Genomic DNA, 56,070 nt, shown 5'->3' with positions numbered 1-56,070 from the left:
ATGGCAGGGCTGGTGACCGCGGCGACGCCCGCGATCTCGGCCGAGTCGAGCCCGCGCTCGTGCTCCCACACCTGGTCCAACAAGGACGGGGACACCGGTCGCGTCAGGTCGTCCGCGCCGCTGCGCCAGGGCCCGCACGAGGCTTGTGGCAGCGTCGCGCAGGTGCACAACTCCTCGCTGCTCGCCTATCACTGCTACATGACGAACGGGGTGGGGAACACCTGGACCCACGCCCGGATCCAGGGCACCAACATCGACGGCTGGATCTATGACGGCAATCTGCTGGACGGAGGCTCCACCAAGCCCTGTTGATCTGACGGGTTGACCTGACGGGTTGACCTGACGGGTTGACCTGACGGGTCGGCTTGCCGGATCCGCAGCCGGGGGACGCGGTCTGGAGCGTCCCCCGGTTCGGCTCACGACGTCCGCAGGTCGTTGTAGACCGTCGCGCGCGACACCCCGAGGACCCCCGCCAGCACCCGCGTCGCGTGCTTCACGTCCAGGAAGCCGTCCGAGTGGAGTTGGCGGACCAGGGCTCCGCGGTCCCGCGCCGGCAGTTCGCGGGGCTTGCAGCCGCGGGCCGCCGCGTACTCCTGGGCCGCGACGTGCAGCGCGGAGGTCGACGGGCGCAGGGTGTCCGCCGGCGGGGCCGTGGTGTCGTCGGTGCGGGTGAGGCGCTGCGCGACGGCCGCCAACTCCGTCAGCAGGGACACGTCCAGGTTGAGGCAGAGCGCACCCACGTACGCGCCGTCCGCGTTGCGGATGCCGATGGAGGTGCTCTTCACGGGGCGGCCGTCGGGGAGGCGGTTGGGGTAGTTCTGCACGACGTCCGGGAAGTCGGGGTCGGCGAGGCGGGCGAGGCCGAGTTCGGTCGCCGGGTCGCCGGGGGCGCGGCCGGAGAGCGGGTTCTCCACGGCGCGTACGGCGTGGGCCGGGTCCCGCAGGTCGTGGAGGACGACTTCGCACAGGCCGGGGAACATCCGCCCCACCGCGTGGGCGATCTTCTCCGCCTCGCGCAGCAGCAGTTCATCGCCGTCGCTCACGACGCACCCCCGTCCCCGTCCCCGTCCCCGTCCCCGTCCCCGTCCCCGTCCCCGTCCCCGTCCCCGTCTCCGTCTCCGTCTCCGTCTCCGCCCAGGATGATCCGTTGCATCGCGCCCGCCGCCTTGAGGCCGGAGCCGGTGAGGACGACGACGGTGCGCTCCCCCGGCACGATCAGCCCGCGCGCGGCGAAGTCGTCGACGGCCGCCGCCGCGGTGGCGCTGGTGGGCTCCGCGTACAGCCCCTTCGCGGCGAGGCGGCGCACCGCGTCCTCGATCGCGGCCTCCGGGACCGCGGTCATCTCGCCGCCCGAGCGACGGACGGCGCGCAGCACTTCGGGGAGGCGTACGGGGTGCCGGATCGCGGTGCCCTCGGCGACGGTGGGGGCCGCGTCGTACGGCACGGGGCTCTCCGCGCCGGCGCGGAAACTGGCGTGGATCGGGGCGCAGTTGGCGGGCTGGGCGACCAGCAGCCGGGGCAGCCGGTCGATCTGTCCCGCGGCCAGCAGCTCGCCGAAGCCGAGGTCGCAGCCGAGCACGGTGCTGCCGGCGCCGGCGACGGTGACGACGGCGTCCGGGGCGCGGAAGCCGAGGTCCTCCCACAGCTCGTACGCGAGCGTCTTGACGCCCTGGAGGAAGAACGGGTGCCAGTTGTGGCTGGCGTACGGGGTGGTGGCGGCGCGGCGCAGCGCTTCGGTCGCGGTGGCCTCCCGGTCGCCGGGGACCAGCTCGACCTCGGCGCCGTACGCCCGGGCCTGGAGGACCTTCGCGGGCGAGGTGGCCTCGGGGACGAGGATCCGGGCGCGGATGCCGGCGGCGGCGCAGTACGCGGCGACGGACGAGCCGCCGTTGCCGGAGCTGTCCTCGATGACGTCGGTGACGCCGTGGTGGGCGAGGAAGGAGATCAGGACGCTGGTGCCGCGGTCCTTGAAGCTGCCGGTGGGGTTGGCCCACTCGGTCTTGAAGGAGACGGGGACGCCGTTCCACTCGCCGTCGAGCAGCGGGGTACAGCCCTCGCCGAGCGAGACGGGCGCCGCTTCGGCAAGCGGCGCGGGCAGGGCGGCGCGGTAGCGCCACAGCGAGCGGCGGGCGGTGTCCACCCGGTCGCGGGCGATGCCGGGCAGCCGGGAGACGGAGAGCGGCGCTCCGTCGTCCCCGCGCCAGCGCAGGGGGTCGGTGAGCGGATAGCTGCGGTCGGAACGTTCGTCGACGTAGTGCGCTTGGTTAACTGCTCGATCAGGCACATTGGACAGTTTTTCTAGCCCTGGACGAATCGTCAACCCCTGGTGGGGCGGCGCCGCCTTCCACGATCCGCAGCCGGCCCGGCGCCCCTGCGGGCATCGGCCGCGGCCGTGGCAGACTCCCGCCATGCGGCCGGATCTCGAACTCCTGCGGAACCTGATCGACGCCACTGCCGAGATCGCGCCCCGACCTGGCGCCGGGAAGCCCCCGGCGGCGGTGCGCGCGGCGGAGGCCGTGGTCGGGCCCCTCTCGCCGTCGTACCGCTGGTGGTTGACGGCGTACGGCGAAGGGACCTTCGCCCGGCAGGAGGTCGCCACCGTCAGACCGTTCCACCACATCGGCGGGGTGGGCATCGGCGACGGCTGGTCCGGCGGCGACCGGCTGCCGTTCCTCCAGGACGGCGACGGCGGCGACGGCTACTCCTTCGCGCTCGACGCGGCCGGGCCCGGCGGGGAGCACCCGGTGGTCCGGCGCGACCCGTTCCTCGGGGACGAGGAGCCGTTCGCCGACTCGTTCGCCGGCTTCCTGACCGTACGGACGGCGCTGCTCCGCGGACTGCGGGAAGGGCCGAATCCGGCCGTGGCCCGGCTGTGGCGGGCCACTCCCGGCGTCCGGCTTCCCGACGGCGGTGCGGTCTACGGGCCGCACGTCCAGCGCGTGCGCAACGATGCCCACGGCATTCCCGCCCGCGCACCGCACTGGGTGCTGATCGGCGACGACGGCGCGGGCGACGGGCTGTTCATGCGGCGGCACGGCCGGGACCGGGAATCCGTCCACCGGCTCGCCCTCGCCGACGTCGCCGCCGGTTCCTTCGACGGGGACGTCGCCGCCGCCGGCACGCACGTCACGGGCGATCTGCTCGGCTGGATCGACGACAACCGGGCGGGGCCGGCGCCTGCGAACGACTGACGGGGCCCCGACCGGTGACCGGTACGAACGGGGAGAGGCCGGGCCTCAGGGCGGCGGCACCGCCGGGCAGCGGGTGCCCCGGGGCGGGGGCGCCAGATCGGTGAGGTAGCGGTTCACGGCGGCTTCCATGCACGGGCCGCTGGTGGCGCTGCCGTGGCCGTGGCCCTCGTAGGTGAGGAGCACACCGCTGCGACCGAGTTGCCGGGCCACCGAGACCGCCCACGGATGACCGGTGGCGGGGTCGTGCAGCGCGTTGGTCAGCAGGACCGGCGGGACGCCGCGGGCGTCCAGGCGGTGTTGCGGGTTGGCGGTCGGCGCGCCCAGGCACGCGGCGACCATGTGCACCGGCAGCAGGTACGGCAGATCGGGCGCGGTGGCCTCCATCGCGGCGACGAGCGAGGCGTACTCGCGGTGGTCGCGCACCGGCAGGCGCCAGTCCGAGCAGAAGACCGGTGTTGCCGGGGGCAGCGGCGCGACCGACGTGGGCGACGCGGGCAGCGGAACGCTCGCGTCCATCGTCGCGATCGTCGTGGCCAGGCCCGCGTGGTCGGCCCCGTAGAACTTCCGGAACGCGATCTTGTTGACCAGGTCCGCAGGGGACAGCGCGGTGCCCGGCTTCGTCGGGTCCGCCAGCTCCCCGCGGCCGGCCCGGGCCAACAGGCCCTGCCAGACGGCGCGTACGTCGCGGTCGTGCAGTGCGCACGCTGCGGCGCCTTCGCACCACTTCACGAACTCCCGGAACGAGTCCTGCGCCGCGACCGCCTGCGACCGCAGGAATTCGCGGGTGGTGGGGACGCTGTGGTCCAGGACGCTCTCCAGCACCATCGCGCGCACGCGACGCGGGTGGGTCTCGGCGTACTGGGCGCCGAGCAGGGTGCCGTACGAGCTGCCGTGGAAGGTGAGCTTCCGCTCGCCGAGCGCGGCCCGGAGGGCGTCCAGGTCCCGGACCGTCTGGGCGCTGTCGAGGTGGTCGAACACCGGGCCGGTACGGGCCCGGCAGTCCGCCCGGAGCCGGCTGTTGTACGCCGTGGTGGCGTCGAAGTCCGCCTGGCTCTTCAGCACCGGTGACGGCCGCGCGGCAAGCAGCTCGCGGGAGCAGGTCACCGGGTTGCTGCCGCCCACGCCGCGCGGGTCGAAGCTGACGACGTCGAACCTGCGGCGGACCTCGGGGCTGAACCGGTGGGCCCGGCGCACCACGGTCTCCACCCCCGAGTCGCCCGGCCCGCCGGGGCCGAACACCAGCGAGCCGACGCGCGCTTCGGGGTCGGCGGCCTTGCGTCGGGCCACGGCCAGGTCGAGCCTCGGTCCGTCCGGGCGTGCCCAGTCGACCGGCACCGAGAGCGCGGCGCACTCGGCCCCCGGCTGCGCGGGGTCACCGCACGGTGCCCAGCGCAGGGCCTGCGCGGCGGCAGGCGCGGCGTGGGGCGCGGGAACGACGACGAGGCCGGCTCCCACGGCCAGGACCGCGGCCCGCACGACGATGCGCCGCACCGCGGATCTCCCCCTCGACAACATGCTTCCTCCTCAAGGGAATTGCGCGCCGGACGTATGGACCCGGTCGGGGTGACGTCGTCGCCACGGTAGGCGCGCCGATGCCCAAGTGGCGTGCCCGTCAGGGGCTTTTCCGGGTCGGCTCGGGGACGGGTCAGGGGACGCGTCAGGGGACTGATTGGAGAAGGCTCCGCCGCGGCACGGGCGGCGTGCGACAGGGCTTTGGCGTCGCCGCGGATGACGCCTGCGTGGTGCGGGTTGCGCGGTGCGGTGCGGGTTGCGCGACGTCGCCGTGGGTGGTTCAGCGATCGTGGCGTCTGCGGCCTATCTGTGGCTTGTCGCGCAGTTCCCCGCGCCCCTTATTGCCCACGCCCTACGGGCGTAGGGGGCAAACCCGTGCCGTGCCCGCAGGTGATCGACGGGCGGAGCGAAACAGGGGGCGCTGGGGGTCCCCCACGCCCTCTGGGCGTAGGGGGTGGAACTGCGCGACCAGCCACAGACGGGCCGCAGACGCCATGACCGCACGTCTATCACGGCGTCACAGCGCTGTTGCGGCATCCAGCATCGCGCAGGGGCACACGGGGGCGCCGCGCGCCCAGACGCCCGCGCCCGCTCAGGCGGCACACGGGGGCGCCGCGCGCCCAGACGCCCGCGCCCGCTCAGGCGGCACACGGGGGCGCCGCGCGCCCAGACACCCCCGCACCCCGCACCCCGCACCCCGCACCCGTGTCAGCGGCCTATCGCTCGGCCCCGGGCCTGCATCAGGATTTCGCCGGGCGCGATGCCCAGGGACCTGTTCAGCCGGTTGCGCATGTGCTCGTACACGTCGAGCGCGGCCACCCGCATGCCCGCCGCCGTCAGCGCGTCCATCAAGATCGCGTGCGAGGACTCGTTGAAGTGGTCCTCCTCGCAGGCGCGGCGGGCCGCGACGACGGCCTCCTGGGGGCGGCGGGCGTCCAGCGCCGCGCGGGCCAGTTCCTGGAGGTGGACGGTGTGCTCCAACATCAGGGACTGCTGGGTGTGGTGGTCGACGCACTCCGCCGGCACCCCCTCCAGCAGCCGGCCGCGCCACAGCGCCAGCGCCCCCTGGAGGTGCCGCAGACGGTGCAGCGGGTCGGTGAGGTGGCGGGCGCGTTCGACGGCGTGCCGGAACCTCGCCAGGTCGGTGAGCACGCCGCCGCCGGGGAGCCCCGAGCCGTCGGTCAGGGCGTACCCGGAGGGTTGGGTCACCACCCCGAGCCCGCCGTCCGTCGCGTTCAGCAGCCAGGACCGCAGCCGGTGCGCCCCCGTGTGCAGCCGCTGCTTGGCCTGGGAAGTCGAGCGGTCGGGCCACAGCCGGGCGGCGAAGTCGTCGGCGTTCACCGGCAGCGGGTGCGCCAGGGCGAGGGAGCCGAGCAGGGCGCGGACGACGACGCCCGAGGGGGCGGTGTGTCCGCAGGGGCCGAGGAGGACGACGGGGCCCAGGATGCCGACGCTGTGCATCGGCAGGGCCGCGGATACGGCCGTAGCTGTTGCCGTAGCCGTTGCTGTTGCTGTGGTTGAGGCTTCCCCGAATGCCTCCCCGAAGGTGTCCGGCTGTCCGGGGCCGTGGTCAGCGAGCCCCTGGTCGATGTCGCCGGCGATCTGCATGGTCGACCCCGTTTCGTCGTTGGTCATGTGACTAATGGGTCCTGTGGTTCAGTCCGGAGCGTCAGTTCGGTCCGGTACGTGAGCCCGTTCCGGTGCGTCAACGGAGCACCAGAGTGTGGCCCGTGAAGGGCAGCACCTCCCCGATCACCGGGTGGCCGGGCAGTTCGCCGGCGAGGAGGAGGCCGCCCGAGGTCTGGGCGTCCGCGAGGAGCAGTGTGGTGAGTTCGTCGGCGGCCGTCAGGTCGGCGTGCGGCGCGACCCACGCGAGGTTGCGCCGGCTGCCGCCGCTGATGTGCCCGGCCGCCGCGGCGGTGCGCGCCGCCGCCAGCACCGGCACGCGCTCCGCGTCGATCGCGAGCGTCACGCCGGAGGCCCGCGCCAGCCGCTGCGCGTGCCCGAGCAGCCCGAAGCCGGTGACGTCGGTGCCGCCCCGGACGCCGGCGGCGGTGGCCGCGGCCGACGCGTCCCGGTTGAGCGTCGTCATCACCTCGACGGCCTCGGGGAAGACCTCGCCGGTCGCCTTGTGCGCGGTGTTCAGCACGCCGACGCCGAGCGGCTTGGTCAGGGTGAGGGGCTGGCCGACGGTCGCCCCGTCGAGGGTGATCAGCCGGTCCGGGTGGACCGTGCCGGTGACGGACATGCCGTACAGCGGCTCGGGCGAGTCCACGCTGTGCCCGCCGGCGACCGGGCACCCGGCGCCGCGCGCCGCGGCCAGCCCGCCGCGCAGCACCTCGCGGGCCAGCTCCATCGGGAGCACGGACCGCGGCCAGGCGAGGAGGTTGATCGCCATCACGGGGGTGCCGCCCATGGCGTACACGTCGGAGAGCGCGTTGGTGGCCGCGATCCGGCCCCAGGTGTACGGGTCGTCCACGACGGGCGTGAAGAAGTCGGCCGTCGAGATCGCGGCGAGGTCGGGGCGCAGCCGCACCACGGCCGCGTCGTCGCCGTGTTCGGGGCCCACCAGCAGCTCCCCGGGGCACTTCGCACCGGCCGGTACGCCACCGCCGTCCGCACCGCCCTTGACGGCCCGGTCCGTGAGTCCGCTGAGTAGGGTCTCCAACTCACCGGGCGGGATCTTGCAGGCGCAGCCGCCGCCCTGTCCGAACCGGGTCATCCTCGGCACGTTCACGCGCGTCTCTCCCTCGTCTTCCCTGTGGGGTGCACAGTGCGCAGGTCGTCGGATCCGCGCCGGGTGACCCCGGTGCGGTCCAGGTGCTCGATAAGTGGGAGGGCGATTCGACGGGGTACGTTCCACGTGTGACGTGCCTGCGACACGGTGAACGGGCTTCCGGCGAGCGGGGCGAGCGCGCGGGCCGCCGCCGCGGGCAACTCGGCGGCCACGTGCACCGTTTCGGAGAGCCTGACGAGCCGTCCGGTCTGCACGGCGAGCGCGAGTTCGCGCCGTCCGACGCCGAGCGCGGTCAGCTCGGCGGGCGTCGGCGCCAGGAACTCGCCCCTCGCCAGCGCCCCTTCCATCGATTCGACGAGCTCGCGGGCGGCAGCCGGCAGCGGGTCCGCCGCCGCGGCGGGTACGACCCGGCCCGAGCGCACCGCCAGTTCGGCGGGGAGGAGCGCGGCGAGCAGGGCGCGGTCCGGCAGGCCCAGGCGCCGGGCGAGCGCGCCCGCGTCGACCGGTTCACCACCGGCGTCGACCGTCGCGGCCAGGGCCTCGGCGGCGACCCGGCGCCGCTCGTCGGGCGCCACCAGCCAGTCACCGGCGACGGGCGTCGCGGCGGCGCAGTCCACGCCGATGCGGCGCAGCGCGTCGGCCCGTACGAAGCGACGCGCCGCCGTCTCGTGTTCGACGTCGGGCGTGCCGGGGTGGTCTGCCAGTGCGTCGGCCCGCAGCGCGCCGGCGCTGCGCGGCCCCACGGGCGGCGGCGCGGGGTCGAGCACCACCGCGCTCCCGACCACCCTCCGGTGCTCGGTGACCACCGCGCGGTCGCCGACGCGCAGCGGCAGCGCCCGCGCCAGGACGAGCCGTGCGGTGCCCCGCCCGAAGCGGCGGACGCGCGCGGGCACGGCGGCGGAGCCGAGGTGCACGGTGAAGCGGGCGGGGATGCGCGCGAGCAGGGGGCCGTACAGCCGTACGTCGACGGTGTCGCAGAGCGCGTACGTGCCGGGGGTGCACAGCGCCCGTCCGCGCAGCCCTTCGGCGGGGGCCTGGCCGCGCAGGTTCACGGCGACGCGGGCGGGCCCGGCGGACCGGTCGACCGCCCGCCCCAGCTCGTGCAGTCCGCGTACGGTCAACGGCGGCTGGTCCGGCCCGGTTTCCAGGACGTCGCCCCTGGCCAGGGCCCCTTCCCGGAGGGTTCCGGTGACGACGAGCCCGTGTCCGGTACGCGCGAAGGCCCGGTCGACCCACAGCCGTACGGGCGCCTTCGGGCGGGCCGGCGGCGTCCGGTCCCGTAACGCCGCGAGTGCGGCGTTCAGTTCGTCCAGTCCCGCACCGGTGCGGGCGCTGACGGCGACGGCGGGCAGCGCGGCGAGCCCGGTGCCGGCGAGGGCGGCCCGGGCCTGCGCGAGGGCGGGGGCGGGGTCGGCGAGGTCGCAGCGCGTGACGGCGAGCACGCCGTCCCGCACGCCGAGCGCGTCGAGCGCGGCGGCGTGCTCCTGCGACTGCGGCATCCAGCCACCGTCGGCGGCGACGGCGAACAGCACGGCCGGCGCGGGCCCGGCGCCGGCCAACGCTGTGGTGAGGAACCGTTCGTGCCCGGGCACGTCGACGAAGGCGACCCGCTCGTCAGCGCCCGCGGCGCCCGCGGCGTCGGGGGCATCGGGGACGTCCGTCCACACGAACCCGAGGTCGATGGTCAGCCCTCTGCGCTGCTCCTCCTCGGTCCGGTCCGGCTCCATCCCGGTCAGGGCCCGCAGCAGGCTGGACTTGCCGTGATCGACGTGCCCCGCGGTCACGACGACCATCACGGCCCGACCCCCGCACCCGCCCGGGCCGGCGCGGCAGAACCCAGCGGCATCGCAGACCGCGGCGGGGCCGAGCGCGTCGCCCACGCCGTGAGCACCGCGCCGATCAGGGCTTCGTCGTCGGACTCGTCGACCGTGCGCAGGTCCAGCACAAGACGGCCCTTGCGCACCCGGCCCAACACCGGCCTGCGGCCGGTGCGCAGGGCCGGGGCGAGGGCGGACGGCAGGGCCACGCCCGCGGACGGCAGGGAGAGGCCGGGCGCACCGCCGCCGCCGACGACCGCCGTGGTGTCCACGGCTTCGGCGTCCACGTCCGCGCCCCGCAGTCGGCGCGCCGTCGACTCCGCGCGGCGCCGCAGCTCCTCGGGGGTGCGGGCGAGCGCGGTCTGCACGGGCGAGGCCGGGCCCCGTAGCGTCGCTTCCAGGGCGGCGAGGGTCAGCTTGCCCGTGCGCAGGGCGCGGGCGATGGGGTGCCGGCGCAGGCGTTCCACCAGGTCCGCGGTGCCGAAGAGGAGGCCGGCCTGGGGGCCGCCGAGGAGTTTGTCACCGCTCGCGGTGACCAGGTGCGCGCCCTGGGCGAGCGCGGTGGAGACGTCCGGCTCGTCGGGGAGCAGGGGGTTCGGGGCGAGCAGACCCGAGCCGACGTCCACCACCAAGGGGCGGCCGAGGCAAGCCAGTTCGGACACCGACGGGGAGCTGACGTAGCCCGTCATCGCGAAGTTGGAGGGGTGCACCCGCAGCAGCAGCGCGGTGCGGTCGCCGATGGCGCGGGCGTAGTCGGCCACGGTGGTGCGGTTGGTGGTGCCCACCTCGCGGAGCCTCGCGCCGGTGCTCTCCAGCAGCTCCGGCAGCCGGAACCCGTCGCCGATCTCGACGAGTTCGCCGCGGCTGACGACGATCTCCGCGCCCTGGGCGAGTGCGGTCGCGGCGAGGACGAGGGCCGCGGCGTTGTTGTTCACGACGTGCACGTCCCCGGCCGCCGGCACCGCGGCGCGCAGTGCGTCCAGCGCGCCCCGCCCGCGCTGCCCGCGGCGGTTGGTGGTGAGGTCGAGCTCCAGGTCGGAGGTGCCGGCGAGATGGGCGACCGCGTCGACGGCGGCCCGGGACAGCGGCACCCGGCCGAGGTTGGTGTGGACCAGCACGCCCGTCGCGTTCAACACCCGGCGGTGGCGCGTGGGCGCGGGCGGCAGCCGTACGACCGCGTCCGCGACGGCCTCGGCGACGCTGCACCCGCCGTCCCGTAAGGCGCGCTGGACGCCTCGCGCCGCCTCGCGCACCTCGCCCGTACCGATGCGGACCGCGGCGGCCCGCAGGCGCGGATCGTCCATGATCTCGCGCACGGACGGTATTCGACCGGGAACGTCGGTCTTACCCATGTCGCTCCTGACGCTGTCCCGGCGGCGGTGCGGTGCTCACCTGCTGCGGGTGGAGACGGAGTTGGCGAGTGGAAGGTTGAGACGGAGGTGGACGGGAGTCGAACCCGCTGACGCGCAAGGGAAACAACGTCCACCGGTTTTGAAGACCGGGGCCGGCACCGGCCGACGGACACCTCCGGACAAGATCTTCCAAGCCGGACTCCCGTCTGTCAACGAAAGTCCGCACCCGGGGCACTTGCCGTGAGCGAGGTGAAAGCGGCTGGTGAGAGGGGTGACAGCGAAGTGAGAGCGGACGGGAAGGGGAGCGGAAGGCGCTGCGCGCACAGCTGCGAGACGGGCGGGAGCGCGGAGCGAGCCGTACCGCAGCGCGGCCAAGGCGGACCCGAAGCGCCTCCGAAGCACGGCCGAAGTACCTGCACAGCTCACGGAAAGACAAACGACAGATTAGGGAGAGATTCGGGACAGAAGCGTCTCCTATGGTGTGTTCCGGGCACGCCGCCCGGCGCGCCGACCACGTCGCTCACTCCACCCCTGGAGGTCCCATGCAGGCCACGGCACACTCCACGAAGGCCCTGGCACCCGACGGGCGTTGGGTGTCCTTCGCCTGCCGCGCCCGCTCCGTGCAGGACGACTGGTACTGGCACTTCCGCCTGACCAGCCGTTCCATGGGCGTCGGCGTCAGCGTCACCGACCGCGGCTACCCGAGCGTCCTCATAGAGCAGCTCGGCAACCGCCTCGTCCAGCAACTCACCTACAAGAACCAGCCGCTGCAACTGCTGGCCCACCCCGAGGGCGAGGGCTGGCAGGGCATCTGGACCGGCCCGCACCACTGCCTGATCATGGCGTTCCCCGGCAGCCGGGTCGACGCGGGCGCGGTCACCGACGTGCTCGACCAGCTCGTGCTCACGGACACCGCGGCCGGGCTCGTCGTCAAGCCCCGCTCCTCCGAGGTCTCCTCCTGGAGCCTGTACGGGGTGAAGTTCACCTCCGGCGGCTCCGTGACCATCTACCCGGCGGCCGACGCAGCCCGCCTCGTCCCGGACGGCTCCGCGGGCAAGTCCGTGGAGAACGGCGAGGTGTGGGTCAAGACGATGGGCATCGCGGGCGTCGAACGGGGCCGCAAGTTCCTGCACTCCGGGCCCAAGGCGGTCTGCCTGGTCGACGACGAGCTGGACGCGGACACCGGCGTCGGCGCCGCCGACCAGGAAGAGCTGCTCCAGTCGCTCGACGTGCGCTGGGGAGCGTGAGCCGGCCGTGTTGAGCGTCCTCACGGTGCTGCTCGTCCTCGCCTGGGCGGCCATCGTGTTCCTGACCTTCGGTTACGCCGCGCTCGTCGCGAAGGTGCGGGCGCTGGAGAGCGGGGGCGCCGGCCAGGCCGGGAGCCCCGCGCGCCAGTGGCCCGAACTCGCGCCGGGCAGCGGCGCCGGCGCCGCCGGGCGCACCTTGGCGCTGGTGGTCTCCTCGTCCTGCCCCACCTGCGAAGAGGTCGTCCCGGCCTGGCCGGAGGTCGGCGGCGCGCTCGCCGCCACCGGCCACCGCCCCGTACTGATCGACATCGACGACTCCGGCCGCTGGCACGGCGCCGGCGCCGGCGAAGTCGTCCGCGGCAGCGAGCTGTCCGCGCCGCTGCTGCTGGCCTACCAGCCGGCGCTGCTGGTCCTCGACGGCGACGGGACGCTGCTGTCCGCGGAGCCGATCGGCTCCGTCGACACCCTCGCCGCGGCCGTCGAGGCGCACACCGGCGCCGCGCAGTCCACCACCCCTTCCCTCACCACGGGAGTCGCATCATGACCAGTGCCTTCCTCCAGTCCATCCCGGAAGTGACCGTCAACCCCGACTCGGGCGCGAGCCGCGCCACGGCGACCGCGGAGCCCGCGCCCGTCGTGCAGCCGCAGCGCTCCGGCGGGGGCGGCGGCTTCGGCCGGCGCACCTTCCTGCGCACGACGATGGCGGGCGCCGCCACCCTGGCCTTCACCGGCCTCGGCTGGCTCAGCGGCGGCGGCACCGCGCACGCCGCCGTGGGCCGCAAGTCCCGCCACCCCGCGCACTGCATGAACGTGGACGTGCCCGGGGACACCCCGTGCTGGGGCCGCGAGTACATCGCCGCCAAGTACTGCGCCGCCGACGGCTACCACCGCACCGACACCAAGAAGTTCGGCACGTACACCCACAAGTACAACTGGGAAGCCGCGTGCGACGGCTACGCCGGCTGGTACTGGAAGACCCGCGACGGCCGCACCGTCCACTGCTGGGACGGCTACTTCGACCTGAAGAAGAACGGCCGCACGACCCGCCACACCACCAGCTGCAAGAGCAAGTGAGCGGCGGGCTGCCCCTCGATCAGGTGCAGCCCTGGACCGGCTCACCGCTAGACGCCGGTGGCCGTCGTCGTCCCCCGTCGGCGGCGGCCACCGGACCCATGCCGTACGCGGACGGAGGACCACCGCATTGGCCCTGACCCTGGCCCAGCGCATCGAAGCGCGCCTCCCCCGCTCGCCGGGGGCCTCCGCCCTGACCGCCGCCGGCACCGCCCTGCTGCTCACCGCCGTGGCAGCCGCGGGCGCCGCGTGGGGTCCGCCCTCGCTGTACGGGGTGCTGTCCGCCTTCGCGGCCTGCGCGGTCGCCGTCCTCGCGGGCTACTCGCTCTCGGGCTCCGTTTGAAGCCACAACTCAGCAGGTTTGCTGACCTCGTCGGTCTGGCGGGGAACACGGAACGTGCAGTACTTCGTCCGGGGCCTGTTCCTGGGCGGCGCGGCCACCGGGCTGCTCCTGATGCTGCCCGCGGTGCTGTTGCAGACCGCGGTGCCGCTGCCGGCGCTCACCGCGGCGCTGTCGGCGGCGACGGCGCTCTTCCTCGCCGTCGAGGTGGGGCTGCTGCCCTTCCGCATGCCGCAGAACGCCCGGCTGGTGCCGAGCGACATCGTGGTGCGCACGGACGGCAGCGGGGCGCTCCAGTTCGGCTTCGAGATGGGCACGGGACTGCGCACCTTCGTGCCGTCGCACCTGCCGTACGCGGCGATCGCGGTCCTGCTGTTCGCGGGCCCCTGGTGGGCGACGCCGCTCGGCGGACTCGCCTTCGCGTTCGGCCGGTCGTTGATGGTGCGGTCCGCGGTCCGCGCGGGCGACGCGTCAGCCTGGGACCGGGAGTTCGCCGCCCGACGCCGACCGATCCTGGCGCTGTGCTGGGCGACGGCGACGCTGGCGGGCGCGGTGGCGGTGGCGCTCCAACACGGCTGGACGCCGTTCTAGGCGTACGGCCTGATAGACGCCGGGCGTCGGTCCCGAACCCCCTGGGACCGGCGCCCGGTCCGCGCGCCCGGCTCCGCGGGTGAGCCCGGAGCCGGGCGCGTTCATGCGCCGCAGGCCGGGTCCGGGGCCGGGCGCGCTCCTCCGCCGAGGGGCGTGTCCGAATGTGACACCAGCCCGTCATTGCCGTCGTCCGCGCCGGCGTCGACGATGGAGCCATGTCCGAGATCAGTCACCGCGTCGTGATCGCGGTCTTCCCCGAGGTCGACCTGCTCGACGTCACGGGGCCGGCCGAGGTCTTCACGCTGGCCAACCGGGAGTCCGGCGGTCGCGCCCGCTACCGGGTCGACCTCGCCGGCCCCGGGCCGGCCGGGGAGCAGGTGACCACGTCGGCGGGCGTGCGCGTGGTGACCGACACCGGGTTCGCGGACGTCGGGTCCGCGGTGGACACGCTGCTCGTCCCCGGCGCCGTGGACTGGTGCGCCGACGGGCCGCGGCCCAAGATCGCCGGCGGGGTCGTGGAGTGGGTGCGGGACACCGCGCCGCACGCGCGGCGGATCGCCTCGGTGTGCGTGGGTGCGCACGTACTGGCCGCGGCCGGGCTGCTGGACGGCAGGACGGCCACCACGCACTGGTCCACGGCCGATCGGCTCGCCGCCGACTACCCGGAGGTCACCGTCGACCCCGACCCGATCTTCGTCCGCTCCGGGCGGGTGTGGACGGGCGCGGGCATCAGCGCCTGCCTGGACCTGGCACTCGCGCTGGTCGCCGAGGACCACGGCGAGGACCTGGCGCTCGCCGTCGCCCGGCAGCTCGTCGTGTACCTCAAGCGGCAGGGCGGCCAGAGCCAGTTCAGCGTGCCGATCAGCCGACCGCCGGCCACCCGCCGGGACATCGACGAACTGCGCCGCTACGTCGCCGACCACCTCGACCGGGACCTGTCGGCGCCCGCACTGGCGGCCCGGATGTGCCTGAGCGAGCGGCACTTCGCCCGGGTCTTCGCCCAGGAGACGGGGACGACGCCCGCGGCGTACGTCGAAGCCCTGCGCGTGGAGGCGGCGCGCCGGCTCCTGGAGGCCACCGACCAGCCGCTCGAACTGGTCGCCAGGTCCACCGGGCTGCGCTCGGTGGAGACGCTGCACCGGGCGTTCCAGCGGCAGATCGCGACGAGTCCGGGGGCGTACCGGCGCCGCTTCCGCACGGCGGCGCCGCGCTGAGCCGCGCTTCCTTCTTTCGCTTCCCTTCTTCCCTTCCTTCCCTCTGGAGGTTCACCATGTCCGCTTCCACCGCGTCCACCACGCTCCGCGACGTCGTCGGGCTCGACGACCGGCTGCCCGCGCTCGCCGAAGCCACCCTCGTCCTGATCGACTTCCAGAACACGTACCGCACCGGCGTCATGGCCCTGGAGGGCGTGGACGAAGCGCTCGCCGCGGGCGCCCGGCTGTTGGCCGCGGCGCGCGCCCTCGGCAGGCCCGTGGTGCACGTCGTCAACGACGGCGGCGAGGGCACCCCGTACGACATCCGCGCCGAGATCGGCGCGATCAGCCCCGAGGTCGCCCCGGTCGACGGGGAGCCCGTGATCGTCAAGAAGCTCCCCGACTCCTTCCAGGGAACCGACCTCGAACAGGTCCTCCGCGGTCTGGGCTCGGGCCCGGACCTGGTGCTGGCCGGCCTGATGACGCACATGTGCGTCGCCTCCACCGCGCAGGGCGCGTTCAACCGCGGCTACCGCCCGACGGTCGTCGCGGAGGCGACGGCGACGCGGGCGCTGGCCGCGCCGGACGGCACGGTCGTCCCCGCCGCGGTCCTCCACACGGCGGCACTGACCACGATCGGCGACCTCTTCGCCCCCATCGCCCCCAAGGTCACCGACCTCACCCCCTGACCAACCCGCCATTTCCCTGCGGGACGCGTTGGTCTCCACTGGCCGGTGGTGGGCTTGTCGCGCAGTTCCCCGCGCCCCTAAAAACCTCCGCCTCCAGCCCGCAGGCAAATGACGGGAGCAGCAAATCAGGGGCGCGGGGAACTGCGCGAACAACCACGGACGGGCCGCAGAGACCAACGCCTCCGCAGGGAAACGGCGAGGCCGTCCAGGGGCGCGACCAGCCACATACGGCCCGCAGAGACCAACGCATCCCGCAGGGAAGCCGTGGCCAGGTCTCACGCCCAGCAGACGCGCAGCGGGGCTAGCGGAGTTCGTCCGGGCACGGCGTGCCCCGCGGGACGTCGTACGGGCCCGCGATCCGGTACGTGCCCGCGTGCGGAGCCAGCAGCTCCGTCCACTCGTCCCCCTCCGCGTCCTTCTCCGCCTTGATCAGGCAGCCGTTGAGGTTCACGTACGACTTCGGCTCCCCGTCGTCCCGTCGCTTCGACTCCTCCGTCTCCTCCGGCCCCTTCACCCGCTTCCCGTTCTCGTCCACGATGCTCAGCCACGGCGAGTACGGCACCCGGATCAGCACCCGGCCCGGGTCCGTCACCTGGATCCGCAGCTCGCTCGCGTCCGCGGTCTCCACCGTCGCGGAGGAGTCCGCCATCGGCACCGGGTCCTTGACCTCGAAGACCTGCCAGTTCGCATCGCGCCAGACCCGGTTCAGATACGGCAGCCCGCCCTCGACGAGCTTCGCCTCCTGCTCGGCGCCGGTGTCCGGCTTGCCCTTGGGCAGGACGACGTAGCGGACCGCCCACCGGTCCAGCCAGGCCCGGTAGTCCGCCGCGGTCAGCGTCTTGTCCTCGTCGTAGAAGATCGGGTTCCGCTTCATGTCGGCCTGGCGGTTCCAGCCGCGGGCCAGGTTGACGTACGGCGCGAGCGCGGACGCCTCCCGGTGGCTGCTGGCGGGCACCACCTCGACCCGGCCGCGCCGGGCGTCCAGGTCTTCGAGCTTGTCGATCAGCGGGGCCACTTCGAAGTTCCAGGAGGCCGTCGGCGCGGTGCGGACCACGTCGTCGACGGCCTTGAAGCCGATCCAGAAGTTCAGCCCGGCGAAGGCCACCACCAGGGCGTACCACCTGCGGGAGCGCGGCACCGCGTACGGCAGGGCGGCCAGCAGCGTCACCCCGGCGAACAGCATCGCCATCCGGGACACGTTCGACCCGATCTGCGAGTCGATGACCCAGGTCAGCAGGGTGCCGACGGCGTAGACGGCCGCGGCGGTGCGGACCGTGCGCCACTCCTTCGGGACGAGGAGGAAGACCAGCACTCCGAACGCGAAGGGCAGCGAGGTGGAGCCCAGCGACATCGGCTGCGTGCCGGAGAAGGGGAACAGCCAGTTGGACACGCCGACCACGACGACGGGCGCGAGCCCGAGCGCGTACGCCCCCGGGCGCCGCTTGTTCAGGAACAGCGCCGCCGCGACGACGCCCAGGTAGAGGCCGGCGACCGGGCTGCACGCGGTGGCCAGGCCCGCGAGCGGCACGGCGACGGCCGCCTTCGCCCAGCGCTTGGTTCGCCAGCGGTGCGGCCAGCAGAAGACCGCGGCCACGGCGCCGATCGCGAACATCATGCCGAGGCCGAAGGTGACCCGGCCCGACATCGCGTTGCAGAGGAAGGCGAAGGCGCCGGCGAGGGCGCACGGCAGCGGATTGCGCACCGCCCGCAGCCGTACCAGGATCAGCGCGGTCAGGGCGGCGGAGATCGTGCCGGCGACCATCATCGTGGGCCGTACGCCGATCATGGACATCAGGTACGGCGAGACGACGCTGTACGACACCGGGTGCATCCCGCCGTACCAGGCGAGGTTGTACGCGGAGTCGGGGTGCCGGCCGGCGAACTCGGCCCAGGCGTCCTGGGCCGCGATGTCGCCGCCGGTGTTGGCGAAGAAGAAGAACCACAGCAGGTGGCCGATCGCCGCGACGGCCGTGGTGACGAGGACCGGGCGGCGGCACAGCCGGTCCCACACGTCGGCCAGCACGCCGGGCGTGCGCCCCGAGCGCCCCGCTGACCCGGCGGGACCGGCGGGACCCTTGGGACCGGACGAGTCGGCGCCCGAGCCCGAACCGCCTGCTCTGGTCGAGCCCGCTGTTTCGGTCGAGCCCTGTGACGACTGCCGTATTCGCGGCCCCGAGCGGGGGCCGCCACCGTCCGTGCTGGCCGGCTTTGCGGTGGTCACTGCGGCTCTTCCCCCAGTCTCGTCCGTTTGCGGGTGTCCATTATTTGCGGTGTCCCTTACGGGCGTCCCGCGCGGGTGTCCCGTACGGGTGCGTCCGTCGGGTCTTCGGTGGACCGTCCCCGTGTCACTAAGACGCCGTGCCACCTGGGGAGAGTTGCCCGTCCCGAGCCCTTCCGAGCTTTCCGGACGCTAACACGAGGAAGCCCCGGGCACCCCGGGGCTTCCTCGTACGCGCTGGCTCGCGTCAGCTCAGGAGCATCGGCTCAGGAGCGTCGGCTCAGGCAGGTCAGCTCGGGAGCGTTAGCTCATGCGGGTCAGCTTGTCGCCGAAGCCGGGCTCCGGCAGGTCCTGCTGGAGCGCGACCGGGGCGGACGTCTTGCCCGGGCCCTTGCCGATGGAGACCTCGCCGACGACCTCGCCGGCCGCGCCGTTGTTCGGCAGCTCGCCGTTCGCGGGGGCGGTCAGCGCGAGGTCGATGGTGAGTCCGGCCCAGCCGACGGCCTTCAGTTCCTGCGTGGCCACGACGGGGGTGCGGGTGCCGAAGCCGTTGTCGAGGTAGCCGACGACCTGGCCCTTCTTGACGACCGTGGTCGAGTCGACACCGGCGCGGGCCGCCGTGATCACCTCGATGCTCTTGTCGATCGCCTTCGCGGTCTTCTTGTAGAGCGCGTCCTCGCCCTGCACGTTCATCGTGATGCCGTTGACGCGGTGCAGCTTGCCGTCGATCTCGGTGAGGAAGGACCAGAGCAGATTGCCGCCGGCGGGGGTGGAGGAGCCGGTCTTGATGCCGTCCACGCCGTTCTTGAGCAGCGCCTTGTCATTGCCGTTGCGGTAGCGGTCGCTGCCCGGGATCGTGATGTTCGTGGTGTCGGTGATCGACACCAACACCTTGTTGTTCATGGCGGCCTCGGCCAGCTTGAGCTGGTCCAGCGGGGTGGAGGTGTTGGTCTTCTTGAAGCCGCTGGGGTCGGTGTAGTTGGTGTTGGTCATGCCGAGGCTCTTGGCGGCGTCGTTCATCTTCTTGAGGAACGCCTCCTCGGAGCCGGCGTCCCAGCGGGCGAGGAGCCGGGCGGCGTTGTTCCCGGAGGGGATCATCATCATCTGGATCATCTGCTTCTGCGTGAACTGCTGCCCCTCCTTCATCTTCGCCACGGACTCGGTCTCGACCCGCTTGGACTCCTCCTCGGCCTGCTTGTCCACCGTGATCTTCGGGCCGTCCTCGCCCTCCTTCAGCGGGCGGTCGCGCAGGATGACGTAGGCGGTCATCACCTTGGCGACGCTCGCGGTCGGCGCCGGCTTCTGCGGACCGTACGTGCCGATGACGCCCACGCCCTCGACGGCGACCGCGCCCTGACCGTCGTCGGTCGGGAAGGGCAGCGCGAGCTTGCTGCCGGGGATGGTGAAGGTCGGCTTGCCCGAGAGTTCGAGCTTCGCTTCGGGCAGCGGGCGCAATATCTGTGCGACCGCAAAGACAATCATGAGGAGCAGGACCAGCGGGGTCCAGATCTTGACGCGTCGCAGGGCGGCGCGGGCCGGGGTGTCGGGGGTGTTGGTGAGTTCGGCGAGCAGGTCCAGCGGCGGACGCGGCGGCATCGGCTGCTGGGTGGTCCGCTCGGCCTCGGGGAGGTCGGCGGCGGCGGTCGCGGACGCCGCGGAGGCCGGGGCGTCGACGGAGGCGGAGGCTGCGGCGGCCGGGGTGTCGGGGGTCGACCTGGGAGCCGACTTGGGCTCGTCGGTGCCGCGCAGCGGGACGAAGGTGCTGGCCTTCTTACCCGGCTTGGCCTCGGGCTTCTCGTCCGGCCGGGGGATCGTACGGGTGGCGCCGTCCCGGGCGGAGTCGTCGGCGCCCTCGCCCTCGCCCCCGCCCTTGGCGCCCTTCGCGTCCTCGTCAGCGTTCTTCTTCGCGCCCTTGGCGGCGTCCTTGGCGGCGCCCGTCTTCGCGTCGGGCTCCGGGCGGGGCGCGGGCGGCAGCTTGAGCGCGGTGGTGGGACTGTCGACCGGCGCTTTGCGCGGGGCGGCGAACACGGCCGTGGCCTGATCCATCGGACCGTTGCCGTCGTCGTCACCGTTGCCAGCGGAGGCGGACTTGCCCTTCGCATCTGCATCGTCGGCAACGTCGACGTCCGTGCCACCGTCCGCGTCGACGCCGGCGCCGGCGCCCTTCGCCGCGGCGGCCTTGCCCTTCGCCCAGGACGGGCCGTCCTTGCGGAGGGTGGTGGTGGGGGTGTCCGTGCCGCGGGCGGCATCCGCGGTCTCCTTGCGGATGACCTTGGTCGCGGTGTCGATCGGGCCGGACTGCGCCGCCGGCTCGTCGTCCGCGGATGCCGTGGATGCCGTGGATTCCGCTTCCGATTCCGCTTCACCCTTCGACCCTGCGTCGGGAAGGGGGTCAGAGGCGGCTGTACGGCGCTCCGGCGCCGCTTCCGGTGCAGAACCGGGGGCGGGGACCTCGGCGGCCTCCTGGCGCTTCTGAGCGGCGTTCAGGGGCGGCTCGGGGATGACCGCGGTCGTCTCGGTGGTCGGGTCGTCCGCCGCGGCGACGGGAGTGCGCCGGTACACGGCTGTGGCGGTGTCGACGCCGGCGCCGTCGGCTGCGTCGTCATCGCCGTCATCGCCGTCATCGCCGTCATCGCCGTCATCGCCGCCATCGCCGTCATCGCCGACCTCGGCCTCGGGCTTGGAGTCGGTCGTGGACTCGGCCTCGGCGTCGGCGCCGTCGGCCGCGTCGACCGCAGCCGGCTCGCCGCCCTTCTCCGACTCGTCCGACTCGTCTGCCGCTTCCTCCGCCTTCGCCGCCTCCGTCTCCGTCTTCGACGAATTCGACGACTTCACGGACTCTTCCGGCCCTTCCGGCCCTTCCGAAGAGTCGGATGCGTCCGGGTCGGGCGGAAGGGTGAAGACGGCCGTCGCCTGATCGGAGCGGTCGGCCAGCGCGAGCCGGGGGTCACGCTCGCCCGGAGCCGTCTCCCCCGACGACTTCCGCTGCTCCGACTTCTCGGGGGACTCGCCCGCCACCGTGCCTCCTCGATGAACCATGAACCATGATCTTGAACCGTGAACCTCTAGAACCGCACGCGACTGTCCCGCGTCCGATTACGGGGGTGGCGACGCACGTTCGAACGGGGCCCGTGTTGTCCGAACCATCTCCCAGTGTCCTGTGTGAGAACGCGCCCCCCGTGCCTAGACGAGAACGACATACCTAACGGTTCCCATACAAAGCACCCAGGCACTCTCGACAGACCAATGTGAGAGGCGTCACCCTGTCATTCATCCACGCGGGGAGGCATGGATGGGCAGGAGCCGCAGAACACTTCCGGAGGAGCTGCTGCTGCTAGCTCTGGACCCGACCACGGGTACCACAGCTCAGCCGCAGTCGCTCGATCTCGGCCTTGCCGGAGCTCAGCTAGTGGAGCTGGCTCTGGCCGGGCGGATAGCCCCAGACGGGGATCGTATCGCCGTGGTGATGCCACGGCCGACAGGAGATCCAACCCTGGACTCCGCACTGGAGCTGCTGCGCAGACGCGGCAGCCCGGTTCGGGCGGTCCACTGGATCGGCGGGCCCCGACTGGGGCTGCGTCAGATCTATCTCGCGCATCTGGAGCGGTGCGGCATGGTTCACGCCGTGGCCGGCCAGATGTGCGGCGTACTGCCGACGACTCGCTACCAGGCGACGGACACGGCGATCAGTCGGGACATCAGGGCCCGGCTGGACAGTGCGATCCGCACCGGTGTACCGCCGGACCCGCGGACCGCGGCGCTCGCCGCGCTGGCCCACGCGGTCGGCCTCGGCAAGCACCTCTACCCGGGCAACGAAGGCCGTTCCTCACGGTCCAGACTTCGCGATCTGATCCGGCACGACCCCATGGGCGGACTCGTGGCGCACGCCGTGATGGACGTCCAGAACGGCGTGGCGGCCCAGCCGCGCCGCAGCCCGGGCGCCGCCGGCGCCGGTCGGCAGGGCGCCGGCGTCTCGATGCAGCAGCGCCGTTCGGGCATGGCCCGCGTCGCCGCGCACTGACACGCCGCGACGCCCGACCACGACCACGACGCATCCGCACGACCGAACCGAACGACCCGAACGACCCCGACGAGCCGCCGATCAACCGACCCACCGTTCCACCGAGCCGTCTGACGTCCGTCCGACGTCCGTCCGACGAGACCCGCCCAAGAGGTCCCCAGAACCTCACGACTTCGCCGTCCGACGACCCCGGGGCCACGCAGGACCGGGGCGAATGAGCACCGAAGAACCGCCCGAGCAGTCCGAGTCGACCCCCCACCGACCCGGATCGGGAGCCGCACAGCGATGCGCGGGGCAGCCTGAGCGCTGCCCCGCGCATCCGTGTGCGTGCACCGCCGGGAACACCAGCGCGAGGGACGAGAGATCAGTGCGAGTCGTTTCGCAGTGAGTCGTTTCGCAGCGCGCCCAAGACGTTTGGTGGCAGTCTGCTGAGCAGTAGATACGCTCAGCTACTTCTGTCGGAGGTGCAGTTTCCGTGGCGTCCAGTGTCAACCCCACCGTCAGGCGACGCCGATTGGGTCAGGAGCTGCGCCGGCTCCGGGAGGTCAAGGGCATGACGGCCGAGGAGGTCGCCGACCGCCTCCTGGTCTCCCAGTCGAAGATCAGCCGACTGGAGAACGGCCGGCGCTCCATCAGCCAGCGCGACGTGCGCGATCTGTGCGGGGTGTACGAGGTCGAGGACCAGCGGGTCGTCGACTCGCTGATGCAGATGGCCAAGGACTCCCGCCAGCAGGGCTGGTGGCACGCCTTCGGCGACATCCCGTACAGCGTCTACATCGGCCTGGAGACCGACGCGGCGAACCTGCGGGTGTACGAACCGCAGGTGGTGCCCGGCCTGCTGCAGACCCAGGGGTACGCGGAGGCGGTGATCGCGGGCGCCCTGCCGGAGAGCAGCCCCGCCGAGATCGAGAAGCGCGTGACGGTCCGGATGCGCCGGCAGGGCCGGGTGAAGGACTCCGAGCAGCCGCTGCGGCTGTGGGCGGTGATCGACGAGGCGGCGCTGCGCCGGGTGATCGGCAGCCCGCGCCTGATGCGGGAGCAGTTGGAGTACCTGGTCGAGGTGGCCCAGCTGCCGCACGTGACCGTGCAGGTGCTGCCGTTCGAGATGGGTGCGCACCCGGGGATCAACGGCCAGTACGCCATCCTGGAATTCCCCGACGCCTCGGACTCCAGCGTCGTCTACATCGAGGGCGTCACCAGCGACCTGTATCTGGAGAAGGCGCACGACGTGCACAAGTACACGATGATGTACGAGCACCTCCGGGCGCAGGCGCTGAATGTGGAGCAGACGAAGTCCTTCATCGAGGGAATCGCGAAGCAGTACGCGGAAGGGCCCTGAAGCGGAACGGGCCCGGCGTGAAACCGCGCAAGGTACACCCTGGTCAGCAGTGGGAGGAAGAGGGCGACGGCATAGATCACCCGACCGGGTGATTACCTACCACACGCACCGGCAGCGGCGAGTAGCGTCAATGACGTACCAACAAAGCACCAACAAAGCACATCAATGCAATGCCGGTGCAAAATCCCCCACTGCGAGTACTGCCGAAACGGAGCGAACATGGCAATCATTCAGGGCGCCACGGACACCTGGACGAAGTCCTCTTACTCCGGAGGGAACGGCGCGTGCGTCGAAGTCAAGTCCCCCGTTGTGGCGGAGGTTTCCGTCCGTGACTCGAAAGTCCCCGCGGGCGAGCGCATCACTTTCGCGTCCGACGCGTGGAACGCGTTCGTGACCGAGACCGGCCGCGGCGGTTTCGGCACGGGCTGACGCCCCCCTGCGCGCTGAACAGAGCCCTCTCGACTGGTCCGCCGTCCTGGCCGAGAGGGCTCGGCCGTGTCCGCGCTCCAGTGCGGACGGTGCCGCGCTTCAGCGCGCACCGTGCCGTGCTTCGGCGCACACCACGTCCGCTTCAGCGCAGTTCGTCGACGTACCGGTCCGTCCCCGGGACCGTGGGTACGAACGGCGCCACCAGCTCGACCCGCCCGAGCCCGGACTCCTCGACCGCCCGGTCCAGGTCGGCGTACCGCTCCTGCCAGTGCGCCCGCGGGTCCTCCTCCAGGAACCACAGCAGCGTCAGCCGGGTGTCCACGCCTTCGACCTGCTTGACGTAGGTCATCCGGTCGCCCGGCAGCGGCGTGGGCCGGAAGACGGTCACCATCGCCGCGTCCGATCCGGCGAGCCGCTTCGGCAGGTACCGGGTGCGTAGCCACTCCAGCAGTTCGGCCCGCTGCTCCGGGCCCTGCGCGTCGACGACTTCGAGGACGAGCCCGGCGTACGGGTGGTCCAGCGCGTGCTGGTCCCGCGGCCCGGCGGCCCCGTCGCGGTACACGGTCGCGCCGTGGTCCTGGAAGGCGGTGAAGACGTGCTCCCGGTCGTGGTACACGCGCCCGTCGCGGTTCAGCCGCTTGTTGATGCCGACGGTCCACTTCATGTGCTCGGCGTAGCGCCCCTCGGTTATCCAGTAGACGGAGAGATAGCACCCGTTCGTCACCGGCTGGGCGACGGCGGAGGCGTTCGGGTACCGCAGCAGTTGCAGTTCACGGGTGGCCACCCAGCGCCGTCCAGCGTAGATCCAGGGCATCGCCATGGCACCGGCGTAGTAGTGGTCGTCCTCGTACCACCGGTTGTAGGCGTATTCGTGCCCTGGCTTCGGCTCCACCATGGTGATGAGCGCATGCCCCGGCCGTACTCCGTAGGGCCCGACCGACGCCAGCTCCGCGTACCTCTCGGTGTGCGTGTCCTCGCTACTCATCCGACCGCCCTCTCCTCTGTTCCGTCGACTCCCCACTCTGACGGCCCGTCAGCTAGCGCGCCAGGGTGTGCGGCCGAGTCCCGTTCGCCGGCGGGAGAACGGGACTCGACCACAGGGCGGGCGGGGCCGGGGGTCACCCCATGGCGCCGACGGCGGTGAAGTAGCACCAGGCCCCGGCCATCGACGGCGAGGTGGACCTCGGTGGTCAGCCCACCTCGGGACCGGCCGAGGGCCTGGCGCGCCTGCGAGCTGTCCGGATCCTCCAGTTCGTCCCCGTCGCCTGCCCCTTTTTGTGGGCGCCGGCCGCGTGCTGGTGAGCCCGGTTGACCGTGGAGGCGACGGCAACGGTCCACTCCACCCGGCCCACCGCGTCGTCGCGGACCTGGACCTGCCACAAGATCAATTGACTGACACGCCTCAACCGCGTGGAATGGTGGTGTAGATGGATGTCGGCTCAGCCGGCACGGGCCGGTCCGGTCGAAACCGCGGCAGATCGTACTCGGGCATCAGGAAGCTGCTGTAATCGGCGGGCGAGGAGCTCTCCGCCCAGTACATTGCGCCAGCCACTACATGGCCGTTGCTGCCGGACTCGGTTTCCAGGATGAACGCACGCCAGTCGTACCACGGGCGAGCATCCGCGGCTCGAAGGTGCTCCTCCTCCGTCGGGGAGGCGAGCCGTATCGTCAGTGCTCGGTAGTGATCGCGGACCGAGAGCATGCCGACATCCTTGAAGAGGATCTCCACCGTGGTTGGCAGCCCGGCGTCGATGTCCTGCTCGCCACGAAGCAGGACCTGGCTATGTCCAATGATGTAGGCAAACAGGCGCAGGGGTCGGTCGAAGGAAACCGGCAGGTCCACCAACTCTGTTCGTCGCCTCGCCACACGTTCCCCCGCATCTCAACAGCGGCTTTTCGGTATCCACGACCCCGGTGGCCATGGCGCAGTTGAAGTGGCGCCACTCTACCTCTGGGCGCTTCTGGCACCGGTCACAGCGTGATCATTTGTCAGACAGGCCCTAAGGGCTGTCCCGTAATCCCTGGCGGGCGCGCGACGACAGCTACGGCGCCTCGCTGCGTTGTCGGAATCACCACATACATCCAGTATGCGGTGACCCCTCCGCCTTGCGATGCACCGCATCTGACGCCGCGCGCTGATCCACCAGGGATTACGGGACAGCCCTTAGCCGCGCAGGGCCGGCATCGCTTTAATTGCACTTCGGTTCGCACGGGGAGGAGTGGGCTATGAGTTCAACACCGCCGGCCGCCGACGGGGTACCCCCGTTACCTCCAAGGCCACCCTCGCCCCCTGCTCCTGACCCCGCCCCCGCGCCGCCGGCACCCACGCCCGACCCCGACCCCGGCCCCGGCCCGGAGCCCGAGCCGCCCGAGCCCGCGCCGGGGCGGCGAGGCATCGGGGAGTTCGCCGCGCTCGTCTCGGCGATCACGGCCGTCGTCGGTCTGCTGCTCGGATTCTTCGGACTGCCCAGCGTGGTGAACTCGCCGACCGCCAAGTCCGTGACCGTCACGGAAACCGTCACGGCCACGACCACGGCCACCGCCACCATCGAATCCTCGCCCAAGGAACCGGCCGACGGCGGCCCCTCACAACCGCCCGCGGTGCCTCCCCTGCCGTCGGGAGAAGTCGCCCTGAGCGACCTCACTCCGCTGGGGAGCTTTCCCGACGATGAGTTCAGCCAGCAATCCGTGACGCTGGGCGGCAAGACGTACCCCAACGCCATGGTCGACATCTACCCCTGCCAGCCTGGCGCCGAGTACAGCATCAACCAGCGTTACAAGAGGCTCACCCTCACGACGGGGCTCGACGACAACTCCGTGGCCGTCAAAGGGAAGCTACTGATCATGGGGGACGAGAGGACCCGCAAGAGCATCATGCTGGAGATCAACAAGCCCCAGACCGTCTCGGTGGACATCACCGGTGTCGTCAAACTCGCCATAGAAGCCGACATCAGCGACGACAGTTCCTGTAACGGCGACGGTGTCGTGGTCGCGCTGGCGAACGCGGTACTGACGTCCTGACGCCGCGAGCGGGGACCGCTGGCCTCACCGTGCACGTCCTCGCTCCTGCAGGTGGCTGCCGGACTCCGCCGACATCGCCGGCGCCTTCGCCAGCGTCCTGACGGAAGGGCCGCAATCATGCTCGACTCCGGGGCTCAGTGCTTCACTCCGCAACTGGCCTGGAGCGAGGAGTCGCGCCTTGACGCCTGTTGGGCGACGTGCGATGAGTTCCGCCGCCTCAAGCCGTCCACCACAGCGACATGAAACTTCTGAGGGAGGACGCGAGGCCGATGGAGATTGCGCGCGTACTGATGGTTGCGCCCGTGGGAAGCGTGGAGACGGCGATGCCCTGGTATGAACGGCTGCTCGGGCGTCCGGCGGATGTCCGGCCGATGCCGTCCCTGGCCGACTGGCATCTCACTGCAAGCGGCTGGCTCCACGTCTTCGAGGACGCCGAGCGTGCTGGATCGGCGCTTCTCAATCTGGAGGTGCCCGATCTGGATGCGGCCCTGGCGGAACTCAAGCAGCGGGGTCTGTACACCGATCAGGTACAGACCGGGGGCATCCGCACGCGGTTCGCCGCCCTGCACGACCCAGACGGCAACCGGATCACGCTGCTGGAGAACCCGGTGGCCTGAACACAGCGCCGCGCGCTCTCTCACGCGCACGCCTCAGGCGCCTCTCGCGCGCCCCACCGGAGTTCCTGCCCCGATGCTCGGGCGGGCGCTAGCGAGCTGGCCGTCGCGAGAGGAGCACATGGACATGGCTGTACAAGGGTGGGCCGACGCGGTGAGCGATGCGCGGGAAGCCACTGGCTTCGACGGCGAGGTCGTCGCCCGTACCGTTGCGGCCGTACGCGAGGCGGTGGCGGTGGGCCGCCACACCGAGCTCGATCAGGAGCTCGGGGCTCTCGACGGGGGCGGCCCCTTCGACGCGTCCTCAACCACTGGTGGACCCAGGCCCTCGCCGACACCGCTCCGGACGAGGTCGCCCGAGAGCGCGCGATCGACTTCGCGGACCTCGCCATCGCCCTGCACGTGCGTTCCCTGAGCGCACCCCGACGCGTCGATACCGGGCCGGCCTGACCTGGAACGACAACTGCGCCCCGTACGGCTTGCTTCCGTACGGGGCGCAGTGGCGAGCTGGCGTTGGGTGGTCCTACGCGTCGGCGGCACGCGCGAGGGCGACGAGGCCCGCGAAAGCGTCGGCGGAGACGAGCAGCACCGGGCCCGCAGGGCGCTTGCTGTCGCGGACCGGGACGACGCCGGTGGTGGAGGCGTGGTCCGGGGCCCATTCGACGCAGGTGCCGCCGTTGTTGCTGTAGGAGGACTTGACCCAACGGAGAGGGGAGGACGCGGTGGTCACGGGGTGCCCTTTCGTAGCTGTTCGATCATGGCGATGGATTCCGCCTGCGAGAACGCCTCGGTCTGCAATTGATAGTACGACCTGACCAACGGCAGGACTGAGACCAGTTCGCGGTCCAACTGCCCCTGCGTCTGCGACTCCACGTAGGAGATCACCGACCGGTCGGACAGGGTCAACAGATTGACTGCTCGATCGAACGGCCGGCTCTCGCCCATCGCGTACGGGGCGATATGAAGCGCGTTGTTCGGCAATTCCGCGAACTCGATCAATCGCTGCAACTGGCCGTCCATCACAGCATCGCCGCCGATGGGCCGACGCACACAGCTCTCGTCGAGCACCGCGAAGACCGACGGCGGCGGCGTCCGCTTCAGCGCGGCCTGGCGCTCCATCAAGAGCTCGACTCGCTCCGCGGCCTTCTCGGCCGTGACGTCACCGCGCCGTACGGCGCTGTCCGCCAGTGCCGTGGCGTACTCCCGCGTCTGGAGCGGTCCAGGAACCAGACCCACCTCGAACAGCCGGATCTCCGCCGCCCGGGCCTCCTGCGCCAGGTACTCGGGGAAGCCTTCCAGCAGCACGCCGTGCTTGATCTCGCGCCACTCGCGCTCGAATGACTCGCTCGTGTCGGCCGTTCCGAAGGCGGCATCAGTGCTACGCACAAACCGTAAAGTCGGCATCTTCCGACCAGTTTCCAAATGCGACACCTGTGTGGGCGAGTATCCGACCCGCTCAGCGAAGTCCTTCTGTTTCCATCCAAGCGCCTCCCGTGTACTGCGAAGGCGGGCTCCGAGGGCCGCCTGAGGGCTTGCGTCCGGGTTCAGCTCTTTTCGGTTCACCATGCGACACCATCAAGTTTGGTTACGAGTCCGCCACGTTGAACACCTCATGACTCTAGTCCACGCTGATGCCACTTGGTAGCGAAACGGCTACAGAGAGGAGTTGGCGTGACTGACCCGAACGACGAACTCCCGGTCGGCGCGCTCGCCTACGACACCGAGACCAAAGCTCTCGGCGTCGTCATGGAGGCGTACCGCAACTACTACGCGCTCCGCCCGCCCCGCGGCGGGATCGAGTGGGACGCCCCGCGCGACCTCACGCGGCCCGCCACGCTCGCCGATCAGATCGCGCCCGTTCTCGCCGAGCGGAACGCCAACAGCAGGCTGGGGCTGTGAAGGCGCGGCGGGCGGCGCGGCGGCGCAGCAACTGCGGCGCGGTCGTTGCCCTGCCGGCCGAGTTGATGTTGGACGCGCTCGAAGTGCGGGGGCCGGGCGGGAGTGAGGACGTCGCCACCGTGCTCGTCTGCGAACTCGCCGAGCACGCTGAGTACTCCGAGCACTCCGAGCACACCGAAGACTCCGCAGACGGAGCACACGCCGCGCTCGTGCGGCCGTTACCTATACCCCACCCGGGGAGCCTGTGGGCCCGTTGGCGCGACGGGGGCGAGCCGGAAGAGTTGGTGATGCTCGCCGACTGCAACACGTCGAACGGCGCCGAACCCGGCAAGGACGACACCTGCTTCCTCCCCCTCGGCCACACCGGCCGGTGCTCCTTCGAGATCGACTACCCCTGAAGTCCCACGAGCCGCCCGCCCCCGAGGGCACTGCCCCGGCCCCGGGGGCGGGCTCCGCAGCCGGGCAAGCGCGTGGCTTCCTTCCGCGGGCGGGGCGCTCTACCCTGACGGGCCGTCAGCTCAGCTCCCTCGCTCGGAGGTGTCCGATGCTGTTGCAGGGGAAGACCGTGATCGTGTCCGGCGTCGGCGCCGGGCTCGGGCAGCAGGTCGCCGCGGCCGTCGTGCGGGACGGGGGGCGGGCCGTGCTCGGGGCGCGTACGGAGGCGAACCTCGTCGCGACCGCCGAGGCGATCGACCCGGCGGGGGCCCGTACCGCGTACCGGCGCACGGACATCACGGACCAGGCCCAGTGCGACGCCCTCGTCGCACTCGCCGTCGAGCGGTTCGGCGGGGTCGACGCCGTCGTGCACGTCGCCGCGCTCGACACCCTCTTCGGCGGGCTGGGCGACGCGGACGCCGACTTCACCGACTGGCAACGGGCGTTCGACGTCAATCTGCTCGGCACCCTGCGGATGACCCGCGCCTGCCTGCCCGCGCTCAAGGAGGCCGGCGGCGGCGCGATCGTCTTCGTCGGGACGCAGTCCGCGGTGGCCGCGCCCACGCAGGTGCGGCAGACGGCCTACGCGGCATCGAAGGGCGCGCTCACCTCGACGATGTACTCGCTCGCGCACGAGCTCGGGCCGGACCGGATCCGGGTGAACACGGTCGTGCCGGGGTGGATGTGGGGACCGCAAGTGCAGGCGTACGTGCAGTACGCCGCGCGGTCCGAGGGCGTGCCGGAGCCCGAGGTCCTGGACCGGCTCACGCGCCGGATGGCGCTGCCCGCGCTCGCGACGGACGGGGACGTGGCGGACGCGGTGGTCTTCCTGGCGTCCGACCGGGCCCGGTCGATCACCGGCCAGTCCCTGTTGGTGAACGCCGGCGAACTGATGCGCTGACGCACTGAATTCTCATCCGCCGCACGGGACCCGCATCCCGTGCGGCCTTTCACGCTCTGACGAAGTGCCCGCTCATGGTGTGTCCGCTCAACGAGGCGTCACAACGACCCCGTTGGTCAAGAACGAGCAAAATCGTTCGCTTCGCTGATCTGCGTTCATGTACGTGATCGCGAGCACCCTTGACCGACCCCCTGAAGTGGGGGTTCAATCCCCGAAGTCCCCACTCCCGCACGGGGGCGCCGCTGATCGGACGTACTGACGAAGAGCCCCGGACGTTCACAAGGCGGACCCCTGGAGGGGGCACATGAACAGTCTCGACTGGACCGTGCTCATCGCGTACTTCGGCGTGATGGTCGCGATCGGACTCTGGTCCCACAAACGCGTCGACAACGTCAGCGACTTCTTCACCGCCGGCGGCAAGATGCCCTGGTGGCTCTCGGGGATCTCGCACCACATGTCCGGCTACAGCGCGGTGATGTTCACCGGCTACGCCGGCATCGCCTACACCTACGGCGTCACGTCCTTCGTCACCTGGTCGCTCCCCATCGCGATCGGCATCTTCATCGGCGCGAAGCTCTTCGCGCCCCGCCTCAACAGACTGCGCTCGCGGCTGCACGTCGCGTCCCCGCTGGAGTACCTGAAGAACCGCTACAACCTGCCGACCCAACAGGCGCTCGCCTGGTCCGGGGTGCTGCTGAAGATCGTGGACGTGGGCGCGAAGTGGGCCGCCATCGCGACCCTGCTCTCCGTCTTCACCGGCATCTCGCTCAACGAGGGCATCCTCATCACCGGTGTCATCACCGGCGTGTACTGCACCATCGGCGGACTGTGGGCCGACGCCCTCACCGAACTCGGGCAGTTCGTCATCCAGCTCTTCGCCGGACTCGCGATGCTCTTCGCCGTCATGAACGAACTCGACGGCTTCGCCACCCTGTGGACCGTGTGGGACGAACCCGCGCTCGACGGCCACGCCGAGCCGACCGCCGGCCCGTACACCGTCACGTTCCTCCTCGCGTTCCTCTTCATCAAGACCTTCGAATACAACGGCGGCATGTGGAACCAGGCCCAGCGCTACATGGCCACCAAGAACGCCCGCGAAGCCACCCGCTCCGCCCGGCTCTCCGCGATCCTCTGGTTCGTCTGGCCGCTGGTCCTCTTCTTCCCCATGTGGGTCGCACCGCTGCTGGTCGACGCGAAGAAGCCCGACGCGTCGGACAGCTACGCCCTGATGACCGAGCAGTTGCTGCCACACGGGCTCCTCGGCCTGGTCATCGTCGGCTTCTTCTCGCACACGATGGCCATGTGCTCCTCCGACGCCAACGCCATCGCGGCCGTCTTCACCCGGGACATCGCGCCCGTCCTGTCGAAGAAGGCGCGGAGCTGGAGCGAGCGGATGGGGCTGATCGCGGCGCGCTGGTCGACGATCGCCTTCCTCGCGCTGTCCATGGCCATCGCCACCCAGGTGAACTCCCCCACCTTCAAGGACATCATCACCGTCGTCATCAAGTGGGTCGCCGGGCTGATGGGGCCGATCGCGATCCCGTTCATGCTGGGCATGCTGCGCACGTTCCGCCGCTCGGGCCCGACGGCGGCGCTCACGAGCTGGGCGGCGGGCCTGGCCGCGTTCTTCGTCGTCAACTACGAGTTCGACGGCTCGCAGCGGACGGATGTCGCGCTCCAGTACCAGGTGTCCATACCGCTGGCGATCTCGCTGGTGCTGTACGTCGTCATCGGCTTCCTGAAGCCGGAGAACACGCCGGAGCGGGAGGCGCTGATCGAGCGCATCAACACGGACGGGGAGCCGTACGGGGACGACGGCGGCGACGGGCTCGCGGGCGGCGCGGCTGCGGTGCCGTCACCGACGCCGGCGCCGGTCACGGAGTCGCGGGTTCGCAGGACGCCCGAGCACGACGAGGGTTGAGTTGGGGGCCGGGTCGAACGGCTCTCCGTTCGGACTGACCCACTGCATGCTGATGGCGTCGGGCACGGAACTCCTCGCCAGCCGGCTGTGGGCGGGCACAACCAGGGTGTCGAGCTGCGGGAACGCGGTCAGCCAGGCCCCGTCCTCTCCGTCCGGGTGGCCCGTCCACAACCACAGGCGCGTCAACGGCCCGGCGCCCAGATGCCGCACCAGGTCGTCCACCGTGCACTCGAAGGCGACCTGGACGCGTTCCCGACCGCCCCACTCTGCGAGCAGCCTGAGGTGCTCCGGAGAGTGGGCGGTGAAGTAGAGGCGCCGCGGATCGAGGTGGGCCAGGACCTGTTCGGCGTACTGCTCGGCGTCGAACCGGTCCCAGGCCCACGTCAGTTGTCGACGCACCCCGAGGGACGGGTGGTCGCGGTAGCGGACGAGCACGGCGAGCGCCGCGTCCGTGCCGATGTGCGTGGCCGTCTCCACCACGTGCAGCGCCTCTTCCGCCGTCAGCCCCACCGGGCCCGGCAGCAGCCGGGCCACCAGGGAACCACCAGCCTCGGCCAGCTTCCGCGCCATCTCGGCGCTCAACGGCGGGATGAGGTCCGCGACCAGGCCCTGGGTCCGCTCCACCACCGTGGGGTCGATCTCCAGGGCCTGGTCCAGGCAGGACGCGGCGAGGAGGATGCGGCGCAGGGCGTTGTCCGCCGGCACGCTGCGGTCCAGGAGGCCGTTCACGATCCGCGCCCGCTCCGCCGGCCGGCCCAGTGCCACCGCCATCCGTACGACGTCCTCCCACAGGTCGTCGTGTGCGCGGTCGAGCAGGAGTGGGAAGTCGCCCTCCTCCACCAGTGCCTTCGCCGCCAGGTAGTCCTGGAAGGTGCGGTGGACGAAGTCGAGGCGGCCCGCGGCTGGCTCCCGTAGCAGGCCGGAGCGCTCGGTCAGGTGGCGCAGGACGCGTTGCGGGGGCTCGGGAACGTGGTTCATGTACGTGAGTGCGCGGGTGAGTTGGACGAGGGCGTCCTCACGGGTCATCTCGGAGCGGCCGTTGCGGACCAGCCAGTGGGCCAGTTTCTGGAGGAGGGCGATGCTGGTGTCGGAGGAGAGGTGGAGTTCGCCGTCCGTCGCCACGCCGCGCTCCACGTCCCGCCGCTCCAGCAGCATCCGTAGCGCCGCCTCGTACAGCTCCTTCCGGCCGTGGGGGAGGAAGCCGCGGCGTTCGCGGTGCAGGGCGCACAGCAGGCCGCACATCAGCGGGTTGACGGCGAGGCGGCCGAGGTCGTCGTTGGTGTGGACGGCTTCGACGAGGGCGGCGGCGAGGTCGTCGCCCGCGCCGGCCGCCGCGTGCCAGCGGCGGACGAAGCGTTCGACCTCGGTGCGCTGCATGGGGGCGAGGGTGAGGCCCGTGAAGCGTTCGCCGGCCAGCCAGTCGTCGGCGACGGAGAGCGGGCGGGTGGTGACCAGCCACAGGTTGCCGGGGAACTCCGCCATCAGCTCACGCAGCCAGCGGCGGGTGGCGTCCCGTTCGAGCTGCGGGATCTCGTCGACGCCGTCGACGAGGAGCAGCGCGCGGCCGGCGCGTAGGACGCGGTCGACCCAGCCGTCGGGCTGGGAGCCGGCGATGGCGGAGCGTACGGCGTGCAGGAACTCGTCCGGCGTCGGCGGCTCGCCGTCGCGCAGCACGCGGCGCATGGGCAGCACGAACGGGACGCGGCCGATCAGGTGCGACAGGTGCCCGCCGAGTTCGGCGAGGTCCTGGCGGGCGGTGACGACGGCGAGCCACTGCACGAGGGTGGTCTTGCCGGAGCCCGCGGCGCCGCGCAGCAGGACGCGGCCCTGGCCGGCGAGGGCGTGTTCGGCCGGCAGCGCCACGGGGGCTTCCACTGCGCCGTCCGCCGTGACCTCCAAGGAGACGTACGCGGCGTCCAACGGCCACTCTGGGGCGTGGTTGAGGTCGAGCCCGTAGATCGTCAGCTCGCCGTACTTGCGCTGTACGTGCTCCGCGTACCGCTGCTCGAAGCGGGTGTCGGCGGCGAGCGGGGACGGGTTGCGCTCCAGCAGCAGGTCGGTGGCGGCGACGAGCCGTTCGATGGCGCGCGACTGCCCGACGAGGGTGCGGGCGACGAAGGTGGAGCGGGTGGTGAAGAATTCCAGGACGTGCAGGCAGGCGGTGTGCAGCAGCGGATCGAAGTACGCGGCGGCGTCGGCCGACAGGTCGGCGGGGCGGGCCAGGCGCGCGGCGAACGCGTACGGCCCGAGGCGTACGGCCTGCACGTCGTCCATGTCGAGGTCGCCGAGGCTGTGGAGGGCGGTCGTCAGGGCGTCGGTGAGCTCGTCGCGGATGCGCGCGGACGGTGCTTCGTGCGGGCCGTACGCATCGGCGGCGCGCTCGACGAGCGCGGCGGCGAGCTTGCGCAGACCGGGCTCCCCCAGGGTGCGCTGCTCGCCGCGGAAGGACACCAGGGCGGCCAGCCGCACCGGCTTGTCCGCAAGGCCGGCTCCGGGCTGGCCCGGTACGAACAGCTTCCTGATCAGCGGGGCCAGGGCGCTGGACGCGAGGCGGACGGCGACGGTGGAGGCATCCATGGCCGGATGCTAACCAACTCCGGCCGCCGAGTGGCCTGTTGTCGGACCGGTGAGGATCCGGTCCAGGTAGAGCAGGTTGACGAGTTCGCCCCGCGAGGACACCCCCGTCTTCTCGAACACGGCCTTCACGTGGTCGCGGACGGTGTGCGGGGACAGCAGCAGCTCGGCGGCGATGCGGGCGGTGGGCAGTCCGCGGGCGATCCGGGCGGTGACCTCCAGCTCCCGATCCGACAGGTCGAAGGCGTCGGCGAGCAGCGGCAGCACGTCGGCGGGGGTCGCCGGCTCCAGGACGACGGCGGTGCCGGCCGGGCGCAGCGCGGTGGCGTGGCACACCAGCCAGGCGCCGTCGCGGGTGCGCAGCCGGAGGCGTACGGGATCGGCGGCGCGGGCATCGCCGGCGCGGGCCCTGAGGGTGAGTCCGCGCAGCCACGCGGGGACGCGCGGGCCGGGCGCCGACGTGCTGGGTTCGCGCGGGCCGTCGGGGAGGCCGTCGAGATGGTGGTGGGCTGCGTCGTTGGCGGAGACGAGGGCGCCTTCGCCGTCGAAGAGCAGCAGCCCGGGGCCGGACGGGGCGGCGTCGCGGGGCGCTTCCGGGGACGCATTGGGGGGCGTTTCGGGGCGCTGCGTGGCGTACGAGCGCAGGCGGCGCGCCAGCGGGGTGACGAGCGAGGCGGCGAACGCGGTGTCCGCGGCGTCGAAGGCCGGCCGCCCCTCGGCGCGGAAGAGGCTGACGGTGCCCTGGGGCCGGCCGCCGAGCGCGAGCACGACGCGCAGTTCGTCGCTCAGTCCGCGTCTCCGTAGGAAGTGGCGGTACAGGGCGCTGTGTTCGGGGGCACCGTCGGTGGTGTGGTGCAGGCCGGCGACGGGGACCGCGCGCTGTGCGAGGTCGCTGTAGCGGTTGATCCGTTCCGTGAACAGCTCGATGTGCCAGTACGCGGCGCAGCCGGCGGCGTCGGCGCGCTCTACGTGGACGGGCGCGGTCATCAGCCCGGTCTCGGGGTCGGTGGCCCGCCACACGGCCGCGTCGTACGGGAGCAGGCGGCGCAGCCGGGTGGACGCCGCGACGAAGAGGGCGAGGGGGTGCGGGGCGCGCTCGGCGCTGCGGAGCAGCTCGGCGCGGGCGGCGCTCGGGGGCTTGTACTGCGGGTGGGGACGGAGGTGGGAGTCGGGGCGGGGGTGGGAGTGCGGCTGCGGGTGCGGGCGCATGGCAGCCTCCCGGGCGTCGAGGGTCTTCCCGCCGTACGCAACCGGGGTACGGCCGCGCGTATTCCTCCGGTCCGCTGTCGGCCCGACCCCTCAATTGAGGGATGGGAACGTCGACGTGCGCTCCGCAGACTGCTCCGTGCCCATCCACCACTCCTCGTTGTCGCAGAGGGAACGGAGTCCGCCGCGCATGTCCATTGATGCTTCTCGCCCGCCGCACCGACCTGAATCGTTCGATCCGTCTGATCCGTCTGATCCGTCTGATCCGTCTGATTCGGGCGGGGCGCCGAGCGCCGTGTCCGTCGGGGTACGTCTCGGAGCGCTGTTCGGGCCGGCCGTCTTCGGCGTGACCGCGGCCGGGATCGCGCTGCCCGACGTGGGAAGGGCGCTCGGCGCGACCCCGTCGGCGACGGCCTGGGTGCTCACCGCGCACGCCCTCGCGCTCGGCGTCGGCACCGCGCTCGCCGGGCGGCTCGCGGACGTCCGCGGCGTGCGGCGGGTGCTGCTCGTCGGCGTGCTGCTGCTCGCCGCCGGCACCGCGGTCTGTCTGGCCGCGCCCGGCATCGGCGTCCTCGTCGCCGGCCGCTTCTTGCTGGCCGCGGGCTCCGGTGCGCTGTCGGCCGGGGCGCTGGCGCTCGCGGCGGCGTCCGCGCCCGAGCGGCGGGGGCCCGTGCTCGCGGTCTTCGGGGCGACGATGGCCGTCTTCTCCGCCGGCGCCACGCTCGCGGGCGGCGCGGTGACGGAGTGGCTGAGCTGGCGGCTCACCCTGGTGCTGCCGGTGCTGTCCGTCCTCGCCCTGCCGTTCGTCCTGCCGCTGGTCCCGCCGCTGCTGCCGCGTACGGGGGTCGCGACGGCAGCGGCGGGGCGGCGCTCCGTCGACGGGTTCGGAGCGGCCCTGTTGACCGTGACCGCGGGCTCCTTGCTCGTCCTCGTCCAGTCGTCCGCGCTGTCGCTGTCCGCAGGCGCGACGGCGGTGGTCGCGGCCCTGCTGGTGGTCGCCGGGCTGCTGCTGGGGCGTCGGGTCCTGGCCCGGCCGGACGGTTTCGTGCCGCGGGCGACCGTCGCCGACCCGCTGTTCGTACGGGCCGCGATCACCGGTGCCGGTGTGTACGCGGGCCTGTTCGGCGCGATGTACGCGGTGCCGCGGCTGCTGGTCGACGAGTTCGGGTGGAGCGTGCTGGCGATCGGCGGGTGGCTGCTGCCGGGCGCGGTGCTCGGTGCGGTGCTGTCCCGTCGGGCGGGCGCCGGTCTGGCGCGCGGCAACGTCCGCGGCGGTACGGCGCTGTTGACTGCGGCGTCGCTGACCGGAGCCGTACTCCTCGCCCTGACCGGACTGACGGGGCTGACCGGGCTGGTCGACGGTGGGCCCGCGGTCGCGGTGGCGGGGGCGTCGTTCGGGTTCGCGGCGATGTCCGTGACGCAGGTCGTGGCCACGGGCGTGCTGTCGGCCCGGCTGGAACCCCGACGGCGCGGCGGCGCGCTGGCCCTGCTGAACCTCACGTTCTTCGTCGGCGGCGGCATCGGCTCGGCGGTCGCGGGCGCGCTCGCGACGTCGCTGACCGCGGACCGGATCGTGCTGGCGCTGGCGGTCTTCCCGCTGATCGGCGCGGCGGGGGCGACGGCATTGGGCCGCGCGGCCGGGCTTGGTGGTGCCGCGCGCGGCTGATGATGGTCGCCAACTGTTCATCTGGAACACGTCCGTTGGTCGGGGCCGCCGTTGACGATGTCTGCATGAGCGACCGCATCAGCGCCCTGATCTCCGCCTTCGGCGTCTTCGCCGCCGCGCTCCTGTTCCTCGGGTCCGTCACCCAGTACCGCTCCGGGGCTTCGCCCCTGTGGGTCGCGGCGGGCTGCACGATCCTGCTCGTGTCCGGGTACGTCCTGGTGCGGGACGTACGACGACTGCGCAGGCGCCCGCACTGACCTGCGACAGCCCTTTACCTCCGGCGTAATCGCCCGTTCGCCGCCGTCCCGGCAGGATCGGGCACACCGAAGGGTTGGAAGTTCGAAGGGAGAGCACCGTGCGCACGAGTTCCACCGACACCGGCACCGCCCCGGCCGCCACCGCCCCGGCCGCCGCCGAGCACACCCGTGCCGTCGTCCAGGAGTTCATCCAGGCCCGGCTCGCCGGGGACGCCGAGCGGCTGACCGCGCTCTTCGCCGACGAGGTCGACTGGCTGTTGGCGGAGAACCCGGCCGTGCCGTGGATCCGGCCCCGCTCCACCGCCGCGGAGTGCGCGGCCCAGGCAGCGGAGCTGGCGGAGCACACCGTCCCCGAGGACGCCCGAACCACCCTCGACGCCTTCCTCGTCGACGGCACCGACGCCGTTCTGATGGGCCACCTGTCCGGCACCGTGCGAGCGACGGGCAAGACCTTCGAGGGGCCGTTCGCGCTGCGCCTGACCGTCGAGGACGGCCGGATCACCAGGCACCACCTCTACGAGAACAGCCTCTCGGTCGCGGCGGCGTGCACGGCGTGACGCGGTGCACCGCGTGACGCGCGTACGGGGGTCGCGCGTCACGCGCGGGTGTCACACAAAGGCGTCACGCAGGGCATCACACAAAGGCGTCACGGCAAAGGCGCCACGGCAAGGGCGTCACGTACGCGGGTAGCGGGCCAGCCAGCCCGGGGACGTGGCCGTCGGGTTGTGGAGCGCCGGGCCCTGGGTCATCTCCATCGCGAAGTCGTCCGCCAACTCCAGGACCGTGGGGCGGCCCTCCAACTCCGCGAGCCAGGCCGGCGGCAGCGCGGTCTCGCCGTGCAGGGCGCCCAGCAGGGCGCCGGCGAGGGCGCCGGTGACGTGGGACGGGCCGTCGTGGTTCACCGCCAGGCGCAGGCCGTGGCGCACGTCCTCGGCGACCAGGGCGCAGTACACCGCGATCGACAGTGCGTCCTCCGCGTGGTGGCCCTCGCCGAGTGCCGCGACCCGGGACGGGCTCGGGATGCCCTGGCGCACGGCGCCGAGCGCGTGCTTCAGGCCGTCCGTGACGGGCTGGTGGCCGGGGCGGGAGCCGATCTGCGCAAGGGCCCGCTGCACGGCGGCGTCCAGCGTCTCCCCGCGGGCCAGGCCGTGCACGACGACCGCGTACGCGCCCGCCGACAGGTACGCCGTCGGGTGGCCGTGGGTCTGCGCCGCGCACTCCACCGCCAACTGGCACACCAACTGCGGCTCCCAGCCCACCAGCAGCCCGAACGGCGCCGAGCGGGCGAGGGCGCCGCCGTCGCGGGCGGTGGGGTTCTTCGGGGAGTCCAGGGTGCCCAGAGTGTCGTCGCCGAGGCCGAGGAGGCTGGCCTTGGGGGCGTCCCGGCGGGCGTACAGCCACTCCTCGCAGGCCAGCCAGCCGTTGTCCTTGCGGCGCTCGTCGGGGCCCCAGTCGCGTTGGGTCGCGGCCCAGCGCAGGTAGGCGCGGTGGACGTCCGTGGGCGGGTGCCAGGCGCCGGTGTCCCGGCGGACCTGGGCGCGGATCAGGCCGTCCACGGTGAAGAGCGTCAGTTGCGTCGCCGCGGTGATCGCGCCGCGGCGGCCGTGCGCCGGCACGAGGTCGGTGACGCCGTCCGGGCCGTGCGCCTGCTGGATCTCCGCCGCGGTCAGCGCCGTCACTCCCACGCCGAGGGCGTCGCCGATGGCGGCGCCGAGGAGCGCGCCGCGCACCCGGGAGCGGAAGTCCTGCTGCTCGGCACGCCCCCAGACGCCCGTGGCCGCTGTGCTCACCGTGGGCCTCCCTCGACGTGTGCTCGTGCTGACCGTGTTGCTCGCGCTGACCGTGTTGTGCGTGTGTGCCCGTACTGTCCGTGTGCTCGTGTTGTTCGTGTTGCTCGTGCCCGAGTACGCAGGTGTCCGTACGCGCCCATCCGTTTGCGTGCCCGGCGCAGCACTGTAATCGAACGAGCCGGAACCCCACCCTCAGTGCGAGACACCTCACGCGTTCCTTCGCACCTCGACCGCGCATGCGTCACGCGTGAGGGCGTCACGCGTGGGCGCGTCATGCGTGAAGGCGTCACGCCTGGGGCAGGGTCCGGTGCGCTTGCGTCAGTTCGCGCGCCAGCTCCCGTGCCTGCGGGACCGCGGCGAGCGCCGGGGCGGCCAGGACGTCCAGCGCCGCCGCCTCCTCCCCCAGCTCCGCCATCCGGCGTACGTCGGCGAGCGCCGCCCCGGTGCGGCCGTGGTGCAGCAGCGCCCCGGCCCGGCGCGCGAGGGCCGCGGCCGGGCTCGGGGCGATCTCCACCAGCCGGTCGAGGTCGGCGAACTCGGCATCGGCGTCGCCGCGTTCCCGGTGGATCTCGGACCTCCGCAGCAGCGCCCACCCGTACTCGGGGTTGCGGTCGAGCGCCTCCGCCAGGTCGGCGAGCGCCGCGTCCACGCGGCCGAGGCGGTGGTGGGCCATGGCCCTGCTGCCCAGCGCCCAGGTGTAGTCGGGCTCCAGGAGGAGGGCGCGGTCGAAGAGCGCGACGGCCTCCTCGTACTGCTCGAAGTGGCGCAGCGTCTCGGCGTACGAGGCGACGACCCACGCGTTGTCCGGCGCGATCGCGCTCGCGGCGGACACGTCGGCGAGCGCGCCGGCCCGGTCCCCCAGCGCCCGTTTCGCATCCGAGCGCGCCACCAGGGCCCAGGCGTACCGGGGATCGCCGGCGACGGCCAGGTCCAGGTCGGCCAGCGCGTCCCGGTGCCGGCCGAGCCGGTGCTTGACCAGGCCCCTGCTGGCGGCGGTGCGCAGCGCGTCGGGCTCGTGCGCCAGGACCACGTCGTACGCGGCGAGCGCTTCCTCGTACCGACGGCCCAGGCGCAGGTTCTCGCCGAGTTCGTGGTGGGCGGCGACGGTGTCCGCGCCGAGCGCGATCGCGGCCCGGCAGTCGGCGGCGGCGTCGGCGAACGCGCCGAGCCGGTGGTGTTCGCGGGCGCGCACCAGCAGGGCGCGGCAGCGGGTGGGGCCGTCCGTCTCGGCGCGGTCGACGACGACGCCGAGCAGCGCGGTGCAGCGCCGGGATTCGTCGGCGAGGGCCGCCAGGCACGCTGCGCCCAGGGCGCGCAGGGCGTCGCTGTCGGCGTCCGCGCCGGCGTCGGCGACCGCCGCGGCCCACTGGCGGGCGGCGGCCGGGGAGGCGTGGGCGGCGGCGACGCCGTCCCGCAGGGCGGCGGGCAGCCCGGTGCGGGGGCGGGCGCACAGCCGGTGGTACACCTCCTCGACGCGCGCCGCCCGCCAGGCGTCCACGGCCCACAGCTCGGACGCCGCCTGTTCCGTCGTCGTACCGTCCGCGCCCGCTTCCTCCGCCGCCCAGCCCGCGTACGCCTCCGCGAGCCGGGTGTGGGCGGCGCGCCAGCGCTGCGGGGAGCGGTTGCGCTGGAGCCGCAGCATGGGGTCGCGTACGACGTCGTGGTACCGGGCCCGGCCGCCGCGGTCGCTGACGAACGGCAGCCCGATGAGCCAGTCGAACAGCCCCGTCGCGTCTTGTGTGTCCTGCGCGTCCAGTGCCGCGACGGCGAGGACGTCCTCGTCCAGGTGGCGCGGCAGGGCGCCGTGCAGCGCCGCGGACCTGCGCCGGGCGTCGTGCTCCCACTTCAGGAAGCGCTCGACGGCGGTGGCGCTGGGGTCGTCGAAACCGCCGGGGCGCCCGGCGTTCTCGGCGAGCATGGACACCAGGACGGGCAGCCGGCCCGACAGCCGCAGCACGTCCCGTACGACGTCCTCGTCCACCACCGCCTTGGCCGCCAGCAGTTCGCGCGCCTCCGCGTCGGTGAACGGCGGCAGCGGCAGCTCGGTGACCAGCCCGGCGTGGTCGCCCCAGACAGCCGGGTCCGCCGGGCGCTGCCCGCAGGTGGTGACGACGACGTTCTCCGGGAGCTGCCCGAACGGCCCGCCCATCGGCTCCGACGGCACCAGCAGCCCGCGCAGCCAGGGGTCCAGGAGCGGTCCGGTGCGCTCGTACGTGTCGAAGAAGAGCGCCAGCCACGGCACCTTGGCCGCGACCCGGTCCGCCTCGTCCGCGAACACGGGGCTGATCGCCCGCACCGGGTCCAACACCAACTGGACGTCCTCCGCCTTGCCGAACTGGCGCATCAGCACCCCCCGCAACTGCTCCGCACCCTCCACGAGCCGCACCGGATCGACCGCGCCCCCGACGCCCGGCAGCACCGCCCCGATCCCGACGAGCGACGCTTGGGCGACGAGGGCGGCCCAGGGGTTCGGCCCGGCGGGCGCACCGCCGGGCCCGCCCGCGTCCGGCGCGTACAGCGCAGCGGCGGCGGACTCGGCCTCGTACCGCCGCTGCCGATACGTCGCCAACAGCTTCTCCACCGGCTTGAGCTGCTGCCCCTGCGCCGCGAACTGCGCGCAGATCCCCTCAAGCACCTCGGGCACACCGTTCGCGGACTCGTCGACCACGGCAGTGAGCGCCCCCCGGTCCCGCGCGAGCTGCGCGAACCGCCGCACGAGGGACGACTTGCCGACACCCGCGTTGCCGTGGACGTGAAACATCACCCGCGCATCGGCCGCGCCCGCCCCGGCATCAAGGTTCGCCGCAAACACCCCCAGCTCACCCCCGCGCCCCACGAACGCCCGCCCGCTCCGTCGTACGCCCCCGGTAGCACCACTCATGTGATCAGTCTGTCAGCCGGGGTGGTACGCGTCAGGTCGACGGAGACGGATACGGATACGGATACGGATACGGAGGCAGGGGCGAGGACGGGGACGCTGCTGGCGGCGCGGGCGCGCAGCTCTCCGGCCGTCTTGGCGACGTTGCGCCAAGGGGCGCTGCCGTGCAGCAGTCGACCGACACCGCCGACACCGCCGCTCGGACCGGCTGGTGAGCGGGGTGCGACCGAGCCGGACGGTGTCGTCGACGCAAGGCTCATGCGTGGGTCGTCCGCTGTGGGAGCGGCCTCATCCGCCGTCGGGATACCGAACATTTCTTGCCATCGCTGTGCATTAAATTCCGACATCTTTTAGAAGGTTCCCCCTGGGTCACGAGCCCATAAGTGACCAACACCGGGCGAGGCTAACGCAGCGGAATATGCGCACGTCCCGGGCGTTCCGCACGGGCGCTCAGGCACTCAAACGCTCAGGCGCTCGGGCGGCGTCGTTCACGCCTCCGTGATGTGTTGGTCGCGGCCCGCCTGGTACACCCGGCCGCCGCGGTCGGACTGCGCCCTCATCACGATCGACGCGACGCCGGTCCGCTCTTCCTCGGAGAGGTGCGGGGTCAGCTCCTCGTCCAGCAGCCGGCGCAGCTCCGCGGCCAGTTGCGGGTCCTCGTGGAGGAGTTGTTGGAACCGTAGTCGCCACTGGCCGACGAGGGCTTGTTCGGTGGTGGTGTCGCCGGCGTCGCGGGCGGCCAGTGCTCCTCGGCGGGCCTCCTCCAGTTCTCGTTCCAGTGAGCCGGCCTGTTCGGGGCTGGCTCGTTGCCACAGGCGGATCATCGCGATGCGGGACTGTTGCCAGGCGTCCGTCGCCATCGCCGCCACCAATGCCGTGCCCGCTGCCGCAACCACCGGGTCCACGCCGCACCTCCAGGGAGTCACCATCGCGTGGTGGGGACTTTAGGAGAGGCGTGGCGAAGCGGCCATGCGGGCTTGCTGAATCCAGCCCTTCTGTTGCCTCCGGTGCTTCTGGCGCTTCCGTGAACGAGAACTCCCGTTAGCGTGAGGCCGTCGGCTCGACGGTGGTGCAGGATCCGCACGCAGGGAGGGGCGATGGATCCGGAGGACCTGGAAGCCGGTGGCGATCGGGGCCGGATGCACGGCGAGGCGTCCGATCACGGCCGGGTCTACCAAGCCGGACGCGATCAGTACGTCGCGGAACAGGACCTGCACCTGCACTTCGTGGACGGCCTGCGCCAAGTCCGACGCACCACGCCCAGTACGGGCTCCGGCTCCGAGGAGTGCCCGTACCCGGGGCTGGCCGCGTTCGCAGGTGAGCACGCGCCCTGGTTCTTCGGGCGGGACACCGTCGTCGCGGAGTTGTTGGTGCGCCTCGACGAGCAGGTGTGCAGCGGTGGGCCGTTGGTCGTGGTGGCGGCGTCCGGGGCGGGCAAGTCGTCGTTGTTGAGGGCCGGGCTGCTGCCCGCCGTGGGGCGCGGTGCGCTGCCGGTCGCCGGGGCGGCGCAGTGGCCGCGGCTGGTGCTGACGCCCACCGCGCGGCCGGTGCCGGCGCTGGCCGGCCGGTTGGCCGAGGCCACCGGTGTCGACGCGCGGCGTTTCGTCGAGGCCGCGGCGCACGGTCCACAGGTCTGTGCGCAGGTGCTGCACGAGGTGCTGCGCGCGGGCGGCCGGCGCCTCGTGGTCGTGGTCGACCAGACCGAGGAGCTGTTCACCGAGTGCGAAGACCTCCGGCAGCGACGCGACTTCCTCGCCCTGCTCGCCGGCCACGTCTCGGCCGTCTTCACCGTCCGCTTCAGCCCGGACGGCCGCACGCTGGCCACCGCGGGCTCGGACGAGCACGTGCGGCTGTGGCACGTGGCCGACCCCAAGCGCCCGCGGCCCGCGGGCCCGCCCCTCACCAGACACTCCGGCGCCGTGTGGGCCGTCGCCTTCAGCCCCGACGGAGGCACCCTCGCCACCGCGGGCAACGACCAGTCCGTACGGCTGTGGAACACCGCCGACCCGGATCGCCCCGGCCCGATCGGCGCACCCCTCACCAGCCACAGCAGCGCCGCGCGGGCCCTGGCGTTCAGCCCGAACGGCCACGCCCTCGCCACGGGCGGCGAGAACGGCACCGTGCTGCTGTGGGAGATGCGGACGGACCGCGCCGTACGGCACATCTGCGCCAGCACCAAAGGCAGCCCGACGCAGGGGCAGTGGCAGCGGTACGTCCCCGGGGCCGGCTACCGACCGCCGTGCCGGTGACTGCTCTCGCCGGCACGGCGACGGCGGGCCGGGCCTGCGCTACTCCGTCACCAGGGGCAGCAGCGCCGGCAGATGGCCGTCCGACTCCCGGGCCGTGCGCTGGCGCTCCTCGGGGACGTCTCCGTACAGCGTCGTGCGGGGCTTCGCGGGGCGGCCCGCGAGCTCCGCGATGGAGATGAGGTCCTGGATGGAGCGGTACGAGCCGTAGCGGGAGCCCGCCATGCGGGAGATGGTCTCCTCCATCAGGGTGCCGCCGAGGTCGTTCGCCCCGGAGCGGAGCATTTCCGCGGCGCCCTCCGCGCCGAGCTTCACCCAGCTCGTCTGGATGTTGGTGATGTGGGGGTGGAGCAGCAGTCGGGCCATGGCCGTGACCGCGCGGTTGTCGCGGATGGTGGGGCCGGGGCGGGCGATGCCGGCGAGATAGACGGGGGCGTTGGTGTGGATGAAGGGGAGGGTGACGAACTCGGTGAAGCCGCCCGTCTCCTGCTGGATGCGGGCCAGGGTGCGCAGATGGCCGAGCCAGTGGCGGGGCTGGTCGACGTGGCCGTACATCATCGTCGACGAGGAGCGGATGCCGAGCTGGTGCGCCGTGGTGATGACCTCGATCCAGGTGGCGGCGGGGAGCTTGCCCTTGGTGAGGATCCAGCGGACCTCGTCGTCCAGGATCTCCGCGGCGGTGCCGGGGACGGAGTCCAGCCCGGCTTCCTTCGCGGCGGTCAGCCAGTCCCGGATGGACATGCCGGTGCGCGTCGCGCCGTTGACCACCTCCATCGGGGAGAAGGCGTGCACGTGCATGCCGGGGACGCGTTCCTTCACGGCGCGGGCGATGTCGAAGTACGCGGTGCCGGGCAGGTCGGGGTGGATGCCGCCCTGCATGCAGACCTCGACCGCGCCCACGTCCCACGCCTGCGCGGCGCGGTCGGCGACCTGGTCCAGGGAGAGGGTGTAGGCGTCGGCGTCGGTGCGGCGCTGGGCGAAGGCGCAGAAGCGGCAGCCGGTGTAGCAGACGTTGGTGAAGTTGATGTTGCGCGTGACGATGTAGGTGACGTCGTCGCCGACGACGTCGGCGCGCAGTTCGTCGGCGATGCGGGTGAGCGCGTCGAGGGCGGGGCCGTCCGCGTGGAGCAGGGCGAGGGCCTCGGCGTCGGTGAGCTTGGTGGGGTCGTCGGCGGCGGTGCGCAGGGCGGTGCGGACGTCGGTGTCGATGCGCTCGGGGGCCATGCCGGGAACGGCGGCCTCGCGCAGCGCTTCCCAGTCGCCGTAGACCACGTCGAAGTCGTCGCGGCGGTCGGAGGTGCGGCCCTCGGTGTCGATGGTGCGGTGCAGGTCGGTGCGGCCGGAGGAGGCGGCGGTGAAGGACTCGTCCGGCTCCTGCCAGGGCAGGCCCACCGGGCGGGCGTCGGGCGCGGCGAGGCCGGTGTCCGGGTCGGCGAGGGCGCGCACGTGCGGCAGCAGCCGGGGGTCGAGCCAGGGCTCGCCGCGCTGGACGAACTCCGGATACACGCACAGCCGCTCGGCGAGGCGGAAGCCGGCCGCGGCGGAGTGCTCGGCGAGGGCGTCGATCTGGGGCCAGGGGCGCTCGGGATTGACGTGGTCGGGGGTGAGCGGGGAGACGCCGCCCCAGTCGTCGATGCCGGCGGCGATCAGCCGGGCGAACTCGCCGTCCACCAGATTCGGCGGGGCCTGGAGGCAGGCGGAGGGGCCGAGCAGATGCCGGGCGACGGCGACCGTGGCCACCAGCTCGTCCAACTCGGCGTCCGGCATGCCGCGCATGGCGGTGTCGGGCTTCGCGCGGAAGTTCTGCAGGATGAGTTCCTGGATGCCGTGGTACGTCCGGGAGACGCGGCGCAGCGCGAAGAGGGAGTCGGCGCGCTCCTCGTACGTCTCCCCGATGCCGATCAGCAGGCCGCTGGTGAACGGCACGGAGCTGCGGCCGGCGTCCTCCAGGACGCGCAGCCGGACCGCGGGCTCCTTGTCCGGCGAGCCGTGGTGCGGGCCGCCGGGCTCGCTCCACAGCCGGGTCGCGGTGGTCTCCAGCATCATGCCCATGGAGGGGGCGACGGGCTTGAGGCGCTGGAAGTCCGTCCAGCTCAGCACGCCGGGGTTGAGGTGGGGCAGCAGGCCGGTCTCCTCCAGGATGCGGATGGAGATGGCGCGGACGTACGCGATCGTGGAGTCGTACCCCTCGGCCTCCAGCCACTCCCGGGCCTCGGGCCAGCGGTCCTCCGGCTTGTCGCCCAGGGTGATGAGGGCTTCCTTGCAGCCGAGTTCCGCGCCGCGGCGGGCGATCTCCAGCACCTCGTCGGGGGACATGAACATTCCGTGGCCCGCGCGGCGGAGCTTGCCGGGGACGGTGACGAACGTGCAGTAATGACACTTGTCCCGACACAGCCGGGTCAGGGGGATGAAGACGCTCTTCGAATACGTGATGACACCGGGGCGGCCGGCTGCTTCCAGGCCCGCGTCCCGCACCCGGGACGCGGACGCGCACAAGTCGTCCAGGTCCTCACCGCGCGCTTGGAGCAACACGGCGGCCTCGGTGACGTCGAGGGCGACTCCGTCGCGGGCGCGCTTCAGAGCGCGGCGCATCGCATTCGCAGTCGGGCGCTCGTCAGCGGTTCGTCCCTGGTCAGCTGTCATGATTCGAGCATACGAGCGCGAGAACTGGTTTCCGTTTCCTGGTCGTGAAGAGGGCATGTAGTCGACAACATGTCCCCCGTCGGTTTAATCCCGGGAGCCGGTGGTAGCGCCTCCGGCGTGCGGCAGGGAACCGGGGGCGGGCGCGGAACCCGAAGCATCGGGGGCGGGGTCAGGAACGGGAGCGGGGCCGGGCGCGGAGCCGGGAGCGGGGCCCGGCACGGGGGCCGGGCGCGCGGTCTCCTGCCCGGGCATCCCGCGCCACCACGGCCCCTTCCGCAGGCCGATCGTCGCGGGCACGGCCACCAGCGACACGCACACAGCGCCCACCCACATCGACGCCCGGATGCCGGCGTACTGCCCGACGAGCCCAGCCAGCGCCGACCCCACCGCGATCGACCCGAACAGCAGGAAGCGGAACGTAGCGTTCATCCGGCCGAGGAGGGCCGGCGGCGTGAGGTGTTGGCGCAGGGTGACGACGAGCACGTTGTCCACGCCGAGCCTCGTCGTGACGAGGAACCACCCCGCCATCGCGATCCACAGCCACGGCCCGCGGTCGATGAACGGCACGACCAGCGCGGCCGGCGCCAGACACGCCCCCATCCCGACGACGGTGCGCCCGAGCCCGAACCGTTCCGCCAACGGGCGGGCGCAGCGCGCCCCGAGGAAGATCCCGATGCCGGACACCGACCAGTACAGGCCCAGTACGCCGGCCGACAGGCCCAGTTCCCGGGTGAAGAGCACCGGGAGCAGCGTGTTCACGAACTGGATGCCGAGGTTGGTGAGGACGCCGGCGATCACGAGGACACGCAGTTCCGGGGTCCCGAGCACGTGCCGCAGCCCTTCCCGTATCTCGGCGGAGAGCTTGGGACGGGCGGCCTTCGCCTCTGCCCCCTTCACCCCCTTCGCCTCCGCCGCCTTCCCCTCCGCCTTCTCCGTCCGTCCCGGCTCCGCCCGCATCCCGAACAGCCGCAGCGCTGACCCCAGGTACAGCGCCCCCATCGCCAACACCGCCACCGGCGCGGAGAGCGCCTGGATAGCCAGCCCGCCCGCGCCCCGCCCGGCGATCTGCCCCGCCGCCTGCAAACTGACCACGGCCGCGTTCGCCCTGGTCAGTTGGTCCGTGGCGAGGATTCCCGGCAGCGTGCTCTGCGAACTGACGTCGAAGAAGACCGCGGCGCAGCCGCTCAGCAGCGTCACGGCGTAAAGATGGGCGAGCGTGAGCCCGTCGAGCGCCCAGGCGAGCGGTACGGACAGGAACATCGCGGTCCGCGCCAGGTCCGCGCAGATCAGCACCCACCGCTTGTTGAGCCGGTCCACCCACGCCCCGGCGGGCAGCCCGATCAGCAGGAACGCGGCCGTGCCGAGGGTGGTGAGCAGCCCCACCGCCCCCGGTCCTGCGTCGAGCGCGACCACCGCGACCAGCGGGATCGCAACGATTCCGACATTGCTCGCGAGCTGGCTGAAGACGAGGGAGGTGTAGAGGACTCGGAAATCAGGCACGCGCCAAGGGCTTCGACTGTCGGGCATGGCCTTCACAGTGCCCGCCCCGGACCACGGCGACCAGCCATTTGCCACCGCGCGCGAGCGGCTACGGGCCGGCGGATCGTCAGGGCAGATAGCGCCCGAAGTCGTCGAGCGCGCGCAGCACCCCGTCCTCGTCCGCGGTGGGCAGCAGGAAGACGACCTCCTCGACGCCCAGCTCCTCGTAGTACGCCATCTTCTCCGGCGTCGGCTGGACCGCGTACGGCATGATCTCCAGCTCCTTCGGCGACCTGCCGGCCGCCTCCCACACCGCGCGGAGTTCGGGCAGGGCGTCCCGCACGCCGGCGGCGCCGATCGGCATCCAGCCGTCCGCGTACGCCGCGATGTGCGCGAACAGCTTGGGGCCCGCCGCCCCGCCGACCAGCGTGCGCGGCGAGGCGCCGCGGACCGGCTTGGGGAAGGCGTGGGACGCGCTCACCGAGCGGAACTCGCCCTCGTACGCCGTCGGCTCGTCCGCCCACAGTGCCCGCATCACCCTCATCTGGTCGAGGACGAGTTCCCGGCGGGTCGCCCATTCGACGCCGTGGTCGACGGCCTCCTCCTTGTTCCAGCCGAAGCCGACGCCGAGGGTGAACCGGCCGCCGGAGAGGTGGTCCAGGCTGGCGGCCTGCTTGGCGACGGTGATGGGGTCGTGCTGGGCGACCAGCAGCACCCCGGTCCCGAGGCTGATCCGGGAGGTCACCGCCGCGGCCTGGGCCAGCCCGACGAAGGGGTCGAGGGTGCGTCCGTAGCCGCTCGGCAGGTCACCGCCGTCGGTGAACGGGAAGGGGGTGGTGCGCTCGACGGGGATGTGGGTGTGCTCGGGCAGGTACAGCCCGGCGAAGCCGCGTTCCTCCAACTCCCGTGCCAGGCGCACGGGGGTGATCGTCTCGTCGGTCACGGTGATGGTCGTCGAAATGCGCATCCCAAACCTTCCCCATAGAGGGTGACACGGCGTCAACTAGCGGGCCGTTCCTGACGGGACGGTCCGGACGACTCCATAACCGCGCCCCGCCCGGCGGCTCTTCCCCGCCATGGGATCACCGCGCGATCACCGAGGGAACGGCTCCGCGGCGACATGGCCGAGGTCGACCGGTGCGGCCGGCGGGCCGTTGCGCCGTACGTCGTCGAGGAGCCGGGGCAGCTGCGGCGGCCACAGCGGCTCCGTGTCGCCGGCCAGCTCCTGCGGCGACCACCAGCGCCACCGCAGGATCCGGTCGGCGGCGTGGGCCGCAGCGAGGTCGCCGATCGGGTCGCGTCGCGGACCGTACGCCAGGAAGACGTGTTCGTGCTGGCGCACGGGGACGCCCGCCCGGGTGAAGTCGTGCTCCCACAGGCACAGCACGGTCCCGTCGACCTCGACGTCCGTCCAGCCGGTCTCCTCGCGGACCTCCCGCACGGCGCCCTCCAGCGGTGACTCGCCGGGGTCCAGGCCGCCGCCGGGCATCGCCCAGTGGACGCCCACCTCCTCGTTGTCGTAGCGGAACATGAAGACCGCGCCGGTCGGGTCCACCACCGCGACGCGCGCGGCCCGCCTGGGCATCCGGGGCTTTCGCATCCGCTCACCCTCTCAGAGCGCGTTAGGCGGCCTCCGTTCACCGGGGCCGACCAGGATGCGGTGCATGGTGACCAACAGCAGGGAAGACGCGACCGGGCCCGCACGGCGCGGGCTCCTCGTTGCCGGTGCCGCCGCCGCGGCTACCGTGGGAAGCGTGGGCTCCGCGCACGCCGACGGCACCGACGGCACCTCCGACCAGCGGACGAAGGTCATCCGCGGCACGCTGCCGCCCGGCTCCCCCGACTTCGTGTACCTGCCGTTCGAGGTGGGGCGCGGGGTGCGCGAGATCCACGTCTCGTACGCGTACGAGCGTCCCGTCGTCCCCTCCGGCACCCTCGGCAACGCCCTGGACATCGGCCTCTTCGACGAGCGCGGCACCGCCCTCGGCGGCGAGGGGTTCCGCGGCTGGTCGGGCGGGGCGCGGCAGGAGTTCTCCGTCCGCGGCGACGCGGCGACGCCGGGCTACCTCCCCGGCCCGATCCGCCACGGGACCTGGCACGTCGCCCTCGGCCCGTACACGATCGCGCCGCAGGGCCTGGCGTACGAGGTGACGGTCACCCTGCGGTACGGCGCGCCCGGCGGGCCCGCGCCGCGGCCGACGTACCCGCCCGAGCGGGCGAAGGGGCGCGGCCGGGCCTGGTACCGCGGGGACTGCCATCTGCACTCCTGGCACTCGGACGGCCGTCGCACCCCCGCCGAGATCGCCGCGCTGGCCCGCGCCGCCGGCCTGGACTTCGTCAACAGCTCCGAGCACAACACCCACGCGGCGCACGCCCACTGGGCGGACGCGGCCGGGGACGACCTGCTCGTCCTGCTGGGCGAGGAGGTCACCACACGCACCGGGCACGCGCTGGCGGTCGGCACCGACCCGGGGACGTTCGTCGACTGGCGCTACCGCGCCCGGGACGGCCGCTTCGGGCACTTCGCCCGGCAGATCCGGCGCGCCGGCGGGCTCGTCGTCCCCGCGCACCCGTACGCCGCCTGCCTCGGCTGCGCCTGGAAGCACGGGTTCGCCGACGCGGACGCGGTGGAGGTGTGGAACGGGGCGTACGGGGCGGACGACGAGGTCGCGCTCCAGGCGTGGGACGCGGAGCTGGCACGCGGGCGCTGGGTGCCCGCGATGGGCGGCAGCGACGCGCACCGCGACCCGGACCCGGTCGGCACCCCGCAGACCGTGGTCCTCGCGGACGACCTGACCCGGCGCGCGGTGCTCGACGGGCTGCGTGCCGGGCGCAGTTACGTCGCCGAGTCCCGGGCGGTGACGCTGGACTTCGGCGCGTCGGACGGGCGGGGCGCGCGGGCCGGCATCGGCGAACGGCTGCGTACGGAGCCGGGCGCGCCGGTGACGGTACGGCTCACGGCCTCCGGGACGCCCGGCTGCGCCGTCCGCTTCGTCACGGACCAGGGCGTGGCGCACTCGGCGCTGCTGCCGGCGTCGGGGGCGGGGGTGGTGGAGTGGCGCACGTCGGCGCGGGTCGCGACGTACGTCCGTGCGGAGCTACGCCACCCCCCGACGACACCGGGCGCGCCGGGCGCCCTGGCCGCGTTCACCAACCCGATCTTCCTCGGGGCCCGGTAGAGACCCTGGCTGGCCGGAGTCTGATACCTGTCTCCTCCAGAGGGCTTCCGCTGGCAAGTGCCACCGCCTCAACAGCGCAGTAGTGCCGTGAGATTGTGCACTGATGGCGTCTGCGGCCCATCTGTGGCTTGTCGCGCAGTTCCGCCCCCTACGCCCAGGGGGCGTGGGGCCCCCAGCGCCCCTGTTTCGCTGCCGCCGTCCTTTGCCCCAGGGGCACGGCGGGCTGGTTCGGACGAGGTCAGTCGACGGGGGCGGGTTCGAGGAATTCCAGGCGGTTGCCCAGTTTGTCGAACGTGTGGAAGCGGACGTATCCGGGGAAGTTGTCGTCCCAGGTGACGTCGGCTCCGTTGGCCTCCAGACGCTGGGCGAGGGCGTGGATCGAGGTCACGAGGATGCCCGGGTGCGCCTTCCTGCTCGGGTGGAAGTCCGCTTCGACGCCCAGGTGGACCTCCAGGCCGCCGGCCCGGAACCAGCATCCTCCGCGGGCTCTCAGCGCGGGCGGCTTCTCGACTTCCGTCATGCCGAGGACGTCCGCCCAGAACTCGCGGCAGCGGTCTTCCGCGCCCGCGGGGATCGCGAGTTGTACGTGGTGCAGCCCGCCCAAGGCGTATCCGGGCGCTTCCTGGGCCATGTCTTCATCCCTGCCTTCCCCCACCAAGAATCTTGATGTCAAGATAGCGAGGTCGGGGCGTCCACCACCAGGCGTTCGACCGCAGCCTGGACGAACGACTCCCGTTCGGCCTCCGAGTAGAGGTCCGGCAGCGTGAGCTGTTCGACGATCAGCCAGTTCAGCGTGAGCATCAGCAGCTTGACGGCCATCGCGTCGCCGGGGAGGCCGGACGCCACGTGGTACGAGACGTTGGCGTCGACGTCGGCGCGGACGCGTTCGGTGAGCAGCTTGCGCAGTTCGGGGCGGCGGGTGGCCTCCAGGCGCAGCTCCAGGAAGGCGAGGTAGCCGGTGCGGAAGCCGGAGACGCGGCCGACGACCTCGCGCATCAGCTCGACGTACGCGGCGCGGTCGTGGCCGGCGGCCACGAGCGGGGCGACGGTCTCCTCGTCGGGCTGGAGCCGTTCGTAGACGCGGGCGCCGGCCTGGTTGAGCAGGTCGTCACGGTTGGCGAAGTAGTTGGACGCGGTGCCGTTCGGGACGGCGGCCTCGGTGTCCACGGCCCGGAAGGTCAGGCCCCGCGCACCCTCCCTGGCCAGAACTTCGATCGCGGCGTCGACGAGCGCGGCGCGCCGCTGGTCGTTCCGTCTCACCATGACAACCACTCCTTGAAGCACAGGGAAACCACTTCAACGAGAGTACTACAATTGGAGTGATAGGTGACCGCCAAGCGGGTGCGCCACCGGAGGGGCACAGAATGTCTGGTTGCAGATAATCCGGAAGCGTCCTTCCTCGCCTACCCTGGACACCATGACCTCCCTCGCACCCAAGCGCAACGAGCCGGACCTCTCCTACCTCCTCGACCACACCAGCCACGTACTGCGCACCCAGATGGCCGCGGCGCTGGCGGAGATCGGACTCACCGCCCGCATGCACTGCGTCCTGGTGCACGCCCTGGAAGAAGAGCGGACCCAGGCACAGCTCGCCGAGCTCGGCGACATGGACAAGACCACGATGGTGGTCACGGTCGACGCACTGGAGCGGGCGGGGCTCGCGGAGCGACGGCCGTCGCCCACCGACCGGCGCGCACGGATCATCGCGGTCACCGAGGAGGGGGCCCGGGTCGCCGAGCAGAGCCAGCAGATCGTGGACGGGGTACACCGCGACACCCTGGCGACACTGACCGCCGGCGACCGCTCGACGCTCCTGGGGGCGCTGGACGCACTGGCCACGGGCCATCTCTCCACCGCGACGGAGGCCGCCCCCACCCGCCGCGCCCGCCAGCGATAGCACCCGCCCCACCCCATCACCACAACCAAAAACAACCGAGATAGATAGTCTGCAACAGAACTATCTGCTACGGTCTTTCTCGTCACCTCCACGGACTGACGGGAGAGAACCCATGTCACTGACCTCGGTCTCCACAGAACCCACTGCCGCACCGGCCCCCGCACCTGCGGAGCCCGCGGAGCCCGCGCAGCCAGCGGCGGCCCGCTCCCGTTGGGCCGCCCTCGCCGTCATCGCCACCGCCACCCTGATGCTGATCCTGGACGGCAGCATCGTCACCGTCGCGATGCCCGCCATGCAGAGCGACCTCGGCTTCTCCCCGGCCGGCCTGAGCTGGGTCATCAACGCGTACCTGGTCCCCTTCGGCGCCCTGCTGCTCCTCGCCGGCCGCCTCGGGGACCTCATCGGCCGCAAGAAGATGTTCCTGGCCGGCATCGGCGTCTTCACCGCCGCCTCCCTGCTCGCCGGCGTCGCCACCTCCCCCGCCATACTGGTCGCCGCCCGCTTCCTCCAAGGAGTCGGCAGCGCCATGGCGTCCGCCGTCGGACTCGGCATCCTGATCACGCTCTTCACCGAGCCGCGCGAGCGCGCGAAGGCCATCGGCATCTTCAGCTTCACCGGCGCCGCCGGCGCCTCCATCGGCCAGGTGCTCGGCGGGGTGCTCACCGACGCCCTCGACTGGCGGTGGATCTTCACCATCAACCTGCCGATCGGCCTCGCCGTGATCGCCCTCGCACTGCCCCTGCTCCCCGCCGACCGCGGGCGCGGCCTGAAGGCCGGCGCCGACTGGCTGGGCGCGGCCCTGGTCACCTCCGGGCTCACCCTCGGCATCTACGCCGTCGTCAAGGCGGAGCAGTTCGGCTGGTCCTCCGCGCACACCCTCGGCCTCGGTGCGCTCGCCGTCGCGCTGGTCGCCGCCTTCGCCGTGCGCCAGGCCAAGACCCGTTCGCCGCTGGTGCCGCCGCGGATCGTCCGCTCCCGCAGCCTCACGGGCGCCAACGTCGTGCAGATGCTGATGGTGGCCGCGCTGTTCTCCTTCCAGACGCTCGTTGCGCTCTACCTGCAGAAGGTCCTCGGGTACGGGGCGCTGGAGACGGGTCTCGCGATGCTGCCCGCGGCCGTGATCATCGGCGTCACCGCGCTCGGCGGCTCGGCGCGGCTGATCGCCCGCTTCGGGGAGCGGGCCGTGCTGCTGACCGGACTGGCGCTGCTGACCGGCGTCCTCGGGCTGCTCGTCCGCGTCCCGGCCACCGACGCGAACTACGTGACCGACCTGCTGCCGGTGATGCTGCTCGCGGCCGGTGCCGGTCTGGCACTGCCGGCGCTGACCTCGCTGGGGATGAGCGGGGTGCAGGCGGAGGACGCGGGCCTCGCCTCGGGGTTGTTCAACACCACCCAGCAGCTCGGCGGCGCCCTCGGCGTCGGGGTGCTCAGCACCCTGGCCGCCGGGCGCACCGAAGGCGCCCTGGAGCGCGGCAGCTCCAACGCCGAAGCGCTGACCAGCGGCTACCAGCTCGCGTTCACCGTGGGCACGGGACTGCTGGTGGCAGCCTTCCTCGCGGCCCTGTTCCTGCTGCGGAAGCCCGCGGCGCGCTGACGAGCACCACGTGGGTGGGGGGGGGGGGGGGTGGCCCGCCCCCCCCCCCCCCCGCGCCGCCCCCGCCACAAAGGGCGAGCCCACCGCAGAACAAAACACAACACAAAGGGGGGAGGGGTTGGG

At 72.5% G+C, this 56,070-nt stretch carries 50 protein-coding genes, 1 tRNA gene and 1 pseudogene (1 of these 52 only partly in view); 25 read left to right on the top strand and 27 right to left on the bottom strand.

Features of this window, described 5'->3' with window-relative positions:
* On the top strand, positions 1-312 hold the 3' portion of the coding sequence (locus ABZ842_RS33435) for an SH3 domain-containing protein (protein ID WP_361545573.1). It extends 51 nt beyond the left edge of the window; only the last 312 of its 363 coding nucleotides appear in the window; its start codon lies beyond the left edge, outside the window; the stop codon is at positions 310-312.
* 104 nt (positions 313-416) lie between these two features.
* Here the strand turns inward: ABZ842_RS33435 and ABZ842_RS33430 are convergent, their stop codons facing one another.
* Both ABZ842_RS33430 and ABZ842_RS33425 read right to left on the bottom strand, forming a co-directional pair.
* Positions 417-1,043, bottom strand: coding sequence for a PAS domain-containing protein (locus ABZ842_RS33430; protein WP_361545570.1), 627 nt, complete (start codon positions 1,041-1,043; stop codon positions 417-419).
* Positions 1,040-2,284, bottom strand: a complete 1,245-nt coding sequence (locus ABZ842_RS33425) for a pyridoxal-phosphate dependent enzyme (protein ID WP_361545567.1) — start codon at positions 2,282-2,284, stop codon at positions 1,040-1,042. The genes ABZ842_RS33430 and ABZ842_RS33425 overlap by 4 nt, the downstream gene beginning before the upstream one ends.
* A gap of 124 nt (positions 2,285-2,408) precedes the next feature.
* On the opposite strand from ABZ842_RS33425, the gene ABZ842_RS33420 reads away from it, so the two are divergent.
* The gene (locus ABZ842_RS33420; RefSeq protein WP_361545564.1) at positions 2,409-3,191 is read left to right on the top strand and encodes a hypothetical protein; all 783 of its coding nucleotides are present in this window, start codon (positions 2,409-2,411) and stop codon (positions 3,189-3,191) included.
* 45 nt (positions 3,192-3,236) lie between these two features.
* Here ABZ842_RS33420 and ABZ842_RS33415 read toward each other — a convergent pair whose 3' ends face one another.
* The 6 genes from ABZ842_RS33415 to ABZ842_RS33390 form a co-directional block, all read right to left on the bottom strand.
* Positions 3,237-4,706 carry an alpha/beta fold hydrolase gene (locus tag ABZ842_RS33415; RefSeq protein ID WP_361545561.1) on the bottom strand — a complete coding sequence of 490 codons (1,470 nt, stop codon included), beginning with the start codon at positions 4,704-4,706 and terminating at the stop codon, positions 3,237-3,239.
* A gap of 705 nt (positions 4,707-5,411) precedes the next feature.
* Positions 5,412-6,338, bottom strand: a complete 927-nt coding sequence (locus ABZ842_RS33410) for a bacterial transcriptional activator domain-containing protein (RefSeq protein WP_361545558.1) — start codon at positions 6,336-6,338, stop codon at positions 5,412-5,414.
* 70 nt (positions 6,339-6,408) lie between these two features.
* On the bottom strand, positions 6,409-7,440 hold the full coding sequence (selD, locus tag ABZ842_RS33405; protein ID WP_361545555.1) for a selenide, water dikinase SelD: 1,032 nt from the start codon (positions 7,438-7,440) through the stop codon (positions 6,409-6,411).
* The gene (locus ABZ842_RS33400) at positions 7,437-9,233 is read right to left on the bottom strand and encodes a SelB C-terminal domain-containing protein (RefSeq protein WP_361545552.1); all 1,797 of its coding nucleotides are present in this window, start codon (positions 9,231-9,233) and stop codon (positions 7,437-7,439) included. The genes selD and ABZ842_RS33400 overlap by 4 nt, the downstream gene beginning before the upstream one ends.
* On the bottom strand, positions 9,233-10,609 hold the full coding sequence (selA, locus tag ABZ842_RS33395; protein WP_361545549.1) for an L-seryl-tRNA(Sec) selenium transferase: 1,377 nt from the start codon (positions 10,607-10,609) through the stop codon (positions 9,233-9,235). The genes ABZ842_RS33400 and selA overlap by 1 nt, the downstream gene beginning before the upstream one ends.
* Positions 10,610-10,691: 82 nt before the next feature.
* Positions 10,692-10,786 (bottom strand) — tRNA-Sec (locus ABZ842_RS33390).
* A gap of 365 nt (positions 10,787-11,151) precedes the next feature.
* On the opposite strand from ABZ842_RS33390, the gene ABZ842_RS33385 reads away from it, so the two are divergent.
* The 7 genes from ABZ842_RS33385 to ABZ842_RS33355 all read left to right on the top strand — a co-directional run bounded on the left by ABZ842_RS33385 (position 11,152) and on the right by ABZ842_RS33355 (position 15,740).
* Complete coding sequence (locus ABZ842_RS33385; protein ID WP_361545546.1) at positions 11,152-11,856, top strand: hypothetical protein; 705 nt, start codon at positions 11,152-11,154, stop codon at positions 11,854-11,856.
* Between the two features lie 7 nt (positions 11,857-11,863).
* Positions 11,864-12,400, top strand: a complete 537-nt coding sequence (locus tag ABZ842_RS33380; protein WP_361545543.1) for a hypothetical protein — start codon at positions 11,864-11,866, stop codon at positions 12,398-12,400.
* Positions 12,397-12,930 carry a hypothetical protein gene (locus ABZ842_RS33375; RefSeq protein ID WP_361545540.1) on the top strand — a complete coding sequence of 178 codons (534 nt, stop codon included), beginning with the start codon at positions 12,397-12,399 and terminating at the stop codon, positions 12,928-12,930. Before ABZ842_RS33380 ends, ABZ842_RS33375 begins: the two co-directional genes overlap by 4 nt.
* A 127-nt stretch (positions 12,931-13,057) precedes the next feature.
* On the top strand, positions 13,058-13,270 hold the full coding sequence (locus ABZ842_RS33370) for a hypothetical protein (RefSeq protein ID WP_361545537.1): 213 nt from the start codon (positions 13,058-13,060) through the stop codon (positions 13,268-13,270).
* A gap of 54 nt (positions 13,271-13,324) precedes the next feature.
* Positions 13,325-13,858: a hypothetical protein gene (locus ABZ842_RS33365; RefSeq protein ID WP_361545534.1), complete on the top strand. Its 534-nt coding sequence runs from the start codon at positions 13,325-13,327 to the stop codon at positions 13,856-13,858.
* A 215-nt stretch (positions 13,859-14,073) separates the two neighbouring features.
* Positions 14,074-15,072, top strand: coding sequence for a GlxA family transcriptional regulator (locus ABZ842_RS33360; RefSeq protein ID WP_361545532.1), 999 nt, complete (start codon positions 14,074-14,076; stop codon positions 15,070-15,072).
* A gap of 56 nt (positions 15,073-15,128) precedes the next feature.
* The gene (locus tag ABZ842_RS33355; RefSeq protein WP_361545529.1) at positions 15,129-15,740 is read left to right on the top strand and encodes an isochorismatase family protein; all 612 of its coding nucleotides are present in this window, start codon (positions 15,129-15,131) and stop codon (positions 15,738-15,740) included.
* A gap of 301 nt (positions 15,741-16,041) precedes the next feature.
* On the opposite strand, the gene ABZ842_RS33350 is transcribed toward ABZ842_RS33355, so the two are convergent.
* Together ABZ842_RS33350 and ABZ842_RS33345 are read right to left on the bottom strand one after the other, a co-directional pair.
* Positions 16,042-17,763, bottom strand: coding sequence for an MFS transporter (locus tag ABZ842_RS33350; protein ID WP_361545526.1), 1,722 nt, complete (start codon positions 17,761-17,763; stop codon positions 16,042-16,044).
* Positions 17,764-18,261: 498 nt separating this feature from the next.
* Positions 18,262-20,997, bottom strand: coding sequence for a serine hydrolase (locus tag ABZ842_RS33345; protein WP_361545523.1), 2,736 nt, complete (start codon positions 20,995-20,997; stop codon positions 18,262-18,264).
* 253 nt (positions 20,998-21,250) lie between these two features.
* Between ABZ842_RS33345 and ABZ842_RS33340 the strand changes: the two genes are divergently transcribed.
* From ABZ842_RS33340 to ABZ842_RS33330, 3 genes are all read left to right on the top strand, one after another.
* A complete protein-coding gene (locus ABZ842_RS33340) occupies positions 21,251-21,979 on the top strand; it encodes a GPP34 family phosphoprotein (RefSeq protein WP_361545520.1) in 729 nt (242 codons plus the stop codon).
* Between the two features lie 475 nt (positions 21,980-22,454).
* On the top strand, positions 22,455-23,318 hold the full coding sequence (locus ABZ842_RS33335; RefSeq protein ID WP_361545518.1) for a helix-turn-helix transcriptional regulator: 864 nt from the start codon (positions 22,455-22,457) through the stop codon (positions 23,316-23,318).
* 219 nt (positions 23,319-23,537) lie between these two features.
* Positions 23,538-23,747, top strand: coding sequence for a DUF397 domain-containing protein (locus tag ABZ842_RS33330; protein ID WP_361545515.1), 210 nt, complete (start codon positions 23,538-23,540; stop codon positions 23,745-23,747).
* Between the two features lie 142 nt (positions 23,748-23,889).
* Here the strand turns inward: ABZ842_RS33330 and ABZ842_RS33325 are convergent, their stop codons facing one another.
* The 3 genes and pseudogenes from ABZ842_RS33325 to ABZ842_RS33315 all read right to left on the bottom strand — a co-directional run bounded on the left by ABZ842_RS33325 (position 23,890) and on the right by ABZ842_RS33315 (position 25,590).
* Positions 23,890-24,732: a hypothetical protein gene (locus tag ABZ842_RS33325; protein ID WP_361545512.1), complete on the bottom strand. Its 843-nt coding sequence runs from the start codon at positions 24,730-24,732 to the stop codon at positions 23,890-23,892.
* A 161-nt stretch (positions 24,733-24,893) separates the two neighbouring features.
* Positions 24,894-25,132: pseudogene (locus ABZ842_RS33320) on the bottom strand (IS5/IS1182 family transposase); the annotation flags it as partial.
* A 17-nt stretch (positions 25,133-25,149) separates the two neighbouring features.
* Complete coding sequence (locus ABZ842_RS33315) at positions 25,150-25,590, bottom strand: hypothetical protein (RefSeq protein ID WP_361545509.1); 441 nt, start codon at positions 25,588-25,590, stop codon at positions 25,150-25,152.
* Between the two features lie 383 nt (positions 25,591-25,973).
* On the opposite strand from ABZ842_RS33315, the gene ABZ842_RS33310 reads away from it, so the two are divergent.
* Positions 25,974-26,768 carry an NPCBM/NEW2 domain-containing protein gene (locus tag ABZ842_RS33310; RefSeq protein ID WP_361545506.1) on the top strand — a complete coding sequence of 265 codons (795 nt, stop codon included), beginning with the start codon at positions 25,974-25,976 and terminating at the stop codon, positions 26,766-26,768.
* A 269-nt stretch (positions 26,769-27,037) separates the two neighbouring features.
* Complete coding sequence (locus tag ABZ842_RS33305; RefSeq protein WP_361545503.1) at positions 27,038-27,385, top strand: VOC family protein; 348 nt, start codon at positions 27,038-27,040, stop codon at positions 27,383-27,385.
* A 520-nt stretch (positions 27,386-27,905) separates the two neighbouring features.
* On the opposite strand, the gene ABZ842_RS33300 is transcribed toward ABZ842_RS33305, so the two are convergent.
* Together ABZ842_RS33300 and ABZ842_RS33295 are read right to left on the bottom strand one after the other, a co-directional pair.
* Positions 27,906-28,112 (bottom strand): DUF397 domain-containing protein, encoded by a 207-nt coding sequence (locus tag ABZ842_RS33300; protein ID WP_361545501.1) that lies wholly within the window; start codon positions 28,110-28,112, stop codon positions 27,906-27,908.
* Complete coding sequence (locus ABZ842_RS33295; protein WP_361545498.1) at positions 28,109-28,948, bottom strand: helix-turn-helix transcriptional regulator; 840 nt, start codon at positions 28,946-28,948, stop codon at positions 28,109-28,111. The genes ABZ842_RS33300 and ABZ842_RS33295 overlap by 4 nt, the downstream gene beginning before the upstream one ends.
* 105 nt (positions 28,949-29,053) lie before the next feature.
* On the opposite strand from ABZ842_RS33295, the gene ABZ842_RS33290 reads away from it, so the two are divergent.
* The 4 genes from ABZ842_RS33290 (at position 29,054) to ABZ842_RS33275 (ending at position 32,538) form a co-directional block, all read left to right on the top strand.
* Positions 29,054-29,281 carry a hypothetical protein gene (locus ABZ842_RS33290; RefSeq protein WP_361545495.1) on the top strand — a complete coding sequence of 76 codons (228 nt, stop codon included), beginning with the start codon at positions 29,054-29,056 and terminating at the stop codon, positions 29,279-29,281.
* Positions 29,278-29,679 carry a hypothetical protein gene (locus tag ABZ842_RS33285; protein WP_361545493.1) on the top strand — a complete coding sequence of 134 codons (402 nt, stop codon included), beginning with the start codon at positions 29,278-29,280 and terminating at the stop codon, positions 29,677-29,679. The genes ABZ842_RS33290 and ABZ842_RS33285 overlap by 4 nt, the downstream gene beginning before the upstream one ends.
* A 146-nt stretch (positions 29,680-29,825) precedes the next feature.
* On the top strand, positions 29,826-30,617 hold the full coding sequence (locus tag ABZ842_RS33280; protein ID WP_361545490.1) for an SDR family oxidoreductase: 792 nt from the start codon (positions 29,826-29,828) through the stop codon (positions 30,615-30,617).
* A 304-nt stretch (positions 30,618-30,921) separates the two neighbouring features.
* Positions 30,922-32,538, top strand: coding sequence for a sodium:solute symporter family protein (locus tag ABZ842_RS33275; RefSeq protein ID WP_361545487.1), 1,617 nt, complete (start codon positions 30,922-30,924; stop codon positions 32,536-32,538).
* Here the strand turns inward: ABZ842_RS33275 and ABZ842_RS33270 are convergent.
* Positions 32,473-35,115, bottom strand: coding sequence for an NACHT domain-containing protein (locus tag ABZ842_RS33270; RefSeq protein WP_361545484.1), 2,643 nt, complete (start codon positions 35,113-35,115; stop codon positions 32,473-32,475). The genes ABZ842_RS33275 and ABZ842_RS33270 overlap by 66 nt on opposite strands.
* 9 nt (positions 35,116-35,124) lie before the next feature.
* The gene (locus ABZ842_RS33265) at positions 35,125-36,321 is read right to left on the bottom strand and encodes a helix-turn-helix transcriptional regulator (RefSeq protein ID WP_361545480.1); all 1,197 of its coding nucleotides are present in this window, start codon (positions 36,319-36,321) and stop codon (positions 35,125-35,127) included.
* A gap of 292 nt (positions 36,322-36,613) precedes the next feature.
* Between ABZ842_RS33265 and ABZ842_RS33260 the strand changes: the two genes are divergently transcribed.
* The 3 genes from ABZ842_RS33260 to ABZ842_RS33250 all read left to right on the top strand — a co-directional run bounded on the left by ABZ842_RS33260 (position 36,614) and on the right by ABZ842_RS33250 (position 38,798).
* Complete coding sequence (locus ABZ842_RS33260) at positions 36,614-37,984, top strand: MFS transporter (protein ID WP_361545477.1); 1,371 nt, start codon at positions 36,614-36,616, stop codon at positions 37,982-37,984.
* Positions 37,985-38,049: 65 nt separating this feature from the next.
* Positions 38,050-38,241, top strand: a complete 192-nt coding sequence (locus tag ABZ842_RS33255) for a hypothetical protein (RefSeq protein WP_361545475.1) — start codon at positions 38,050-38,052, stop codon at positions 38,239-38,241.
* A gap of 98 nt (positions 38,242-38,339) precedes the next feature.
* Entirely contained in the window at positions 38,340-38,798 is a 459-nt protein-coding gene (locus tag ABZ842_RS33250) for a nuclear transport factor 2 family protein (RefSeq protein ID WP_361545473.1), read from the top strand.
* A 117-nt stretch (positions 38,799-38,915) separates the two neighbouring features.
* On the opposite strand, the gene ABZ842_RS33245 is transcribed toward ABZ842_RS33250, so the two are convergent.
* The 4 genes from ABZ842_RS33245 to ABZ842_RS33230 form a co-directional block, all read right to left on the bottom strand.
* On the bottom strand, positions 38,916-40,031 hold the full coding sequence (locus ABZ842_RS33245; protein ID WP_361545471.1) for an ADP-ribosylglycohydrolase family protein: 1,116 nt from the start codon (positions 40,029-40,031) through the stop codon (positions 38,916-38,918).
* A 286-nt stretch (positions 40,032-40,317) separates the two neighbouring features.
* Positions 40,318-42,912, bottom strand: coding sequence for a tetratricopeptide repeat protein (locus ABZ842_RS33240; protein WP_361545468.1), 2,595 nt, complete (start codon positions 42,910-42,912; stop codon positions 40,318-40,320).
* The gene (locus ABZ842_RS33235; protein ID WP_361545465.1) at positions 42,909-43,169 is read right to left on the bottom strand and encodes a hypothetical protein; all 261 of its coding nucleotides are present in this window, start codon (positions 43,167-43,169) and stop codon (positions 42,909-42,911) included. Before ABZ842_RS33235 ends, ABZ842_RS33240 begins: the two co-directional genes overlap by 4 nt.
* A gap of 228 nt (positions 43,170-43,397) precedes the next feature.
* Positions 43,398-43,814 carry a hypothetical protein gene (locus ABZ842_RS33230; RefSeq protein ID WP_361545462.1) on the bottom strand — a complete coding sequence of 139 codons (417 nt, stop codon included), beginning with the start codon at positions 43,812-43,814 and terminating at the stop codon, positions 43,398-43,400.
* A gap of 192 nt (positions 43,815-44,006) precedes the next feature.
* On the opposite strand from ABZ842_RS33230, the gene ABZ842_RS33225 reads away from it, so the two are divergent.
* Entirely contained in the window at positions 44,007-45,158 is a 1,152-nt protein-coding gene (locus ABZ842_RS33225) for an AAA family ATPase (protein WP_361545460.1), read from the top strand.
* Positions 45,159-45,197: 39 nt separating this feature from the next.
* Here ABZ842_RS33225 and ABZ842_RS33220 read toward each other — a convergent pair whose 3' ends face one another.
* The 4 genes from ABZ842_RS33220 to ABZ842_RS33205 all read right to left on the bottom strand — a co-directional run bounded on the left by ABZ842_RS33220 (position 45,198) and on the right by ABZ842_RS33205 (position 50,877).
* Positions 45,198-47,798 (bottom strand): bifunctional FO biosynthesis protein CofGH, encoded by a 2,601-nt coding sequence (locus tag ABZ842_RS33220; protein WP_361545457.1) that lies wholly within the window; start codon positions 47,796-47,798, stop codon positions 45,198-45,200.
* An 84-nt stretch (positions 47,799-47,882) separates the two neighbouring features.
* Positions 47,883-49,298, bottom strand: coding sequence for an MFS transporter (locus tag ABZ842_RS33215; protein WP_361545454.1), 1,416 nt, complete (start codon positions 49,296-49,298; stop codon positions 47,883-47,885).
* Between the two features lie 106 nt (positions 49,299-49,404).
* Positions 49,405-50,244: an LLM class F420-dependent oxidoreductase gene (locus ABZ842_RS33210; protein ID WP_361545451.1), complete on the bottom strand. Its 840-nt coding sequence runs from the start codon at positions 50,242-50,244 to the stop codon at positions 49,405-49,407.
* Between the two features lie 126 nt (positions 50,245-50,370).
* Positions 50,371-50,877 carry an NUDIX domain-containing protein gene (locus ABZ842_RS33205; RefSeq protein ID WP_361545448.1) on the bottom strand — a complete coding sequence of 169 codons (507 nt, stop codon included), beginning with the start codon at positions 50,875-50,877 and terminating at the stop codon, positions 50,371-50,373.
* Positions 50,878-50,941: 64 nt separating this feature from the next.
* Between ABZ842_RS33205 and ABZ842_RS33200 the strand changes: the two genes are divergently transcribed.
* On the top strand, positions 50,942-52,456 hold the full coding sequence (locus ABZ842_RS33200) for a CehA/McbA family metallohydrolase (protein ID WP_361545445.1): 1,515 nt from the start codon (positions 50,942-50,944) through the stop codon (positions 52,454-52,456).
* A gap of 238 nt (positions 52,457-52,694) precedes the next feature.
* Here ABZ842_RS33200 and ABZ842_RS33195 read toward each other — a convergent pair whose 3' ends face one another.
* Both ABZ842_RS33195 and ABZ842_RS33190 read right to left on the bottom strand, forming a co-directional pair.
* Positions 52,695-53,087 (bottom strand): VOC family protein, encoded by a 393-nt coding sequence (locus ABZ842_RS33195; RefSeq protein ID WP_361545442.1) that lies wholly within the window; start codon positions 53,085-53,087, stop codon positions 52,695-52,697.
* A gap of 38 nt (positions 53,088-53,125) precedes the next feature.
* On the bottom strand, positions 53,126-53,719 hold the full coding sequence (locus ABZ842_RS33190) for a TetR family transcriptional regulator (protein WP_361545440.1): 594 nt from the start codon (positions 53,717-53,719) through the stop codon (positions 53,126-53,128).
* A 154-nt stretch (positions 53,720-53,873) separates the two neighbouring features.
* Here ABZ842_RS33190 and ABZ842_RS33185 point away from each other — a divergent pair, with 154 nt between their 5' ends.
* Positions 53,874-54,353: a MarR family transcriptional regulator gene (locus ABZ842_RS33185; protein WP_361545437.1), complete on the top strand. Its 480-nt coding sequence runs from the start codon at positions 53,874-53,876 to the stop codon at positions 54,351-54,353.
* A 112-nt stretch (positions 54,354-54,465) separates the two neighbouring features.
* Entirely contained in the window at positions 54,466-55,947 is a 1,482-nt protein-coding gene (locus ABZ842_RS33180; RefSeq protein ID WP_361545434.1) for an MFS transporter, read from the top strand.
* Positions 55,948-56,070: the final 123 nt, after the last annotated feature.

The organism is Streptomyces sp. NPDC047315 (assembly GCF_040643215.1).
In the GTDB taxonomy this organism is placed as follows: Bacteria; Actinomycetota; Actinomycetes; order Streptomycetales; family Streptomycetaceae; genus Streptomyces.
Note: the sequence above shows the minus strand (reverse complement) of the source record. Positions and strands in the feature narration are given on the sequence as shown.

What these genes read in the sequence shown, in the direction of transcription:
- ABZ842_RS33265 (WP_361545480.1), bottom strand. Translation starts at nt 36,321, where the DNA reads ATGCGCCCGCACCCGCAGCCGCACTCCCACCCCCGCCCCGACTCCCAC.
- ABZ842_RS33275 (WP_361545487.1), top strand. Translation starts at nt 30,922, where the DNA reads ATGAACAGTCTCGACTGGACCGTGCTCATCGCGTACTTCGGCGTGATG.
- ABZ842_RS33270 (WP_361545484.1), bottom strand. Translation starts at nt 35,115, where the DNA reads ATGGATGCCTCCACCGTCGCCGTCCGCCTCGCGTCCAGCGCCCTGGCC.
- ABZ842_RS33420 (WP_361545564.1), top strand. Translation starts at nt 2,409, where the DNA reads ATGCGGCCGGATCTCGAACTCCTGCGGAACCTGATCGACGCCACTGCC.
- ABZ842_RS33195 (WP_361545442.1), bottom strand. Translation starts at nt 53,087, where the DNA reads ATGGCCCAGGAAGCGCCCGGATACGCCTTGGGCGGGCTGCACCACGTA.
- ABZ842_RS33280 (WP_361545490.1), top strand. Translation starts at nt 29,826, where the DNA reads ATGCTGTTGCAGGGGAAGACCGTGATCGTGTCCGGCGTCGGCGCCGGG.
- ABZ842_RS33225 (WP_361545460.1), top strand. Translation starts at nt 44,007, where the DNA reads ATGGATCCGGAGGACCTGGAAGCCGGTGGCGATCGGGGCCGGATGCAC.
- ABZ842_RS33415 (WP_361545561.1), bottom strand. Translation starts at nt 4,706, where the DNA reads ATGTTGTCGAGGGGGAGATCCGCGGTGCGGCGCATCGTCGTGCGGGCC.
- ABZ842_RS33330 (WP_361545515.1), top strand. Translation starts at nt 23,538, where the DNA reads ATGGCAATCATTCAGGGCGCCACGGACACCTGGACGAAGTCCTCTTAC.
- ABZ842_RS33325 (WP_361545512.1), bottom strand. Translation starts at nt 24,732, where the DNA reads ATGAGTAGCGAGGACACGCACACCGAGAGGTACGCGGAGCTGGCGTCG.
- ABZ842_RS33310 (WP_361545506.1), top strand. Translation starts at nt 25,974, where the DNA reads ATGAGTTCAACACCGCCGGCCGCCGACGGGGTACCCCCGTTACCTCCA.
- ABZ842_RS33255 (WP_361545475.1), top strand. Translation starts at nt 38,050, where the DNA reads ATGAGCGACCGCATCAGCGCCCTGATCTCCGCCTTCGGCGTCTTCGCC.
- ABZ842_RS33205 (WP_361545448.1), bottom strand. Translation starts at nt 50,877, where the DNA reads ATGCGAAAGCCCCGGATGCCCAGGCGGGCCGCGCGCGTCGCGGTGGTG.
- ABZ842_RS33340 (WP_361545520.1), top strand. Translation starts at nt 21,251, where the DNA reads ATGGGCAGGAGCCGCAGAACACTTCCGGAGGAGCTGCTGCTGCTAGCT.
- ABZ842_RS33345 (WP_361545523.1), bottom strand. Translation starts at nt 20,997, where the DNA reads ATGGTTCATCGAGGAGGCACGGTGGCGGGCGAGTCCCCCGAGAAGTCG.
- ABZ842_RS33400 (WP_361545552.1), bottom strand. Translation starts at nt 9,233, where the DNA reads ATGGTCGTCGTGACCGCGGGGCACGTCGATCACGGCAAGTCCAGCCTG.
- ABZ842_RS33200 (WP_361545445.1), top strand. Translation starts at nt 50,942, where the DNA reads ATGGTGACCAACAGCAGGGAAGACGCGACCGGGCCCGCACGGCGCGGG.
- ABZ842_RS33360 (WP_361545532.1), top strand. Translation starts at nt 14,074, where the DNA reads ATGTCCGAGATCAGTCACCGCGTCGTGATCGCGGTCTTCCCCGAGGTC.
- ABZ842_RS33180 (WP_361545434.1), top strand. Translation starts at nt 54,466, where the DNA reads ATGTCACTGACCTCGGTCTCCACAGAACCCACTGCCGCACCGGCCCCC.
- ABZ842_RS33190 (WP_361545440.1), bottom strand. Translation starts at nt 53,719, where the DNA reads ATGGTGAGACGGAACGACCAGCGGCGCGCCGCGCTCGTCGACGCCGCG.
- ABZ842_RS33185 (WP_361545437.1), top strand. Translation starts at nt 53,874, where the DNA reads ATGACCTCCCTCGCACCCAAGCGCAACGAGCCGGACCTCTCCTACCTC.
- ABZ842_RS33355 (WP_361545529.1), top strand. Translation starts at nt 15,129, where the DNA reads ATGTCCGCTTCCACCGCGTCCACCACGCTCCGCGACGTCGTCGGGCTC.
- ABZ842_RS33385 (WP_361545546.1), top strand. Translation starts at nt 11,152, where the DNA reads ATGCAGGCCACGGCACACTCCACGAAGGCCCTGGCACCCGACGGGCGT.
- ABZ842_RS33210 (WP_361545451.1), bottom strand. Translation starts at nt 50,244, where the DNA reads ATGCGCATTTCGACGACCATCACCGTGACCGACGAGACGATCACCCCC.
- ABZ842_RS33305 (WP_361545503.1), top strand. Translation starts at nt 27,038, where the DNA reads ATGGAGATTGCGCGCGTACTGATGGTTGCGCCCGTGGGAAGCGTGGAG.
- ABZ842_RS33295 (WP_361545498.1), bottom strand. Translation starts at nt 28,948, where the DNA reads ATGGTGAACCGAAAAGAGCTGAACCCGGACGCAAGCCCTCAGGCGGCC.
- ABZ842_RS33235 (WP_361545465.1), bottom strand. Translation starts at nt 43,169, where the DNA reads ATGAGCCTTGCGTCGACGACACCGTCCGGCTCGGTCGCACCCCGCTCA.
- ABZ842_RS33410 (WP_361545558.1), bottom strand. Translation starts at nt 6,338, where the DNA reads ATGACCAACGACGAAACGGGGTCGACCATGCAGATCGCCGGCGACATC.
- ABZ842_RS33375 (WP_361545540.1), top strand. Translation starts at nt 12,397, where the DNA reads ATGACCAGTGCCTTCCTCCAGTCCATCCCGGAAGTGACCGTCAACCCC.
- selA (WP_361545549.1), bottom strand. Translation starts at nt 10,609, where the DNA reads ATGGGTAAGACCGACGTTCCCGGTCGAATACCGTCCGTGCGCGAGATC.
- ABZ842_RS33220 (WP_361545457.1), bottom strand. Translation starts at nt 47,798, where the DNA reads ATGACAGCTGACCAGGGACGAACCGCTGACGAGCGCCCGACTGCGAAT.
- ABZ842_RS33240 (WP_361545468.1), bottom strand. Translation starts at nt 42,912, where the DNA reads ATGAGTGGTGCTACCGGGGGCGTACGACGGAGCGGGCGGGCGTTCGTG.